Below are 55,867 nucleotides of genomic sequence, written 5' to 3' on the forward strand. Positions count from 1 at the left end.
CCAGTTCCTGGAGGAGCCGAACCGCAGGAGCGGTGCGATCACTCTGGAGCGAGCCGGCGAGGAGCCGGTGACCGGTCTCGCGCTGTCCATAATCTGCAACACCACTCCCTGGACGTATCTGGGCAACCGTCCGGTGTACGCCGCACCCCGCGCCTCCTTCGACACCGCACTCGACGTACTCGGTCTGCGCCGGCTGTCCACGGTGTCGGTTGCCCGCTATGCGACACAGTTGCTCACGTCTGGTCCGGAACGCGGACCGAGTGGCAAACATGTCGCCTCATTCCATGATCTGACCGACTTCGCCTTGCATTCGAAGGTCCCGCTGCCCTTCCAGATGGATGGTGACCACCTGGGGCTGCGTACGAGCGTGACGTTCACAGGCGTTCGCCGTGCACTGCGTGTGATTGTGTGAGCGGAACGAGCAAAACTCCTTTCAGTCGAACGTTTTCCCGCGGATCCACCCCATAGAAGTACGGCTGTGACCTAGTCGACACCGAAGAATCAAAAAAAACTTTCCGGAAGGGGTTGTATCCGCCGCCGAGGTTTGCGAATCTCTTCTTGGCGATCGGGACGGCCCGCAAGACCGGCCTCCGCAGAGAGCCCGAACCCCCTCCTCACACCAAGGACCACACCAGGCAACTGGGTGTCGGCCCTTCCCTTGCGGGGGGATTCGTGAAAGCGTTCACATTCACAAGCAATCGCATGTAACCAAGAGAGGTAGCAGCCATGGACTGGCGTCACAACGCCGTTTGCCGCGAGGAAGACCCCGAGCTGTTCTTCCCCATCGGCAACACCGGTCCTGCGCTGCTGCAGATCGAGGAAGCCAAGGCCGTCTGCCGTCGCTGCCCCGTGATGGAGCAGTGCCTGCAGTGGGCGCTCGAGTCCGGCCAGGACTCCGGCGTCTGGGGTGGCCTCAGCGAGGACGAGCGCCGCGCCATGAAGCGTCGCGCCGCTCGTAACCGGGCGCGCAACGCCAGCGCCTGAGCGCCACCGCTACGAGCCTGAGCCCGGCGGCGCGTATGGAGCGTACGCATTCACCGTCCCCGAGCAGCAGCGCGCAGTAGTAACCCACAGCATTCGAGCCCCGGACCGTTTCACGGCCCGGGGCTCGCTGCTGTGCACACCGCTTCCCGCCGTGCACGGCGCCTGCCGCTCCACCTGCCGACCCGGCCGTCTACGGGCCTGTCCGAGGCCCGACTCGCGGGCTCTACTCACTTCAAGTGGGCTTATTTCTGGGCTTGTACCGGGATGTCCAGAACGACCCTGGTGCCGCGCTCCGGGGCCGGCACCATGTCGAAGGTGCCGCCCAACTCGCCCTCGACGAGGGTGCGGACGATCTGCAGGCCGAGATTGCCCGCGCTCTGCGGGTCGAAGCCCTCGGGCAGTCCGCAGCCGTCGTCCTGAACGGTGATCAGCAGCCGGCTGTCCTCCCGCTGCCCGCCCCGCACCGCCGAGACCTCGACCGTGCCGTGCTCCCCCGGCGCGAAGGCGTGCTCCAGCGCGTTCTGCAGGACCTCCGTGAGCACCATGGACAGCGGGGTCGCCACCTCCGCGTCGAGGATGCCGAAGCGGCCACTGCGCCGGCAGGAGACCATGCCGGGCGAGATCTCGGCGACCATGGCGAGCACCCGGTCCGCGATCTCGTCGAACTCCACCCGCTCGTCCAGGTTCTGGGACAGCGTCTCGTGGACGATCGCGATCGAACCGACCCTGCGCACCGCCTCGTTCAGCGCCTCGCGCGCCGGGGCGGACTCCATCCGGCGAGCCTGCAGGCGCAGCAGCGCGGCGACGGTCTGGAGGTTGTTCTTCACCCGGTGGTGGATCTCCCGGATGGTCGCGTCCTTGGTGATCAATTCCCTTTCGCGACGCCGCAGTTCGGTGACGTCCCGGAGCAGCACCAGCGAGCCGATCCGGGGGCCCTTGGGCTTGAGCGGGATGGCCCGGAGCTGGATCACACCGCCGCTGCCCTCGACCTCGAACTCCCGCGGCGCGTAGCCGCTGGCCATCTTCACCAGGGCCTCGTCGACCGGGCCGCGCGAGGGGGCGAGCTCCGCGGTGATCTGGCCGAGGTGCTGTCCGACCAGGTCGGAGGCGAGGCCGAGCCGGTGGTACGCGGACAGGGCATTGGGGGACGCGTACTGGACGTTGCCGTCGGCGTCCAGCCGGATCAGACCGTCGCCGACGCGGGGCGAGGCGTCCATGTCGACCTGCTGCCCCGGGAAGGGGAACGCACCGGCGGCGATCATCTGGGCCAGGTCGGAGGCGCTCTGCAGATAGGTGAGCTCCAGCCGCGACGGCGTACGGACGGTCAGCAGGTTCGTGTTGCGGGCGATGACGCCGAGGACCCGGCCGTCGCGGCGGACCGGGATGGACTCGACGCGGACCGGGACCTCCTCGCGCCACTCGGGGTCCCCCTCGCGCACGATCCGGCCCTCGTCGAGCGCGGCGTCGAGCAGCGGCCGCCGTCCGCGGGGAACGAGATGGCCGACCATGTCGTCCTGATAGGAGGTGGGTCCGGTGTTGGGCCGCATCTGCGCGACGGACACATAGCGGGTGCCGTCGAGGGTGGGGACCCAGAGGACGAGGTCGGCGAAGGAGAGGTCGGAGAGCAGCTGCCACTCCGAGACCAGCAGGTGCAGCCACTCGAGGTCGGTGTCGCCGAGATCGGTGTGCTGGCGTACGAGGTCGTTCATGGAGGGCACATGTGCGAGCGTACCCGCGCGACCGGGCCGATTGGATGTACGGTCCGTGGTAGCGGTAGAACGTGAAATGCTGTCCTCCGATGGATGGACACGATCGAGTGGTCTAATCCACAATCATGCTCGACCGGGTGGACACGGGGGAGAGATCTCCGGAACCCGGGCAGGACCTCCGCCCTCCACCGCACAGGGGGCGGATAGAGGCACGTGGCGCTCTCTGCCCTGACTGCGCCCCGGCCTCAACCGGCCGCAGGACCGCACACCTGTCGCCGGGGTTGCTCCGGGCTGCGGTGCCGGACGGGTTGAGGGTCCCGTCGCGGCGCCGCGGCCCGCGGGTGCGACCCGCGGGTGCGACCCGCTCCTCCGCGGTTCTCCCGCTTCTTTCCGTCCGGTGGATCCCGGTTTCGGTGTTCACACCCCCAAGCGGGCCCCTGCTTGCGTCAGCGGGTCCCGGTTTCCATCAGCGGGCCCCGGTTTCCGTCAGTGGGTCTCGGTGACCTTCGCCAGCGCCCGCGGGGCGTCCGGGTCCTGACCGCGGGCGACGCTCACCTCGTAGGCCAGCAGCTGGAGCGGCAGGATCTCCAGGATCGGCTGGAGCTCCTCGGGTACCCCCTCCGCGGGCAGGACGAAGCCGGCCGACGCCTCCGCGACCCGGTCCCGCGGCCCGAAGACCACGAGGTCGGCCCCGCGGCCGCGCAACCGGTCCAGCACCGGCCTCAGCGCCTCGCCGCCCCTGCCGTCGGTGCAGACGGCGATGACGGGCGAGATGTTGTCGACCATGGCGAGCGGGCCGTGCAGCAGATCGGCGCCCGAGTAGGACAGGGCCGGGATGTAGCTGGTCTCCATCAGCTTCAGCGCCGCCTCCTTGGCGGTCGGGTAGCCGTAACCGCGCGAGGTGATGACCATGCGTCCGGCGAACCGGTAGCGGGCGGCGAGCGACTTCACCTCGTCCTGGCGGGCCAGGATCTGCTCGGCGAGTTCCGGCAGCACCTTGGCGGCGGTCCCCTCGCCACCGCGCAGCCCCTCGACGAAGAGGTACAGGGCGAGCAGCGACGCGGTGTAGGTCTTGGTGGCGGGAAGGGCCTTCTCCGGGCCGGCCAGGATGTCGATGTGGTACTCCGACACGGCCGCCAGCGGCGAGTCGGGGTTGTTGGTGACGGCGAGGGTGATGGCCCCGGCCTCCCGGGCCGCCCGGGTCGAGGCGACCAGGTCGGGCGATCCGCCGGACTGGCTGACGGTGATGACGAGGACGTCGGTGAGATCGGGCTTGGCGCCGTACGCCGTGGTCGTGGACATCGACGTGAGGCCGCAGGGCAGGCCGAGCCGGATCTCCAGCAGGTACTTGGCGTACAGCGCCGCGTTGTCGGACGTGCCCCGCGCGGTGAGGAGGACGAATCGGGGTCTGCGGGCCGCGATCCGTCCGGCGGTCCCGAGGATGCCCGGGGCGGCCTCCCGCAGGATGCGGCGCAGTACCGCCGGCTGCTGTGCGATCTCGCCGGACATGATCCGGCCGGGGCGTTCCGACTGTGCGGCGTGGGCGGCCGGACCGGTGCCGGACATGCTCTGCCTCCCTGAAGTCGTGGACGACCGTCTCCGGGACAGCATCCCCCCGTCGGGGGGATCCCGCTCTGCTAGATTGAACCCGATTGGTCTAAACCACATAGTCCACCAGCAGAACGGCAGGCCACACGTGGAAGTTGTCATCGTCCCGGACGCCACGGCAGTCGGCTCGACCGTCGCGGAGGCCATCGCCTCGCTGGTCCGCCGCACACCCGACGCCCTCCTCGGTGTCGCCACCGGCTCGACCCCGCTGCCCGTCTACCAGGCACTGACGGCGCAGGTGCGCTCCGGCGCCGTGGACGTCTCGCGGGTCCGGATATGCCAGCTCGACGAGTACGTCGGGCTGCCGGCCGGCCATCCCGAGTCCTACCGGTCCACCGTGCTGCGCCAGGTCGTGGAGCCGCTCGGGCTCACCGAGGACTCCTTCTTCGGCCCGGACGGCACCGCCGACGACGTACCGGCGGCCTGCGAGGCCTACGACCGGGCGCTGGCCGAGGCGGGCGGGGTGGACCTCCAGCTGCTCGGCATCGGCACGGACGGGCACATCGGCTTCAACGAGCCCTGCTCGTCGCTGGCGTCCCGCACCCGCATCAAGACACTGACCGAGCAGACCCGCGTGGACAACGCGCGCTTCTTCGACGACGACATCGAGCAGGTCCCGCACCACGTCATCACTCAGGGCATCGGCACCATCCTGGAGGCCCGGCACCTGGTGCTGCTGGCCACCGGGGAGGGAAAGGCCGAGGCTGTCGCCCGGTCCGTGGAGGGGCCCGTCTCGGCGCTCGTGCCCGCGTCCGCGCTCCAGCTGCACCCGCACGCGACGGTCGTCGTGGACGAGGCCGCCGCCTCCCGGCTGGCGCTCGCCGGCTACTTCCGCGCCACCTACGCCGCGAAGCCCGCCTGGCAGGGCCTGTAGGAGCACCCCGACGCGGGTCTCGGGGCCATCCGGGCCCGCAGGTGGCCGCCCACGGCCTGCGGCGACCGCGGCGGGCGACGACGGAGGCCGGGACCCCCCTTCTCCGGGGTCCCGGCCCCCGTCGTCGCCTCTCGAAGGGCGGCGGTCAGTCACCGTCCGGCGACGACCTCCGCGGCGGCGAGCCCGCAGACCCGGGCCGCCCCGTGCGTGGCGATGTACAGCGCACCGCGGGCAGGAGCCTGCGGCAGTCCCATCTCGACGACCACCGTGTCGGGCCGGGCCTCGACCAGGGCTTCCAGCGCGGCCGTCATCCAGGGGTGGCGGTGGGCGTCGCGCACCACGGCCACGATCCTGCGGTCCCCCGCGTCCTGGAGGACGGCCCCGGCCGACGACTCGTTCCGCCCGTAGGTGCCGGTCTCCGTGCCGGGCAGCAGCCGGGCCAGTTCGGCGCCGATCCCCCACGGGGTCTCGTCGCCGACCGCGATGTTGGCGACGGGTGTGAAGGCGGCCACGTACGGCGCCCGGGCGGGCAGCTCGTACGGGCCGGAGCGCGTCACCCGCAGGGCTCGGCGGGCGGCGGCCAGCCCGATGTCGGCACCGGGCGCGGTCCCCTCCTGAACCGCCGCGCCCGGCCCCGTCGAAGCCCCCCTGGCCCGCCGTGCGTCCTGAGTCCAGGACGCGAGGGCCCGCACCCTGGCAGCGGCGTCGGCCAGTCGTTCCTCCGCCAGTTCGCCGTCACGGACAGCCGTGACCAGCGCGTCGCGCAGCCGCAGTACGGTCGCCTCGTCGGCCAGACCGCCGCCGACGCAGATCGCGTCGGCGCCCGCGGCGATGGCCAGTACGCTGCCGCGCTCGATGCCGTAGCCGGCGGCGATGGCCTGCATCTCCATGCCGTCGGTGACGATCAGCCCGTCGTAGCCCAGTTCCCCGCGCAGCAGACCGGTGAGGATCCGCGGGCTGAGGGTGGCCGGCCGGGTGGGGTCGAGCGCGGGCAACAGGATATGCGCACTCATCACCGCGCGGGAGCCCGCGGCGATCGCCGCCCGGAACGGTACGAGTTCACGTGCGTGGAGGGTGTCGAGGCCGGCGTCGATGCGTGGCAGGGCGTGGTGCGAGTCGACGGCGGTGTCCCCGTGACCTGGGAAATGCTTGGTGCAGGCGGCCACTCCGGCGCTCTGCAATCCCTCCACGTAGGCTGCGGTGTGCCGGGCGACGAGCTCCGGACCGGCCCCGAACGACCGCACTCCGATAACAGGATTGTCCTGGTTTGAGTTGACATCCGCGGACGGGGCCCAATTGAGATTCACACCACACTCCGCCAGGCGCCTGCCGAGTTCGCGGGCGACGTCCCGGGTGAGGCCGGTGTCGTCGACGGCACCGAGGGCGAGATTGCCGGGGAACGACGATCCGCTGCGCGCTTCGAGTCTGGTGACATCACCGCCCTCCTCGTCGATGGCGACGAGGACGTCGTCCCGCTCGGCCCGGAGCTGTGCGGTGAGCGCGGCCAGTTGGGCGGGGGACGCGATGTTGCGGCCGAACAGGCCCACCGAGGCGAGGCCTTCGCCGAGCCGGCGCAGCAGCCAGTCGGGCGCGGTCGTGCCCTGGAAGCCCGGCTGGAGGACGGCCAGGGCGTCGCGGGTCAGAGTGTCCGTATCCGGGGCGAGGGTCGGCATGTCCGTCATCCCTTCACGGCGCCGGCCGTGAGGCCGGCGGCCATCTTGCGCTGGACGAGGAGGAAGAGGACCACGATGGGCACGGCCATCAGCGTCGAGCCGGCCATCATCGGGGCGTACTCGGTTCCGTGCTTGGTGGTGAAGTTGCCGAGCCAGACGGTCGCCGTCTGGTTGTTCTGGCTCATCAGCATCAGCGCGTAGAGGAACTCGTTCCACGCCTGGATGAACCCGTAGACGGAGGTGGCGACGATCCCGGGGGCGAGCAGCGGGAAGACGACCCGGACGAACGCGCCGGTGCGGCTGCACCCGTCGACCATCGCGGCTTCTTCCAGCTCCTTGGGGATGTTGACGATGAAGCCGCGCAGCGTCCACACCGTGAAGGGCAGGATGAAGGTCAGATAGGTGATGATCAGCCCGCTGAGCCGGTCGTACTGCCCGAGGTCGTTCAGCAGCAGGAACACCGGGATGATCATGGCGACCAGCGGGACCATCTGGACGGCGAGGACGCCGACGATGACCACCTTGCGGCCGCGGAAGGCGTACCGGGAGATCGCGAGCGCCGCGAGCAGCCCGACGACGATCCCGATGGCGACCGTGACGGCCGATACGGCGAGGCTGCGGCCGACCGGGCCCCAGAAGTCGGCGATGTCCAGGGCGCGCTCGAAGTTGCCCAGTTCCAGCGGCCAGGGGAAGAAGTGGGGGTTCGGGTCGATGGCGTCCTTGGCCGGCTTGAACGCCGTGTTGAGCATCCAGTAGACGGGGAAGCCGGCTGTGACGAAGACGAGCAGTCCGAGCAGGTTCCAGCCGGCCCTGGTCCTCCTGCGGCGCGTGCCCCCGGCCCGGCCCGTGACGGCGGCGGTCTTCGCGACGCCCTGTGCACTCGCGGTGCTCACTCGACCTCTCCGATCTTCAGCATCTGACGCATGTAGACGGCCACCACACCGAGCAGCAGCAGCACGGTGACAAGGGCGATCGCGGAGCCGCCCGAGTAGTCGTTGACCACGAACGCCTTGTCGTAGGAGTAGGTGGTGAGCAGCTGGAACTCGGCCTCCGGGTGTCCGCCGCGCATCAGCCAGACCTGGGCGAAGACGCCCATGTCCCAGATCACCGAGAGCGTCGCCAGCATCACGACGATCGGCTTGAGGATCGGCATGGTGACGTAGCGGAAGACGCCCCACGCACCGGCGCCGTCGAGCCGGGCGGCCTCCTCCAGTTCCTTGGGCACCTGGGTGAGTCCGGCGCCGAGGGTGATCACGACGAACGGCACGGCGCCCCACACCACCAGCAGCATGATCACGGCCAGGCCCTGCGGACCGCTGGAGAACCAGTTGTGACCGATGAAGTCGACACCGGGGAGCTGGTCGACGACCCAGTTGAGGACGCCGTAGTCGGTGTCGAACATCCACTTGAAGACGGTGACGGCGACGATGACCGGCATCCCCCAGCTCGCCACCAGGGCGACGTTGACCAGTGTCCGCACCCAGGGCGAGACCCGCTGGAGGAGCAGGGCTATGAGCATGCCCAGCACCAGAGTGAGCAGCACGGCGCCGCCGGCGAAGACCACGGTGCGGAGCACCACGGCCCAGAACTCGCCGTCCCCGAGGATCCTGGCGAAGTTGTCGAGGCCCGCGGAGGTGGGCTCCTGGAAGCCCCACAACTGGGCCTGGCCGAAGTTCTGGAAGGACAGCCGGACCAGCCGGACCAGCGGATAGCCGAGGACGAGCGCCAGCACGATCAGGCAGGGGGCGAGCAGTGCCCAGGGCACCAGTCCCCCGCCGCCTCGCGTGGTCCCCGGACGGCCCGGGACGGCGGCTCCGGCGCCCGGCGATGACGTGGGCCGCGTCGGCGGCGCCTTGGCGGTGGTGGTGTCTGCGGCACTCATGGCGCGCTCCTCAGCGGTCCCTCTCCTGGTGCGAGTGATGCGGGGTGGTGCTGGCTCGCGCAGGGCCCCTCCGCACCGTGTGCGCCGAGGGGCCCTGCGGCGGGGTCACTTGGTGTTGATGACCTTGTCGATGGCCGCGTCCGCTTCCTTGGCCGCGTCCTCGACCGACTTCTTGCCGGTGGCGATGGCCTGCAGCATCGTCTGGAGCGTCTGCGCCTTCTCGACCTGGCTCCAGCCCGTGGCCGTCGGGATGAACCAGCTCTTCTCGGCGGCGGTGGCCGGGACGAGCGTCTTCGGGTCGGCCTTGAGGGCGGCGAGGTCGGTCTTGTTGTTGGGCAGGTTGCCCTTGCCCATCAGGCCCTTCTGGCCCTGGGCCCCGGTGAACGCGGCGATCCACTCGGCGGCGAGGTCCTGCGCCTTGGACTTGACCGGGACGGCGAGGTCGGAACCGCCGAGGAAGACCGGGAGAGGGCTGCCGGACGGGCCGGGCATCACGAAGGACTCGAGGTTGTCCTTGAGCTTGCCACCGGTCTTGTCCTTCTCGGGAGTGGCGGCGTCGGCGCCTTCCCACCCGGCACCGAAGATCATGCCGGACTGGCCCTGTCCGTAGACGATGGGCCGGTCGGCCTCGTCCTTGGTCTTGTCGCCCTTCATGTACTTGTCGAGGACGTTCTTGAACTCCTTGAGCCCCTTGACGGACTCGGGCGAGGACAGGCTCGCCTTGAACTTGCCGCCCTCCTCCTTGGCGATGGAGCCGCCGGCGTCGTAGACGAAGGACATCGCGGCGTACCAGTCGCGGGACGGCTGGTACCAGGCGCTGAACTTGGCGCCCTTCTTCGCCTGGATCTTGTCGAGGGCGGCGGTGAGCTCGGCGTACGTCTTCGGCGTCGCGGGCACCCCGGCCTCGGCGGCGACGTCCTTGCGCCAGGTGGCCACGCGGCCGCCGGCGTAGTAGGGGACGCCGTAGGTCTTGCCGCCGAAGGTGACGGAGCCCTTGAGGCCGTCGAGCCAGGAGGAGGAGTTCTCGAACTTCGCCGGGTCGACCTCGGCGAAGGCGCCCTTGACCATGTAGCCGAGCATCTCGGTGTTACCCATCTCGACGACGTCCGGGGCCTTGTCGGTGGCGAGGACGGCGTCGAGTTTGGCGTTCTTGTCCGGCCAGCCGTAGTACTCGTGCTTGATCTCGAGGCCCGGGTGCTTCTTGACGATCGCGTCGTCGGCGGCCTTGACCAGTTCGGGCCAGTTGTTCTGGGCGTCCACCGTCAGCCAGACGGTGAGGGTCTTCGCCTCCGCGGACTTGTCGCCGCCGCCTTTCCCGTCACCGGAGCCACAGGCCGCAAGGCCGACCATCATGCCCGCGACACCGATCGCCGCGATGAGCTTGCGCTTCACGCCACCCTCCTCACAGGGATGCCTGCAATCCCCCGCCCGCCGCGAAGACGATGACGCGTACTCCCTCTGGGGCTGGGCCCTGATCTCTAATGGTTTAGACCAGTAACCCGGAGCTTGGCCTAGACCTTTAGGGGTGTCAAGGGTGTATAAGAGGGGCGCGTCATCCGTTATCCGACCGACACCTGGCTCGGGGAGACGACGTGTGACCGGCCCGTGTCACCATGTGAGCCGCGCAGTGGACCCGCACGCGGCCGGGTGACACCGCCCGGCCCACCCGGGCCGCTACGAGACGGAGGAGCCGGTGACGGCAGCACACGAGTCGGGAAGGCAGGCCATGGCCACGGACGGGGGCACCACGGAGACCGAGTCGGGGGCGGGCACCCGCAGCGCACGCGTACCCAAGTACTACCGCCTCAAGCGGCACTTGCTCGACATGACGGAGACCCTGCCGCCGGGCACCCCGGTGCCGCCGGAGCGGACCCTCGCGGCCGAGTTCGACACCTCCCGGACCACCGTGCGCCAGGCCCTCCAGGAACTGGTGGTCGAAGGCCGGCTCGAACGCATCCAGGGCAAGGGCACCTTCGTCGCCAAGCCCAAGGTGTCGCAGGCCCTCCAGCTGACCTCGTACACCGAGGACATGAGGGCCCAGGGCCTGGAGCCCACCTCGCAGCTCCTCGACATCGGCTATGTGACCGCCGACGACTCCCTGGCCGGACTCCTCGGCATCTCCCCCGGCGGCCGGGTGCTGCGGATCGAGCGGCTGCGGCTGGCCAGCGGCGAGCCCATGGCCATCGAGACCACCCACCTCTCCGCCAAGAGGTTCCCCGCACTGCGGCGTTCCCTCGTCAAGTACACCTCCCTGTACACCGCGCTCGCCGAGGTCTACGACGTCCATCTCGCGGAGGCCGAGGAGACCATCGAGACCTCGCTGGCCACCCCGCGCGAGGCCGGACTGCTGGGCACGGACGTCGGCCTGCCGATGCTGATGCTGTCCCGCCACTCGCTGGACGCCAACGGCGAGCCCGTCGAATGGGTGCGCTCCGTGTACCGCGGCGACCGCTACAAGTTCGTGGCACGGCTCCAGCGCCCCGCAGCGAACTGACGAGCCATCAACAACCGATATGCGGACGGGGGTTCCTTCAGCGGGAACCCCTGCCCTAGATTGCCTGCCCACTACAGGTGATCGTTAGGGACGGAGCCGCCACATGGCCGACGAGAGTAAACCGCCTCTGATCACGCCGCTGCGCGTGATCGTCGCCCTCTGCCTGATCGCACCGTTCGCCGCGATGCTCTGGGTCGGCTCGTACGCGAAGACGGAACCCGCCGTCGGCGGCATCCCCTTCTTCTACTGGTACCAGATGCTCTGGGTACTGATCTCGACCGCGCTCACCATGGTCGCGTACAAGCTGTGGCGCCACGACGAGCGGACGCGCACCGCAAAGGGGGGTGCGACGGAATGAAGGACGGTGTGAACGGAGTCGCCCTCGGCGTCTTCGTCTTCTTCTTCCTGGCCGTCACGGTCCTGGGTTTCCTCGCCGCGCGCTGGCGCAAGGCGGAGAACGAGCACAGCCTCGACGAATGGGGGCTCGGCGGCCGGTCCTTCGGCACCTGGATCACCTGGTTCCTGCTGGGCGGCGACCTCTACACGGCGTACACCTTCGTCGCCGTCCCGGCCGCCGTGTACGCGGCGGGCGCCGCCGGCTTCTTCGCCGTGCCCTACACGATCCTGGTGTACCCGCTGATCTTCATGTTCCTGCCGCGCCTGTGGTCGGTGTCCCACCGGCACGGCTACGTCACCACCTCCGACTTCGTCCGCGGCCGCTTCGGTTCCCGGGGCCTGTCGCTGGCGGTCGCCCTCACCGGCATCCTCGCCACCATGCCGTACATCGCGCTCCAGCTCGTCGGCATCCAGGCGGTGCTGGACGTGATGGGCGTGGGCGGCGGCGAGAACACCAACTGGTTCGTCAAGGACCTGCCGCTGCTCATCGCCTTCGGCGTGCTGGCCGCGTACACCTACTCGTCGGGGCTGCGGGCACCCGCACTGATCGCGTTCGTCAAGGACGCCCTGATCTACATCGTGATCGCGGTGGCCATCATCTACATCCCGATCAAACTGGGCGGATTCGACACGGTCTTCGCCAAGGCGGGAGAAGCCTTCGCGCAGACCAACCCGGCGACCGGCAAACCGCGCGGCGCCCTGGTGCCCGGCGAGGCGTCCCAGTGGGCCTACGCCACGCTCGCGCTCGGCTCGGCCCTCGCGCTGTTCATGTACCCGCACTCGATCACGGCCACCCTGTCCTCGCGCAGCCGCAACGTGATCCGCCGCAACACCACCATCCTTCCGCTCTACTCGCTGATGCTGGGCCTCCTGGCCATACTCGGCTTCATGGCGATCGCCGCCGGGGTGAAGGTGACCAACGGTCAGCTCGCCATCCCCCAGCTGTTCGAGAACATGTTCCCCGACTGGTTCGCGGGGGTGGCCTTCGCGGCCATCGGCATCGGCGCACTGGTGCCGGCGGCCATCATGTCCATCGCCGCGGCCAACCTCTTCACCCGGAACATCTACAAGGACTTCCTCCGGCCGGACGCCACCCCGGCACAGGAGACCAAGGTCTCCAAGCTGGTGTCACTGCTGGTGAAGGTCGGCGCGCTGGTCTTCGTGCTCACCATGGACAAGACAGTCGCCATCAACTTCCAGCTGCTGGGCGGCATCTGGATCCTCCAGACGTTCCCGGCCCTGGTCGGCGGCCTGTTCACGCGCTGGTTCCACCGCTGGGCGCTGCTCGCGGGCTGGGCGGCCGGCATGGTCTACGGCACCTGGGCCGCGTACGGCGTCGCCAGCCCGACGCAGAAGCACTTCGGCGGATCGTCCGACGTCATCCCCGGCATCGGTGAGATCGGCTACATCGGTCTGACCGCCTTCGTCCTGAACGTGGCCGTGGTCGTGGTCCTCACCCTCGTCCTGCGTGCGGTGAAGGCCCCGGACGGCGTCGACGAGACCTCCCCGTCCGACTACACGGCCGACGCCGGGGACCCGGGCGTCCAGGCCGAACTGCCGCCCGCCACAGCCGGCGCCGCCCACTGAAAGGCCCCTTCTCCCCCAAGGGCCGCCCCGTACCAAAGGGGCGGCCCTCGGGCGTTTCCACCCACTCACGACACTAGATGTGGGGCATGATTCAGCGAGCCGCCCCCACATGTATGCTCATCCTCGCTGTCCCGCAGGGGAATCCGGTGCGAATCCGGAACTGTCCCGCAACGGTGTGATCGGTGTGCCTTTGCGCAACCCCGAGTCCGAAGACCTGCCGACAGCGCACCCGGACCGTCCGGCCCGGGTGTCCAAGACGTCCGGGCCTCGCGGAGTGGGCCGGTGGACGCGGCGCGTCGGCTCCAGCCCCCGCACGCCCGCATGCCCCCGCCCTCCCGACGGCCCCGAGCCGAGCGAGGGAGAGCACCCCCGTGACCATCGCGCCCGCAGATCCGGCATCAGCGACGGAGAACGACGGCCCCGGGACCGCACTGCTGCGGACCCTGACCGACCTCACCGCCGATCTGCCCGACGCCGACCCCGGCCGGGTCGCCGCTGCCGCACTGCGGGGCCGGCAGCCCGGCTCGGACGAGGCCGAACTGCGCGGGCTGGCCACGGAAGCGGCCGCCGGACTCATCTCCGAGGACCCGGCGTACTCCCGGCTCGCCGCCCGGCTGCTCACCGTCACCATCGCCGAGGAAGCCGCGTCGCAGGGCGTCCGGACCTTCTCCGAGTCCGTCGCCGTCGGCCACCGCGAGGGCCTGATCGCCGACCGCACCGCCGAGTTCGCCCGGACCCACGCGGCCCGGCTGGACGCCCTGATCGACCCGGCGGCCGACGACCGCTTCGGCTACTTCGGCCTGCGGACGCTGCACAGCCGCTACCTGCTCCGGCACCCGATCACCCGCCAGGTCGTCGAGACCCCGCAGCACTTCATGCTGCGGGTCGCCTCCGGCCTCGCCGAGGGCACGACGACCCGCTCGGTCGACGAGGTCGCCGCGCTCTACGGACTGATGAGCCGGCTCGACTACCTGCCGTCCTCGCCGACCCTGTTCAACTCCGGCACCCGGCACCCGCAGATGTCGTCCTGCTACCTGCTCGACTCCCCGCTGGACGAGCTGGACTCGATCTACGACCGCTACCACCAGGTGGCGCGGCTGTCGAAGCACGCCGGCGGCATCGGACTGTCCTACTCCCGCATCCGCTCCCGCGGTTCGCTGATCCGCGGCACCAACGGCCACTCCAACGGCATCGTCCCCTTCCTGCGCACCCTCGACTCCTCCGTCGCGGCCGTCAACCAGGGCGGCCGGCGCAAGGGCGCGGCCTGCGTCTACCTGGAGACCTGGCACGCGGACATCGAGGAGTTCCTGGAGCTGCGCGACAACACGGGCGAGGAGGCCCGGCGCACCCACAACCTCAACCTCGCGCACTGGATCCCGGACGAGTTCATGCGCCGGGTCCAGGACGACGCAGACTGGTCGCTGTTCTCCCCCGCCGACGTGCCGGAGCTGGTCGACCTGTGGGGCGAGGACTTCGACGCCGCGTACCGCAGGGCCGAGGCGGCGGGGCTGGCCCGGAAGACCATCCCGGCACGTGATCTGTACGGCCGGATGATGCGGACCCTCGCCCAGACCGGCAACGGCTGGATGACCTTCAAGGACGCCTCGAACCGCACGGCCAACCAGACCGCCGAGCCGGGCGCCGTCGTGCACTCCTCGAACCTGTGCACCGAGATCCTGGAGGTCACGGACGACGGCGAGACCGCCGTCTGCAACCTCGGCTCGGTGAACCTCGGCGCGTTCGTCACCGACGGGGACCTGGACTGGGAGCGGCTGGACGCCACCGTGCGCACCGCCGTGACCTTCCTCGACCGGGTGGTCGACATCAACTTCTACCCGACCGAGCAGGCCGGCCGGTCCAACGCCAAGTGGCGCCCGGTGGGCCTGGGCGCGATGGGCCTGCAGGACGTGCTCTTCAAGCTGCGGCTGCCCTTCGACTCCGCTGAGGCGAAGGCGCTGTCCACGAGGATCGCCGAGCGGATCATGCTCGCGGCCTACGAGGCGTCCGCCGACCTCGCCGAGCGCCACGGGCCGCTGCCCGCCTGGGAGAAGACCCGCACCGCCCGCGGGGTGCTGCACCCGGACCACTACGACGTGGAGCTGCACTGGCCCGAGCGGTGGGCCGCCCTGCGGGAGCGTATCGCCGCGACCGGCATGCGCAATTCGCTGCTCCTCGCCATCGCGCCCACGGCCACCATCGCGTCCATCGCCGGCGTGTACGAGTGCATCGAGCCGCAGGTGTCCAACCTGTTCAAGCGCGAGACCCTGTCGGGCGAGTTCCTCCAGGTCAACTCGTACCTCGTCGACGACCTGAAGAAGCTGGGCGTGTGGGACGCGCAGACCCGGGAGGCGCTGCGCGACTCCAGCGGCTCGGTGCAGGGCCTGAAGTGGATCCCGGAGGACGTGCGGGCGCTGTACCGCACCGCCTGGGAGATCCCGCAGCGCGGACTGATCGACATGGCGGCGGCCCGTACGCCGTTCCTGGACCAGTCGCAGTCGCTGAACCTGTTCATGGAGACGCCCACCATCGGCAAGCTCAGCTCGATGTACGCGTACGCCTGGAAGCAGGGCCTGAAGACGACCTACTACCTGCGGTCCCGCCCGGCGACCCGTATCGCCCGCGCCGCCGGTGCGCCCGCGGCGACCGCGACCATTCCCGTCCAGCAGGCCGCCCCCGACGCGGACGCGGTCGCCTGCTCCCTTGAGAACCCCGAGTCCTGCGAGGCCTGCCAGTGATGCGTGACCAGAACCTGCTCGACCCGGGCTTCGAGCTGACCCTCCGCCCGATGCGCTACCCCGACTTCTACGAGCGCTACCGGGACGCCATCAAGAACACCTGGACCGTGGAGGAGGTCGACCTCCACTCGGACGTGGCCGACCTCGCCAAGCTCTCCGCGGGCGAGCGCCATATGATCAGCCGTCTGGTGGCGTTCTTCGCGACCGGCGACTCGATCGTGGCCAACAACCTGGTGCTGACGCTCTACAAGCACATCAACTCCCCCGAGGCGCGGCTGTACCTGTCGCGGCAGCTCTTCGAGGAGGCCGTGCACGTCCAGTTCTATCTGACGCTGCTGGACACGTACCTCCCCGACCCCGAGGACCGGGCCGCCGCGTTCGCGGCCGTGGAGAACATCCCGTCCATCCGGGAGAAGGCACAGTTCTGCTTCAAGTGGATGGACTCGGTGGAGTCCATCGACCGGCTGGAGACCCAGGCCGACCGCCGCCGCTTCCTGCTGAATCTGATCTGCTTCGCGGCCTGCATCGAGGGTCTGTTCTTCTACGGCGCGTTCGCCTACGTGTACTGGTTCCGGTCGCGCGGCCTGCTGCACGGCCTGGCCACCGGCACCAACTGGGTGTTCCGGGACGAGACGATGCACATGAACTTCGCCTTCGAGGTCGTGGACACCGTCCGCAAGGAGGAGCCCGACCTGTTCGACGACAAGCTCCAGCAGCAGGTCACCGACATGCTGAAGGAGGCCGTCGAGGCCGAGCTCCAGTTCGGCCGCGACCTGTGCGGCGACGGTCTGCCGGGCATGAACACGGAGTCCATGCGCGAGTACCTGGAGTGCGTCGCCGACCAGCGTCTCACCCGCCTCGGCTTCGCGCCGGTCTACGGCTCGCAGAACCCCTTCTCCTTCATGGAGCTCCAGGGTGTGCAGGAGCTGACGAACTTCTTCGAGCGCCGCCCGTCGGCGTACCAGGTGGCCGTCGAGGGCTCGGTCGACCTGGACGAGGACTTCTGACCTGCTCCGGACGCTGAGTGGCCCCGGCGGTTTTCCGCCGGGGCCACTCGTCGTCCTGCGTCAGTCGTTGGGGACCGTCTCGTAGCGCGGGGTCCCTTCGGCCATCTGGCGCAGCGCGTCCTTGCGGTCGCGCTTCGACAGACGGTCGATGTAGAGGCGACCGTAGAGGTGGTCCGTCTCGTGCTGGAGGCAGCGGGCGAAGTAGCCCGTGCCCCGGACCTTGATGGGGTTGCCCTGGACGTCCTGGCCGTGGACCTCCGCGTAGTCGGGGCGGGCCAGCGAGGCGTAGGCGGTCGGCACGGACAGGCAGCCCTCGTTGGAGTCGTCGAGGATCCGGTGCTCCGGCGGCAGCTCCTGGATGACCGGGTTGCAGACCACACCGACGTGCCGGGTGCCCTCGTCGTCGGGGCAGTCGTACACGAAGACCTTGAGGTCGACGCCGATCTGGTTGGCGGCCAGGCCGACGCCCTCGGCGGCACGCTGGCTGGCGAACATGTCGTCGACGAGTGCCGCGAGCTTGTCGTCGAACTCGGTCACGTCCTGGCATTCCCGGTGCAGCACCGGATTGCCGACGACCGTGATGGGACGGGCGGTGCCGCGGGCGCGGCAGGCCTGCTCGCGCTCCTCACAGTCCTCGGTGTCCACGACGAAGCCGTCGTTCACCTGCTCGTCCGTCTCCTGCTGCGCCATGATTCGCCGCACGCCTTCCTCAGTACCGACTCGTTGTCCGGTACAGCCTACGGCGGCCGGTCAGCAGACCTCCTCCAGATCCCGCCATTCACGGGTTTCCGGGCTGTCCGCCACCCACCCGTCCAGGAGGCCGCGGACCAGTCCGGCCGGGGCGGCGATACCGCATTCCCGCTCCGGCACCCACAGCGAGCCGTTGCCTGCGGTGCGGTGCCCGAGCGGTCCCGGGTGGCCCGGTTCGCTGTGGTCGTGCGGGTCGAGGTGCTCCCCGTCGCCCTCGCCGCTGGGCATCCGGCTCTCCGAGCAGGCACGGCACAGCAGCCGTACGGACGAGGACCAGTCCTCGGCGGCGAACCCGGCGTCGGCGGCCAGGCGCTCCAGGGCGTCCCGGTCCTCCTCGGTGGCGGCCTCCAGCAGGACGACCCAGGTCGGCACGGGTGAGGGCGCCCACAGTTCGATCTCGTCGAACACCGGGAACGCGGGACCCGCCGCGGTGACCCGCTCCCCGTGGGGCACGCCGTCGTGCAGGACGACCTCGCCCCAGCGGCGTCCGGAGGAGGGCAGCGGAATGGAGAGGATCTCCATACGGGCCGGGTCCAGCCGGCGGCCCCACACCACCTCGGCCTCGCCCTCGGGCGAGAGCCGCACGGCCGCGCTGCCGAGGTCCATCCCGGCGGGTTCGCCGTTCTCGACGGCCTCGCCGGGCACCTTCAGGCCGTAGGCCTGCCAGGCGCGGCGGGCCAGCGGCCAGTCCTGGAGCGCGGTGGCGGCGATGCCCACGTTCCACCAGTCGGGTGCCCCGGTCTCCTTGTCGAGCAGGGCGACGGCGCGCAGTCCGGCGGCGCGGGCCTGCTCCCAGTCGTGCCGGAACTTGTGCAGCAGGGCCAGGTTGAACCAGGACTCGGACAACCACGGCTCCAGGTCCGCGGCGCGCGTCAGCAGCGCGCCGGCGTCCTCGTACCGCCCGTCGCCGATCAGCGTGAACGCGCGATCGGTGGCCTGCCGCCACGAGGCGGAGGGCCGGTGTCGTCCCTTGCCGAAGATCCTCACGATTCCCGCCTGCCTTGCGGACACCCCTGCACTTCGCATCCAACCATGCCCGGCCGGAACGCCGCTCATTACTCCTGGGTTACCCAGGTGCGATGGGCATGAGACTGCCCCTTCCGTCCCGGGACAGGACTTTGGCCAGGGTTTCCACGATCTCGGGCTGGTATTCGCGGGCGGTGTCCAGCCGCAGCCGTTCCAGCGCGTCCAGGTGCCCCGACGGGCCGCGCCCGGTGTCCGTGCACGCCAGGTCGTCGTACGCGTTCACCGCCCGTACGATCCGCGCGGACAGGGGCTGTTCGCGGTACGGGTCGGCCTGGCTCTCCACCACGAGCGCGACCGCCGCCGGTACCCCGGTACGGCGCACCACGGCGCCGCCCAGCAGGGCGATGCGGCGCTGCTCCGCGTGCGGCAGCCCGGCGGTGGCACCGGCCGGCACCGGGTCGACCAGGGACAGCTGCCCGATGTCGTGCATGAGGGCGGCGTACTCCAGAACGGTCAGCTCGGCCTCGGGGAGCCCGAGTTCACGGCCCACGGCCCTGCTGAGCGCGGCGACCCGGCGCGCGTGTCCCGGCCGGGTGTATCCGGCGATCTCGGTCGCGCGGGCGAGCGACGTGATCGTCTGCCGGCAGGTGGCGCGGACCGCGGCGTAGCGCCGGAAGGCCAGCTGGGTCAGCAGCAGCGGCCCGCAGAAGACGGGCAGGGCCCACAGGCCGGCGGCCGCGACCGCGAGGGCGATGACCACTCCGGTCGCGCACACGGCCGAACCGACGCCGAGGAGCGCGCGCAGTTCGCCGCGCAGCTGCGGTCCGTACGGGTGGCCGGTGCGGGCACACGGCACCAGGGCGGCGAGGACGGCGTCGCAGAGCAGCGTGAGGACCAGCACCAGGACCAGGTGGAGCACGTGGTGGGGGCCTTCCCCGGCCCACCGGCCCGGGTCCGCCGCGTCGTGCAGGGGCTGGAAGCAGGCCGCGGCGAAGCCGGCCGTGAGGACCCGCCGGGCCAGGTGGTCGGGGCCGGGCCCGCTGCCGCGGGCGAGGTTCGGCACCGCGCCGACGAGGGTCGCCGCCGCGACGACCGCGACGACCTGGAGCACCCCGTGGGCCGTGTCGTGTCCGGCGTGCCGGCCGAGCAGCGCGTACCCGAGTGCTCCGGCGGCCGCGAGCGGTGCCGGTTCGCGCTCGTCACCGGGGTGGCGGCGGAGCAGTTCACCGAGCGTGACGAGGGCCCCGAAGGCGAGCGCGACGCCGGGCCGGTCGGTGCCGTCCTGGGCGGTCCGGACGACGGCGCACAGGGTGAGGAGGCCCGCCGCGCCGTACCCGGCGGCCAGCAGGGCCCGCGCCGGCAGCATGCTCCGCCGGGTCACCCGGCGCCGCCCCGGCGGGCTGCCGGCGCGTCGGCCCGGGCGGTGGCCGGGGGACGGGGCTGCGGAACGTGCTCCCCGTGCGTCGCCGACGTGGTGGGCGCGGCGGCCGGCTCGCCCTGCGGTAACGGCCGCCCGGCCGGCCCGCGGGGTGTCCGGCCGCTTGCCGGGGACGGCACCGCCGGCCCGTCCGCCGTGGCGGCGGGGTGCCAGCCGTGCCGGTCCAGCGCGCCCGCGAGGGCCCCGACCATCCGCGGGTCGAACTGCGTCCCGGCGCACCGCCACAGCTCCGCGACGGCGACCGGCACCGGCCGTGCCCTGCTGTACGAGCGGGTCGAGGTCATCGCGTCGAAGGCGTCCGCGACAGCCACCACCCGGGCGAACTCGGGGATCTGATGGCCCGCCAGCCCGTAGGGGTAGCCGCTGCCGTCCATGCGCTCGTGGTGGTGGAGGATCGCGGCACGTGCCTCGCCGAGGAAGCCGATGCCGCGCACGATCTCGTGCCCGTACTCGGGGTGGAGTTCGATGATCCGGCGCTCCTCCGGGGTGAGCGGCCCGTCCTTGCGGAGGACCCGGGTCGGTACGCCGAGTTTGCCGACGTCATGGAGGATCCCGGCGAACCTCAGCACCTCGAGGCGTTCCTCGGGCATACCGAGCTCACGGGCGATCATCACGGAGGCCTCGCCGACGCGTTCGCTGTGCCCGCGGGTGTACCGGTCCTTGATGTCGACGGCCTGGACGAGGGCCCGGATGGTGGCCTGGTGGGCGGCCCGCTCGTGGTGGTACTGCGCGAAGACCCAGCAGGAGACGTACATCGGCAGCAGCACGAGCAGCGCGGCGGCGGGACCGTACGGGCTGAGCCACAGCACCGCCATCATCAGTCCGGCGAATCCGTGCACGGCGTGCGGCACGAGCGCCCTGTGCAACAGCCCGCACCAGGCGGCGTCGACGGGGACGCGCTCCGCGGTCGCGAGGATGAGTCCGTCGAGGGCGGTGAGGACCAGGCAGAAGGCCAGGGCGGCCGCGCCGGCCGGGAGGAGGACGTAGGGGAAGTCGGCGGCGGCCGCCGCTGCGCGCCCGTCCAGCAGCGTCTGGACGTGTGCGGCGGCGCCGACGGAGAGGGACAGCCCGGCCGCCCGCCAGACGCGGCGTGCCCGGCGGTGCGGCTGCTCGGCCCTTCCGAGGAGCGCGCCGGGCAGCACGACGAGGGCGGCGGCGGATGGCGGCAGCAGTACGGCCGCGGCGAGCAGTACGGGAAAGAACGATCCGGCAGGGATGGTCGCGGTGACCCGCCCGGCGAGCGGTGGGCAGCCGGCCGGCCACTCGCAGAGCGCGTACAGCCCGGCGAGCGCACCCGCGGTGGACCAGGAGACACCGCTCCCGCTCAGGGCTGGGGCGGCGCAGAGCAGCGCCGCCGTCACGGCGCAGAGGATGACGGCGCGCGCCGTCGTCGGCAATGCCCGCATGCGTTCGGCCCTCCTCCGGCGTCCCCGGGTCGCGAGAATAGGACGGCTGGACCGGGTGGGGCGGGCTGTTTACCCGTACGAGTGACAGCGTGACAATCGGGCCGCGATGTGGTGCGCGGCCCGATGGATGCCTGTGGAGGGGACGGGCGGCGGGTCCGGCGAGCAGGGGTCGCCGGAGGGCGCTTCCCCGGGGAGGACGGTCCGGTCGCACACGGCGCGGGACCGCCCGGCCTCCGGAACGGGAGTACGTCGCGCCATGCCGGACCAGGGTTCCGACCCGGCGGGTGAAACGGAAGGCCGCCCCCACGCGGACTGCAGGACCGCCCGGCGCACTCGGCGGGGGGGGCGTCCCAGGGTCCCCTGACGGCGGCCCTCGAAGGAAGACGGTCCGTCACGCCCGTATAGGAACCGCCCCACGAAGGGGGCGTCTCGCCGTACTGGACGGAGGCCCGCCGGAGGGATCGCGCCCTGCCGGAGGGAAGGGCCCGGCCGCTCGCCGGAGTCGGAGCCCCGCCGTGCTCGGCGGATCCGCGGTTATTCCTTGACGGCGGCCGACCGGTCGGCGGCGGCGCCGACGTCCCCGGCCCTCGCATCCGTCGCGCCCGCGTCCCTGGCGGTCACGTCCTGTTCGGGGACGGTCTCGCCGGCGCGGATGAGCTCGATGCGGCTCATGACCTTCGACCGGAGATCGGCCGGTACGTCATCGTGCCCGCAGCAACGCTTCACCAGCTTCTTGACGGCCTGTTCCAGACCGTACTTCTCCAGGCACGGCGAGCACTCGCCGAAGTGCGTCTCGAACTTGGTGCAGTCGCTGTCCGGCATCTCCCGGTCGAGGAACTCGTACAGGTGATCGAGCACCTCGGCGCAATCGATCTCGTGCGGCTCTCCGCAGCTCATGAGCCCGAGCCCTTCCGGTCGTCCGAGTCTCCCGCACCCGCCGGAACGAGCCCGCGCTCACGGGCGTAGTCCTCGAGCATCCCCCGCAGCTGACGGCGGCCCCGGTGCAGCCGGGACATCACCGTACCGATGGGTGTCCCCATGATGTCCGCGATCTCCTTGTACGCAAAGCCCTCCACGTCCGCCAGATACACGGCGATGCGGAACTCCTCGGGGATCGCCTGCAGCGCTTCCTTGACGTCCGAGTCGGGCAGGTGGTCCAGCGCCTGCGACTCCGCGGAGCGCAGACCGGTGGACATGTGCGACTCGGCGCGCGCGAGCTGCCAGTCCTCGATCTCGTCGGCGGCACTGCGCTGGGGCTCCCGCTGCTTCTTGCGGTAGGAGTTGATGAACGTGTTCGTGAGGATCCGGTAGAGCCACGCCTTGAGGTTGGTGCCCTCGCGGAACTGATGGAAGGATCCGTAGGCCTTCGCGTAGGTCTCCTGGACGAGGTCCTCGGCATCGGCCGGGTTGCGCGTCATGCGCAGCGCCGCCGAGTACATCTGGTCGAGGAAGCCCAGGGCGTCCCGCTCGAAGCGTGCGTTGCGCTCCGCCGCGGTCTCGTCCGCGCGGCCTTCGGTTCCCGCGTCGGTCCCAGTGACCGGACCCACCTCCTCCAGCGCAGTCGCGAGGCCGAATCCCGGCTCGCTCGAATCGGAGAATAGTCCACTATCCGTGGACAGGGGCTGCCGCTCCTGCCCCTCCGCCACCCGCGCGGGGGCGGGCCTGGCCGCCGGCAGCACCGTCCAGTCCAGGTCGGCTGCGCGAGTGCGGCTCGGGCAAATGGTCGAACCCATGCGGCGTACTCCCCTTCACGAGCGTGCGTCTCCGTTCACGTACGCATGCCACAACACGGGGCGGTCCCGAAGCATTCCCGTGACCGGGCGAGCGCCCGGAAACGGCGGTCATCGGTCCGGAAACCGGGGTCCTGTGGCCGGAAAACGCCAGGTCGCGAAGCCGGAACCGGGGTACCGGCGACGAGGCCGGCAAGGGGTGCGGGGGCACGAAACCGGCACGGAGGAGCGAGGTCACGAAGCCGGCACCGGGATGCGGTCCAGCCAGTCGGCGACGGCCCGGGTGACGACCCCCAGCGCCTCCTCCTGGCTGAGCTCGGCCCGCTTCGCCACCGCGAAGCCGTGATCGCCGAACGGCACCTCGACCAGCTCGTACGAGCCGTCCGGGAACTCCTCGGGACGGCCGAAGGGATCGTTCCCGCCCTGGACGACCAGCGTGGGGACGCCGGACCCCAGCAGCTCGTCCGCCCTGGACCGCTCCGGCCTGCCGGGCGGGTGCAGCGGAAAACTCAGTGCCAGTACGCCGCACGCGCCGAGCTCGCCGGCGGTCCGGCAGGCGACCCGCGCCCCGGCGCTCCGCCCTCCCGCGACGACCGGCAACCGGTGCCGGGCCAGCGCGGGCCACAGACCCCGCCACCCGATGTCCAGGGTCTTCGGAGCGGGGGCGACCTTCTTGCCGGCCACCCGCCACGGCTGCTCGACCAGGGCCACCGTCACGCCCAGGGGCGGCAGGACCGCGGCCAGGGCGCGCAGGTCCCGGGCCTCGATGCCACCGCCCGCACCGTGACTCGCGGCGAGCACCAGCCGCGGCTTCCGCGCGTGGTGCCAGGTGATGCGGGCGTCGCCCGCGGGCGTCTCTGCGATCTCGCTGACTGTCACGTCAGAAAAGTGTGCCCGCCTCGGGGGCCGCCAGCTCGGTCAGCAGCTCCGGTCCGTTGTTGCGGACGTTACTGACGGCCGTGGGCACGGGATAGGCCCGCATCAGTCCGGGCGGCGGCGGGGCGAGCAGCTCGCGCAGGTCGTCGGCATCCGTGCGGGCCGGGTCCAGCCAGGCGTCCCAGCGGTCGGAGGTGAGCATCAGCGGCATCCGCGGATGGATCTCCGAGAGGGACTGCGGGCCTCCGGCCGGGGCGACGGCCAGCGGCGACTTCTCGGCCTCGGTGGTGATGACCGAGCAGGTCACCCACCAGGCCTGCGGATGCTCGTCCGGGAGGGTGCGGTCCCGCCAGAACTCGTACAGCCCTGCCATGGCGAACACCGAGCCGTCGGCCGGGGTCACGAAGTAGGGCTGCTTGCGCGGCCGCTTCCTACGGCCCTCCACCTCCAGCTGCCGCTCCTCGCTGCCGGTCACCCACTCGTAGTAGCCGTCCGCGGGGAGGATGCAGCGACGGGCCACGAAGGGCCTGCGGAAGGACGGCTTCTCGTGGACCGACTCGGCCCTTGCGTTGATCATCCGGGCGGCGCCCTCGGGCGTCTTCGCGAAGGACGGCACCAGACCCCACTTGAGTTTGCGCAGCTGGCGAACCGGACGCCGGTCTTCCGCGTCTTTCAGAGGACGCTCCAGGACCGCGTACACCTCCTTGGTGGGGGCCACGTTCCAGTCGGGCGCCAGCGTCTCCTCGGGCTGCCACTTCTCGATCTCGAAGATTCCCGCGAGATCCTCGGGCCTGCGACTCGCTGCATACCGTCCGCACATGAGTGCCAGACTGCCACGATCACCGACCTCCCGAGGAGCCGCCCGAGAAATGGACATCTTCGGCACCCAGCCCGCTCCCGAGCTGTGGCTGATACTCGTCACCGCCGTCGTCGCCCTGGCGGCGGTGGCCCCGCGCCCAGTCTGGCGCGTGTCCCGCAATGCCATCACCATCGCCCACGAGGGCGGCCACGGTCTGGTCGCCCTGCTCACCGGACGCCGTCTCGACGGCATCCGGCTGCACTCGGACACATCGGGCCTCACCGTGAGCCGGGGCAAGCCGACGGGTCTCGGCATGATCCTCACCGCAGCGGCCGGCTACACCGCTCCTCCGCTGCTGGGCCTCGGCGGCGCCTGGCTGCTCGCCTCGCACCGGATCACCCTGCTGCTGTGGGCGGCGACCGCGCTGCTCGCCGCGATGCTCGTGATGATCCGCAATGTGTACGGGGCACTGACCGTGATCGTCACGGGCGGCACGTTCCTGCTGGTCTCCTGGCTCACCGACGCCCAGGTGCAGTCCGCCTTCGCGTACACCGCCGTGTGGTTCCTGCTACTGGGCGGTGTCCCCCCGGCCTTCGAACTGCAGGCCAAGCGCCGTCACCACGGCGCACCCGACTCGGACGCGGACCAGCTCGCCCGGCTGACGCACGTGCACCCCACCATCTGGCTGCTGTTCTTCCACGCGGTGTCCCTCTGCTGCCTGGTGGGCGGCGGCCGCTGGCTGCTCGGGCTGTAGGGCTGTTATAGGGCTGCCGGGCCCCGCGGGAGGAGCACGCCGGGCGTCCGCTGCGACGCCCCGGTCGTCCGCCGGCCCCGGTGAGTGATCTTGCGGCGCGGAACCGTCCGGCGGCGCCGCGGTGATCGTCCGGCACCCCTCCCGTGATCGTCCGACCCGCGATACGCGCGGCGGTGGGCCCGCCGAAGCTCAGTAGAGTGAGGTGCATGACCGAGACCCCCGTGCACTCCGACCTCTGGCCCGCCCCCGTCGCGAGCGGAGCCGTCGACGCGTCCGTCACCGTGCCCGGATCGAAGTCGGTCACCAATCGCGCGCTCGTCCTCGCCGCCCTCGCCGCCGAGCCGGGGTGGCTGCGCCGGCCCCTGCGCTCCCGCGACACCCTGCTGATGGCCGGTGCGCTGCGCGCCCTCGGCGTCGGCATCGAGGAGACCGTGTCGTCCAGCTCCGCCGGCGGCCCCGACGGTTCGGGCGAGGCCTGGCGGGTCATCCCCACCGGTCTGCACGGCCCCGCGTCCGTGGACGTGGGCAACGCGGGCACCGTCATGCGCTTCCTGCCGCCGGTCGCCGCGCTCGCGGACGGCCCGGTGCGGTTCGACGGCGACCCCCGCTCGTACGAGCGGCCGCTGCACGGCGTGATCGACGCGCTGCGGGTGCTCGGCGCCCGGATCGACGACGACGGCCGTGGTGCGCTGCCGATGACGGTGCACGGCGGGGGCGCGCTGGACGGCGGCCGGGTCGAGATCGACGCGTCCTCCTCGTCCCAGTTCGTGAGCGCCCTGCTGCTGTCCGCCCCGCGCTTCAACCAGGGCGTGGAGGTACGGCACGTGGGCGGCGCGCTGCCGTCCATGCCGCACATCCGTATGACCGTGGACATGCTGCGTGCGGTCGGCGCGCAGGTCGACGAGCCCGAGACGGGCGGCGAGCCGAACGTCTGGCGGGTGTCCCCGAGCGCCGTCCTCGGCCGTGACCTGGTCGTCGAGCCGGACCTGTCCAACGCCCAGCCGTTCCTGGCCGCCGCTCTGGTCACCGGCGGCCGGGTGGTGATCCCCGACTGGCCGCACCGGACCACCCAGCCCGGTGACCAGCTGCGGCAGATCTTCACCGAGATGGGTGGATCCTGCGAGCTCACCGACCAGGGGCTGGTGTTCACCGGTTCCGGGCGTGTCCACGGCATCGACGTCGACCTCTCCGAGGTCGGCGAACTCACCCCGGGCATCGCCGCCGTCGCCGCTCTCGCGGACTCGCCCTCGACGCTCCGCGGCGTGGCCCACCTGCGACTGCACGAGACCGACCGGCTCGCCGCCCTCACCAAGGAGATCAACGAGCTGGGCGGAGACGTCACCGAGACCGCCGACGGCCTGCACATCCGCCCCCGCCCGCTGCACGGCGGCACCTTCCGCACCTACGACGACCACCGCATGGCCACCGCCGGTGCCGTCATCGGCCTCGCCGTCGACGGCGTGCGGATCGAGAACATCGCGACGACGGGCAAGACGCTGCCGGACTTCCCGCAGATGTGGACCGGCATGCTCGCCGGCAACTGACGGGGTACTGACGCGATGCGCCGCTACGGGAAGCACACCGACGAGGACGACGTCCGGGTCCGCCCCAACCGCAAGGGCAACCGGCCCAGGACGAGCATCCGCCCCAAGCACGAGGACGCCGTCGAGGGCTTCGTGCTGACCGTTGACCGGGGCAGGATCACCTGCCTCGTCGAGGACCGCACGGTCGTCGCCATGAAGGCACGCGAACTCGGCCGCAAGGCTGCCGTGGTGGGCGACCGGGTCAGCCTCGTCGGCGATCTGTCCGGGGAGAAGGACACCCTCGCCCGTATCGTGCGCATCGGGGAACGCTCCTCCGTCCTGCGTCGCACGGCCGACGACGACGACCCGTACGAGCGGGTGGTCGTCGCCAACGCCGACCAGCTGGCCATCGTGACCGCGCTCGCCGACCCCGAGCCCCGGCCGCGGCTCATCGACCGCTGTCTGGTCGCCGCCTACGACGGCGGTCTGGAGCCGCTGCTGGTGCTCACCAAGTCCGACCTCGCCCCGGCGGAACCCCTGCTGGAGACCTATGCCCCGCTGGGCGTGCCGTACGTGGTGACCAGCCGGGAGGAACTCGCCGAGGGCGAGGCGGCGGACCTGGTGCGGGAGCATCTGGACGGCCGGGTCACCGCGTTCGTCGGTCACTCGGGCGTCGGCAAGACCACGCTCGTGAACGCGCTGGTCCCCGAGGAGCGCCGGCGCTCCACCGGGCGCGTCAACGCGGTGACGGGCCGCGGCCGGCACACCACGACCTCGGCGCTCGCCCTGCCCCTCTCGTCGGCGGCCGGCTGGGTCATCGACACCCCGGGCGTGCGGTCGTTCGGGCTGAACCACGTGGATCCTTCGCGGGTCATCCACGCATTCCCCGATCTGGAGCCGGGCACCGCGGACTGCCCGCGGGCCTGCAGCCACGACGAGCAGGACTGTGCGCTGGACGCCTGGGTGGCGGAAGGTCACGCCGAGCCCGCCCGTCTGTATTCGCTGCGCAGGCTGCTGGCGACCCGGGAGCGCCGCGAGGGCGACTGACGCCTGCCCGGCCGGCGCCGTGTGATCACCGGGTTGGGCCCGCGGGGTTTGCCAACCGGCCTCCCCGGTAAGTGCATAATCGCACCAAGTGATGGTGAAGCCGCTGAAGCAGTCACGGACCGGGACGACCTGACCCGCGGGAGGCACTGGGATGGCGTGGCTGCTGGTCGTGGTGGCCGGACTCCTGGAGACCGGCTTCGCGGTGTGCCTCAAGCTCTCCCACGGCTTCACCCGGCTGTGGCCGACAGTCGCGTTCGCCGCCTTCGCGCTGGGCAGCTTCGGTCTGCTGACGCTGTCACTGAAGAAGCTCGACGTCGGTCCGGCGTATGCGGTGTGGACCGGAATCGGCGCGGCGGGCACCGCGATCTACGGAATGGTGTTCCTGGGCGACGTGGTCTCCACACTCAAGATCGTCTCCATCACGCTGGTGATCGTCGGGATCATCGGGCTCCAGCTGTCCGGGGCCGCCCGCTGACGACCGTCCTGACGAGGCGTTCCAGGCCGTCGCCCGGGGGCGCCGGCGCGATCACGCAGGAGAGCGCGAGCCGCACGGCTTGCTCGCAGCGGTGCGCCAGGTCCGGCTCGGGGCCGTGGCCGTCGCCGCGAGGTCCGTGCGCGGCGCCGAGCACGGCGACCGAGCGGTCCCGTACGGCCGCCACCAGGTCCTCGGGCGCGGGCAGCCCGGCGTCGGCGCGCAACTGGGCAGGCACCACGGGCCGGATACGGGACGAGCGCACGGGCACCGGTGTCGGCAGGTGATCGCCCCAGCAGCCGGTGAGCAGGGCGCGGGTCATCGCGCTGGTGCGCGCGGAGCCGACGGTCCATTCCGCGACCCGGACGAGCCGGTCGGCGGGTCCGGCCGGGACTCCGCTCAGGGCCAGCTCGACACCCCGCAGATAGGCGTCCGCCTCCCGTCGTACGAGAGCGCGGGCGAGACCGTCCTTGCTGCCGAACTCGTTGTAGAGGGTCTGCCGGGACACATCGGCGGCCGAGGCCACGTCGACCATCCGGACCTGGGACCAGGGGCGCCGGGCCAGCGCCACGAGTGCGGCCTCCAGAAGCGATTCTCGCGCTGTGGGCATCCGGCCTCCCGCCCAGTGGGGTTCCTCCGTAGTCGCCACGCCTTGTCCGGCCCAGAGTTGACGCACCGTAGGGCGCTGTCAAGGCCGCAGGAGGGCTCGCGGACACGCCGGGCCGGACGCGGCCGGGGCGGATAGAGTGCGGTTCATGCCCGACTACCACGATGACCTGCGTCTCGCCCACGTTCTCGCCGACGCCGCCGATGCGGCGACGATGGAGCGGTTCAAGGCCCTGGATCTGAAGGTCGAGACGAAGCCGGACATGACTCCGGTGAGCGAGGCCGACAAGGCGGCGGAGGAGCTGATCCGCAGCGGGCTCCAGCGTGCCAGGCCGCGGGACGCGGTACTGGGCGAGGAGTACGGCATCGAGGGCTCGGGGCCGCGCCGCTGGGTGGTCGACCCGATCGACGGCACCAAGAACTACGTGCGCGGCGTTCCCGTGTGGGCGACGCTGATCTCGCTGATGGAGGCGGGCGAGGGCGGCTACCACCCGGTCGTGGGAGTGGTGTCCGCCCCGGCGCTGGGCAGGCGCTGGTGGGCGGGGAAGGGCCTGGGCGCCTACACCGGGCGCAGCCTGTCCTCCGCGACCCGGCTGCAGGTGTCCGAGGTGTCGCAGCTGGCGGACGCCTCTTTCGCCTACTCGTCGCTGAGCGGCTGGGAGGAACGGGGCCGGCTCGACGACTTCCTGGAGCTGACCCGCTCATGCTGGCGCACGCGGGCCTACGGGGACTTCTGGCCGTACATGATGGTCGCCGAGGGCTCGGTGGACATGTGTGCGGAGCCGGAGCTCTCGCTGTGGGACATGGCCGCCAATGTGATCATCGTGCAGGAGGCGGGCGGCCGGTTCACCGGCCTCGACGGACGGGACGGTCCGCACAGCGGCAATGCGGTGGCCTCCAACGGGCTGCTGCACGGCGAGCTCCTGCGGTTCCTCGGCGACTGAGGCACCACGGGCGCACTGCCGGCGCTTCCGGGGAGAACGCCGAAGCGGGCGCGCGCGTCGGATGGGGCCGGATGCAGGTCGTGCGCCGCGCACTTGGCTTCGTGTGACGCCCCCGTTACCCCTTGTTGACCGTCCTCGGACATGTCACTCTGGGAGTCCCCCCACTTGTGAACTTGTGAATCCTTTCTCGTACGAAGGGCGTTGAGGGATTCACGAAGGAGGTGGCTCCATTCATGCTCGTCCGTGACGCCATGAGCACGATGGTCCTCACCATCGGACCCGCCCACACCCTGCGCCAGGCGGCCCGGCTGATGTCCGCCCGCCGCGTGGGAGCAGCCGTCGTCCTCGACCCCGACACCAGCGGGCTCGGCATTCTCACCGAGCGCGACATCCTCAACTCCCTGGGCGCCGGACAGGACCCCGACCACGAGCGGGCCGACGCCCACACCACCACCGACGTGGTGTTCGCCGCCCCCGCCTGGACCCTGGACGAGGCCGCACAGGCCATGACCCGCGGCAACTTCCGCCATCTCGTCGTGCTCGACGCCACGGGACCGGTGGGCATCGTCTCCGTACGCGACATCATCCGGTGCTGGGCACCGGTCCGGCGGCGACCGGCGGAACTGGCGAGCCAGGGGACACCCCCCTAGGGAGCACGAGCGGGCCGCGGGAGGGAACGCGGGCTCGTCACGCGGGCGGGAACCCGGCCCGGAAGCACGAGCTCGTCACGCGGACCGCATGAAGGAGGCCGGACCCCCGGGCGGGGATCCGGCCTCCTCTTTCCCACGGCAGCGGACCGGTCAGCCGCGCAGGGCCTGGACCGCTACCTCCAGCCGCTTGCCGAAGTCTCCGTCCGCCCGGCGGAAGTTGCCGATGGCGCGCTCGGCGATGTCGTCACGCGAGACCTTGGCGATGAAGCCCGCCAGGTTGTCGACGAGACGGCCCTTCTCGTCCTCGGACATCAGGCGGTAGAGGTTGCCCGCCTGGACGAAGTCGTCGTCCTCGGCGTGGACGAGCGGCACGTGGTCCCCGGTGACGCCGCCGACCGGGACCGGCTGCCACAGCGGACGGTCGGTCTGGTGCGGGCCCCCGAAGCTGTTCGGCTCGTAGTTCTTCGCGCCCTTGTGGCGGCCGTCGTAGAGGAATCCGTCACGGGAGTTGGTGCGCGCCTCGGTGGCGTGCGGGCGGTTCACCGGCAGGTGGTCGGCGTTGATGCCGACGCGGTAGCGGTGGGCGTCGCCGTACGCGAAGAGCCGGCCCTGGAGCATCTTGTCCGGGGACGGGCCGATGCCCGGCACGAAGTGCGCCGGCGAGAAGATGGACTGCTCGACCTCGGCGAAGATGTTCTCCGGGTTGCGGTTGAGCTCCAGCTTGCCGATCTCGATCGGCGGGTAGTCCTCGTGCGGCCACACCTTGGTGAGGTCGAACGGGTTGAACCGGTAGGTCGCCGCGTCGGCCGCCGGCATGATCTGCACCTGCACGGTCCAGGTCGGGAAGTCGCCGCGCTCGACAGCCTCGCGCAGGTCTCGCTGGTGGCTGTCCGGGTCCTCGCCGGCGAGCCTGTTGGCCTCGGCCTGGGTGAGGTTCTTGATGCCCTGGTCGGTCTTGAAGTGGTACTTGACCCAGAAGACCTCGCCGGCCTCGTTGTTCCACTGGTAGGTGTGCGAGCCGTAGCCGTTCATGTGGCGGTACGAGGCAGGGATGCCGCGGTCGCCGAAAAGCCAGGTCACCTGGTGCGTGGACTCGGGCGACAGGCCCCAGAAGTCCCAGACGTTGTCCGCCTCCTGCGACCCGGTGTACGGGTCGCGCTTCTGGGTGTGGATGAAGTCCGGGAACTTGATGGCGTCCTTGATGAAGAACACCGGGGTGTTGTTGCCGACGAGGTCGTAGTTGCCCTCTTCGGTGTAGAACTTCAGCGCGAAACCGCGGGGGTCGCGCACCGCGTCGGCCGCGCCGAGGTTGCCCGCGACGGTCGAGAAGCGCAGGAACGTCTCGGTCTGCTTGCCGACCTCGGAGAGGAACTTCGCGCGGGTGTACTGCGTGACGTCGGCGGTCACCGTGAACGTGCCGTAGGCGCCGGCACCACGCGCATGCACGACGCGCTCCGGGATGCGCTCGCGGTTGAAGTGCGCGAGCTTCTCCAGGAGCAGCTGGTCCTGGACCAGGACCGGACCGCCGACGCCCGCGGTCTCGCTGTTCTGGTTGTCGGCCACCGGCGCGCCGGCCTCCGTGGTGAGCGATCCCTGCGTCACGTGCGCCTCCTGCGTCATTGCTGCCAGTCCTGTCCTCGGCGTTTGCTGGTGTCGATCCTACGATGGACTTTGTCTAAGTCAAGTAGACATCCAAAGTCACACCCGTTCGGGCTCTGGGCCCCTTCCTGTTAGGCTGGCTCTTATGAGTGACCTGTTGGAACGACTGCGCGGACGCGGCTGGCGGATGACCGCCCAGCGGCGGGTCGTGGCCGAGGTGCTCGACGGGGACCACGTCCACCTCACGGCGGACGAGGTCCATGCACGCGCAGTCGCAAAACTGCCCGAGATCTCCCGGGCGACCGTATACAACACGTTGGGCGAGCTCGTCTCGCTCGGCGAGGTGCTGGAAGTGTCGACCGACCGCCGCGCCAAGAGGTACGACCCGAACGCGCACCGCCCGCACCAGCACCTGGTGTGCTCGCGCTGCGGCGCGATCCGTGACGTCCATCCGGCGGGCAACCCGCTTGCGGACCTCCCGGACTCCGAGCGCTTCGGCTTCACGGTCTCGGACGTCGAAGTGACCTACCGCGGCCTCTGCCCGAACTGCACCGCGGCCTAGCCGGACCCGCAGGCCACCAGAACACAGGGGCGTCCGTTCCGCCGATGCGGAACGGACGCCCCTTTTCGTGCCGGGCTTTGCGTGCCGGGCTTTTCCTGCCGGGCTTTGCGTGCCGAACGCCTCTCCTGAAGAAGCACACACGAATGAAGAAGGACACACGAAAACACCGGAGCCGGAATCCTTCTCCAGGATTCCGGCTCCGGTTTCAGTAGCGGGGACAGGATTTGAACCTGCGACCTCTGGGTTATGAGCCCAGCGAGCTACCGAGCTGCTCCACCCCGCGTCGGTGAACCCAACAGTACGCGACACCAACGACAGGAGCAAATCCGTATTACGCCGTGAGTTCCTGGTGAAGCGCGTCACGCAGTTTCGCGGCCCGCTCCGCCACTTCCGCGGGCCCCAGTTCGACGGCCCTGGTGCACCAGCGCTCCGCCTCCCTCAGCTCACCGCCACGCGCGGAGAGCAGCGCCAGGCGCAGCGCCGCCCGGCCGTGGCCGGCGTTCGCGGCCCGCGTCCACCACAGGGCGGCCTCGGTCTCCCGGCCCTCGCGCGCCAGCAACAGCCCCAGGTTGAAAGCGCCGTTGCGGCTTCCCGCCTCGGCGGCCTCCCGGTACCACCGGGCCGCCTCCGCCACGTCCCCGCGGTCCGCGGCCAGCATGCCGACGCGGACCTGCGCACGACGGTGCCCCTGCTGGGCCGCCCGCTCGTACCACTCCTCGCACTCGGTGCGGGGCGCCACCGGCTCGCCCAGTCCGGGCGAGCCCGACTGCGGCTGCCGGGCATCCAGTACGGTGGCCAGCCGGAACGCCGCCTCCGCACTGCCGCCGCCCGCCGCGCAGCGCAGATGGCGCTCCGCGCCCTGCTCGTCGCCGTCCCGGAGCAGCGCGATGCCGACCTGAAGCGCCGCCTCGGTGTGCCCGGCGGCCGCCGCCCGCTCGTACCAGCCGAGAGCCGTCCGGTCGTCGTCGCGGCCCGCGTGCAGGATGCCGAGGTTGAAGGCGGCGTCGACGCTGCCGGCCTCGGCGGCCTTGGAGAACCACGGTTCGGCTCCGAGGGGGTCGCCGGCCTGGAGCAACAGGATGGCGAGCGCGTTGGCCGCCTCGCGATGACCGGCATAGGCCGCGCGGCGGTACCACTGCTCGGCCTGGGCCGTGCGCTCCTGCGCGGCACAGAGCAGACCGAGGTTGTACGCGCCGTTGATGTCGCCCGCGTCGAGGGCGGTGCGGTACCAGCGCTCGGCTGTCTGGGACTCCCCGCGTGCGGCGTGCAGGGCGCCCAACGCGTTGGCCGCATTGCCGTCGCCGTCCTGGGCGGCGCGCAGCCACCAGATCGCGGCGCTCTCCTCGTCACCCGCGTCGCGCAGGAGGAAGCCCAGTGCACAGGCGGCGCGGGGCTCGCCGTCCTTGGCCGCGGTCAGATACCAGCGGCCCGCTTCCTTCAGTTCGCCGCGCTTCTCCAGGATCACGCCGAGGTGCAGGGCGGCCCGCCGGTGCCCGCGGGCCGCGGCCTGCCGGTACCACTGCTCGGCCTCCTCGGTGAGTGACAGTCCTGCCCGGACCTCGGGCCGGGCGTCCCGGTCGCTGCCACGGCCCGTGCTGAAACCGGTGGCCGTCGTGTACGCGTCGATGTCCTGGCCGGCCTCGGGGGTTCCGGAGGCCCCGACACCGATGTCGGACGAGCCGGCGTCGCCGGGAGGCGTACCGTCGGCTGTGGTGTCGCCGCTCTCGGTGGCCCCGGCAGCCGCCCCGGCGGAGTTGCCGGTGCTGCTCGCGGTGGCGCCGGTGGTCCGGTACACGGCGACGGCGAGGCGCGCTCCGGTCGGGAACGCCGAGGCGTCGAGCTGTTCGGCGACGGCCTCGGGGGTGGCGGCCTCGTTCTCCGCGGCGGCACGGTTCTCCAGGTTGCGGGCGAGCCGGTAGGCGGCCTCGCGGTGGCCCTGCTCGGCGGCGGCGCGCATCCAGCGCTCCGCGTCCTCGTCGCCGCGGTGCTCCAGCAGGTCGGCGAGTGCGTACGCGCCCAGGGCATGGCCCTGCTCGGCCGACTGCCGCAGCCAGTACTCGGCGGCCGGTTCGTCCCCGCGCTCGCGGTAGTGGCGGCCGAGGGCGTGCGCGGCGGCGGCGGACCCGGCGACGGCAGCGATACGCCACCAGTCCGCGGCTTCGTCCGCGTAGCCGCGCTGATGCAGCAGGACTCCCAGGTTGTTGGCGGCGGCCCGGTCCCCCTCGGAGGTGGCGGCCCGCAGGTAGGGCTCGGCGCCGTCCAGGTCGCCGCGGCGCAGCAGCAGGGAGCCGATGATGCTCATGGCCGCGGTGTCGCCGTTGTCGGCTGCGCGCCGGTGCCGCGCCACCTCGGCGTCGGCGGTGGCATCGGCCACTTCGGAGGGCGTCTGCCCAAACCGCTCCATCTCCAAAAGAGTTGCCCTGTCCCCCATGAATACCATCGTCGCACCACCCGCAACCTGCCCTCACTGGTATACCGCAGCCAGTGAGGTCACTTCAGCGTTTTGTCGACATGCCCACAGAGAGACAAGTCAAACACGTCCCAGCCCAACTGCACCGCGCGCCACGACGCTTCGCGACGCTTCACCCCCCGAACGCATGACGAAGGCCCGGATCCTTCTCGGATCCGGGCCTTCGTTTGAGTAGCGGGGACAGGATTTGAACCTGCGACCTCTGGGTTATGAGCCCAGCGAGCTACCGAGCTGCTCCACCCCGCGTCGTTGTGTCACCACCTTAGCACGACGCGGAGCGGGGTTGATCAGCTGCCCTTCCTGCTGCCGCCCCGGGGCTGGGCGGCTCCTGCCTCGGCCGCCCGGCGCAGGGCGTCCTCAAGGTCCGCCTGGGCCTTGCCGTACGCGGTCCAGTCCTGCTTCTTCAGCGCCTCCTGGCCCGCGTCGTACGCCTTCTGCGCGTCGGCGATGGCCGCCGAGAGCGCGGCGTTGCCGGTTACCGGGGGCTTGACGGTGTCCGTCGGCGGCTTGGTGGTGTCCGTCGGCGGCTGACTGCCCTCCACACCGAACACCGCGTTCAGCGCCTCGGCGAGCGAGTCCTTGAAGACCGGCTTCCCGCCGTAGGAGACGGCGACCTTCTTCAGCAGCGGATAGTTGGCGGTGCCGCCCCGGGCGTACACCGGCTCGACGTAGAGGAAGCCTCCGCCCAGCGGAACGGTCAGCAGATTGCCGTACTCGATGTCCGAGTCGGTACCGCGGAGGTTCCTGACGAACTCGGCGACCTCGGGGATGCCGTTCAGCTCGCTCTGCACCTGCTGCGGACCGGGCACGTTCGAGGTCACCCTCAGCAGCCTTATCGTGCCGTAGCCCTTGCTCGTGGCATCGGCGTCGACGGCCATGAAGGCACCGAGGTTGGGCCGACCGCTCGGGGTGAACGTCGTCGTCAGCGAGAAGTTCTGATCCTTCTGCCCGGGCATCTTCATGCTCAGGTAGTAGGGCGGGACGGCGCTGCTGTCCTTGTTGGTCGGGTCGTCCGGCACCTGCCAGGCGTCACTGCCGCTGTAGAACTGCGCGGGGTTGGTGACGTGGTAGCGGGTGAGCAGCTCGCGCTGCACCTTGAACAGGTCCTGCGGGTACCGCAGATGCGCCTTCAGCGTGGCCGAGATCTCGCTCTTCGGCTTCACCGTGTCCGGGAACGCCTTCATCCAGGTCCTGAGGACCGGGTCCTGGGTGTCCCACTGGTAGAGGGTGACCTTGCCGTCGTAGGCGTCGACGGTGGCCTTCACCGAGTTGCGGATGTAGTTGACCTGGTTCTGCTGGGCGACCACGGCCCGCTGGTTGGTGGTCAGCGAGTCGGCGGTCGTCTCGCCCAGCGTGGTCCGCGACGCGTACGGGTAGCCGTTTGTCGTGGTGTAGGCGTCCACGATCCACTGGATGCGGCCGTCGACGACCGCCGGGTAGGCGTCGCCGTCGATGGTCAGCCAGGGGGCGACAGCCTCGACGCGCTCCTTGGGCGTGCGGTTGTAGAGGATCCGCGAGCCCTCGCCGATCGCTCCCGAGTAGAGGATCTGCGGCTCACTGAACGCGACCGCGTAGGCGGCACGGTTCAGCGGGTTGGCGAGGTTGACGCCGCTCTTGCCCTTGTAGCTGGTCGTCTGCTCGCCGTTCGCCTCGTAGTCGAGCTCCTTCTGCGGGCCGCCGACGATCGAGTACTGCTCGGTTTTCTCGCCGTAGTAGATCCGCTGCTCGTACTTGGGGAACTGGCCCTTGGTGGGCAGGCCGGACTCGGTGAACTCGGGCGACCCGACGGGCCCCCTGTTCTCGTCGGTGACGACGGTGGTGCCCTTGCCGGCGACCGCGCCGTAACCGTGCGTGTAGGTGAAGTGGTCGTTGATCCAGTTACGCTTCGGAATGCCCGTGATGTTCAGTTCGCGCAGACCGATGACGGTGTCCTGCAGCTTGCCGTCGGCGGCCTTGTAGCGGTCGACGTCCAGCGTCGCGGGGAACTGGTAGTACTTCCGCTCCTGCTGGAGCTGCTGGAAGGCCGGGGGCACGACATTGGGGTCGACCAGCCGGTAGCTGGCGGCAGTGTCGGCGTCCTTGCGCAGGGTGCCGCTCTGTCCCGTCGCGCCCTTGCCGCCGTAGTTCGACACCTGGGCGTGATTGATGCCGTACGCCGCGCGCGTGGCGTCGATGTTCTTCTTGATGTACGGCGATTCCTTGGCCTGCTCGTTCGGCTGGACCTGGAACTTCTGCACGATCGCGGGGTAGAGGCCACCGATCAGGATCGCGGACAGGACCATCAGACCGAAGCCGATCACGGGCAGCTGCCAGGTCCGGCGCCACAGCGTGGCGAAGAACAGCAGCGCGCAGATCACGGCGATGCAGAACAGGATCGTCTTGGCCGGCAGGTAGGCGTTGGCGTCGACGTAGCGCAGACCGGTCCAGCTGTCCGTGGCCTTGAAGTCACTGGACTTCACCGCGAGCCCGTACCGGTCGAGCCAGTACGCCACGGCCTTGAGCGAGACGAAGACACCGAGCAGCACCGACAGGTGACCGGTGGCTGCCGCGGTCGCCCGGCCGCCCGGGCTGGTGATCCGCAAGCCCCCGTAGAGGTAGTGCACCAGGGCGGCCGCGATCAGCGACAGGATCGTGGCCGCGAAGCCGAAGCCCAGCAGGAAGCGGTACCAGGGCAGGTCGAAGGCGTAGAACGCCACGTCCTTGCCGAACTGCGGGTCTTTCGTGCCGAAGGGCACGCCGTTCACCCACATCAGCCAGGTCCGCCACTGCGAGGAAGCGGATGCGCCGGCGATCAGTCCGACGAGCGCGGTGACGCCGAGCAGCACCCACTTCCGGTACGGCGCGATGCCCATGCGGTACCGGTCGAGGCTCTGCTGCTCCAGCGACATGGCGCTGAGCGGAGGCCGCAGGCGGTAAGCGAGCCAGATGTTCAGCCCCACCACGAAGGCCATGAGCAGGCCGAACACGAAGAACAGCCCGATCTTGGTCCACAGAGTGGTGGTGAACACCGACGAATAATCGACCGAGCGGTACCAGAGCCAGTCCGTCCAGAACCCGGCGAACATGGTGAACGCCATGGCCAGCACGGCCAGCACGCCCAGTGTCATGAGGAGGGTCCGGGCACGCCGGGACGGGCGGCCGACTCTGATCCGTGGCCCGGTCGGGCCTCCGCCGCGGTCCGGCATCTGGAAAGCCAAGGTGCGCACCTCGAAGTTCGCGTCGTATGAAGCGGGCCCAGCGATCGTAGAGCCCACTCATGAAACTTACTGAGGCTTTACCCAGTTCCCGATTCCGGGTCCGAACCAGGCAGGATATTGAGCATGTCCAATGTTTCCCCCTCCGGGCCGCCCATGGCCGCCAGCCCGCTCACCCGTGCGGTGCTCGAGATCGACGAGTACGCCTCCGGGCTCGGCTGGGACCAGCCGGCCCGTCTCTTCGCTCTCGTCGACACCGCGCAGCTGCGCACCCAGGAACCCGCCCTCGCGGCCCAGCTCGGTCTCGACGACGGCGAGGAGGCCGCGCCGCTCACCCCGGTCGAGCAGGACGAGGTCCCGGCCGGCACGCCCCTGGACGAGTTCCTCGGCACGATCGCCTGGCCCGACGCGGTGGCCGGCTGTGCACTGACCGTGGAGCGGCTGATGCTGCCGCCGTCCGCGGAGGCGTCCGTCCCCGACGGTATGGACGAGGCCGCTCTGGCCCGGTGGGTCGCGGCGCACCCGGAGCGCCGGGAGGTCCGGATGACGGTGGCCGTCCTGCGCGACGGGGCCCGCGAGTCCGCGGTGCGGCTCCGCGAGAAGGACTCGGCGACCGAGGTGCTCACCGGGTCCGACCTGGTGCCCGGCCTGGCGGAAGCGCTCGCCGCGACCTTCGAGGAGTAGCGCGGCCCTTCGAGGACTCGCGCGACCTCCGAGGACGGGCCCACGGCAGTCGCCGGGGGCGGTCGGCGCTGTCGCCGGTCCCACCCGACGCGGCCCTCGGGCCCCGGGCTGATCGCCGGGCGGGCCGGGCCCGGCCCGCCCGGCGATCAGCTCGCGGCACAGCTCGGCAGGTGGGCCTTGTCACCCGTGCGGATCTTCTCCAGGGCCGAGGTCGCGTCCTTGATCGTCTTTACCTTGACCAGGGTGAGCCCGTCCGGAGTGTCCGCGGCGGCCGCGGCGCAGTTGTCGGCGGGCGTGAGGAAGTACTCGGCCCCGGCGTCCCGGGCGCCGACGAGCTTCATCCCGATCCCGCCGATCGGTCCGACGGTGCCCCGCTCGTCGATGGTCCCGGTGCCGGCCACGAACTTACCGCCGGTCAGATCGCCGGGGGTGAGCTTGTCGACGATGCCCAGGGAGAACATCAGGCCGGCACTGGGGCCGCCGACGTCGGCGAGCTTGATGTCGATGGTGAACGGGAAGGTGTGGTCCGTTCCGGCCTGGATACCGACGATCGCCCGGCCGTCCTCCGGCGCCTCGGCCGTCCTGATCGTGACCTTCTCACTGCCCGTGGGCTCGCGGGACGCCTTCTCGGCGGCCGCCGCCTCCTTGGCCGGAATGACGGTGAAGACGACGTCCTGGCCGGGCTTGCGCTTGGTGACCAGCTCGGCGACCTCGCCCTTGGCCCCGATGGGCTTGCCGTCCACGGCCTGGATCACGTCACCGGCGTGCAGCCGGCCCTGGGCGGGGCTGTCCTTGACGACGCTGCCGACCACGACCCGGGTCTTCACGGGAATGCCGAGCTCCGTGAGCGCGGCGACCTTGGCACTCTCCTGGGACTGGCTGAACTCCTCGGCGTTCTCCTGCGTCGACTGCTCCTCGGTCTTGCCGTCCGGGTAGAGGGTGTCGTGTGGAACGACCACGTTGTCGTGCGCCAGCCAGCCGTGGATCATCTCGACGAGGTTCATCCGGTACTCCGCACCGGTGACCCGTACGGTCGTCATGTTGAGATGCCCCGTCGTCGGGTACGTCCTGCGGCCGGAGATCTGCAGTACCGGCTCGCCACCCGACTTGCCCAGCGTGTTCACCGTCGGCCCCGGCGTCATCTCTGAGTACGGCGGCGTGATGAGTACTCCCGCGCAGAGCAGCGCGATCAGGACGAGGGTCGAGGCGAGCATCGTCGCCGTGCGGCGTGGCATGGAACGACAGTACGGGAAACGCCTGTGAGTCCACTCCCGGGGCCGGTCCGCACGGGGCCGGTGCGCGCCTGTGTACGACCGCGACCGCTTCGGCACGGCGCCGGACGTCTCAGACCGAGTCGGAAGCGGAGTGCGACTTCTCCATCGCGTCACGGAACCGGGCGTACCCCGCGAGCTCCGCGACATCCCCGGCGGTCCGGTCCCGCGATGCCCAGCTTCCCCATATCGCTGCACCGACGACAGCGAAAAGCGGAATCAGCAACCAGGCAAGTGATGCCATCCCGACCTCCCGACCCCATGAGCGACCGCAACCGACCGATGAGCAGATTAACCATCTGCCGCTTCAACGCTCGGGGCAGGGGCGCGGTTACGCAAATCGGGGTGCCGGAACTCCGCCGAATGCGCCAGTCCGCGGCCGGCCGACCACCTCGACGGTCTCATCGGGCCGGAGCGGCGGCTCCGCCCGGCACGTCAGCACGCACCGACCCACTCCTCCGTGCCGTCGGAGAACTGCTGGTGCTTCCAGATGGGGACCTCGTGCTTGAGGTCGTCGATGAGCTTCCGGCAGGCCGCGAACGCCTCTGCCCGGTGCGGACAGGAGACGGCGACCACCACCGCCAGATCGCCGACCGCGAGGTCGCCGACACGGTGGACGGCGGCCAGAGCACGGACCGGATGGTCCGCCACGACCTTCTCGGCGACCCGTCGCATCTCGGCCACGGCCGTGGGGTGGCACGAGTAGCCCAGCGAGTCGACGTCCGCGCCCCCGTCGTGGTTGCGCACCGTGCCGACGAAGAGCGCGGTGCCGCCCGCCGCGTCGTCACCCACCGCCCGGAAGACCTCGTCGAGGGAGAGGGGGGTCTCGCGGATGTCGAGCAACCGGATCGGGTCGGGTGCCGCCTGCTCGCCGGGGTGGTCGTGGGTGTGTGCCATGCCGCCATCGTGCCGCACCGCACCGAGATCATGAAATAGCCGTTTCCGCCGTGCGGCCCGACCCTCCGTAGGAGGGTCCTACAGTCCGCGGCGCCTTCGGGCCCTGCGCACCAGGGCCGCCGTGCCGAGCAGGGCGACGGTCGCGCCCGCGGCACCCGCGGCGCCCGCGACGGTGGCGTCCTTGCGGCCGAGCCGACGGCCCGCGACTGTGTGCCGGCCCTGCACCTCCTCCAGCAGCGCGGCGAGCACCTCCTCGTTGGTCCACTGCGGCCGCCAGCCCGCGTCGTGCAGCCGGCCGACGCTCACCACCCAGGGGTGCATGGTGTACGCCAGGTCCCCGGCCGGTGACGGGGTCAGACCGATGCGGTGCAGCCGGGCGGCGGCGCCCAGCGCCACGGCTGACGGCAGCTCCATGCGGCGGATGCCGCTGAGCTCCTCGACCTCGTCCTGCTCCAGCCAGCCGTCGCAGCCGACCGCGAACTCGCCGTCGACCCGCTCCAGCGCCGCGTACTCCAGGGCGCTGCACAGGTCCTCGACGTGGCAGAACTGCCAGGTGGGACGGGAGCCCGCGACCACGAGGAGCCGGGGCGACTCGAAGTAGCGGGTCAGGGCGGTGTCGGTGCCGCCGACGAGGACGGCGGGGCGCACCACGGTGACGTTCAGTCCCGGATGGGCCCGGGGCGCACGGCGGGCCAGCCGTTCGATCTCCAGCAGGTCCCCCACGCCGGTGGCCTCGGCGGTCGCCCGCAGCTCCGCGTCCTCGGACAGCGGGACCTCGTTGTCGGGCAGTGCCCCGTAGACCATGGCCGATGTGCACAGCACGACCCGCGGCACGCCGGCGGCGGCCGCCGCGGTCAGGACCGTCTGGGTGCCGCGCACGTTGTACGCGGTGCGGGCCGCGGGGTCGGTCTCCAAGTCCAGGTCTAGCGCGAGGTGGACCACCACGTCCGCGCCGCGCAGCCGTTCCGCGATGGCGGGGTCGCGGACGTCGAGGATGTGCCAGTGCGCCTCGGGCACGTCGCCGCGGCGCTCGTCGATGGCGATGACCTGCTTGATCTCGTCCGACGCCGCGAGGCGTCGGGTCAGCAGGGCACCGACACCGGTCGCGGCGCCGGTGACCGCGACGACGGGGCCGCGGCCCGCGGCCGGGGCTACCAGGTTTCGCGTTGCGCGAACCTGTGGGTCTGGGGAACTCACCGGGCGTCTCCAGAGGTTGTCTTCAGTACGTACGGGAATGACGCGTACGGACCAGGTGGCGTCCATCCTGCCGCAGGCCGCGGGTCGACGGAGCACCGAGCCCCAGTGCGGCCCGGATGTCTACGCTGGGTGGTGATGTCGCGCATTCGCCGTCGGCCGGAGCCGGCGGCCCTACGAGCCGAGGAAACCCGTGAGTGACACCCCATTCGGATTCGGCCTTCCGCCGGAGGAGCCGGAGAGCGGCGACGAGGGCAAGAAGAAGGACCCCGCCGGAGGGGGGCAGGGCGGCAGTGGCCCGGGGAACCCCTTCGGTTTCGGGCTGCCGGGTGGCGGAATGGGCGGTGCCGACAATCCGTTCGCCGCGATCTTCGGCTCCATGAACCCGGGTGACCTGGGCGCGGCCTTCCAGCAGCTCGGCCAGATGCTGAGCTATGAGGGCGGCCCGGTGAACTGGGACATGGCCAAGCAGATCGCCCGCCAGACCGTCGCCCAGGGCACCGCAGACGGCACCAAGGACGCCAGTGTGGGCCCGGCGGAGCGGGCCGGCGTCGAGGAGGCCATGCGGCTCGCCGACCTGTGGCTGGACGGCGCCACGTCGCTGCCCTCCGGTGCCGGTTCCGCCGTGGCATGGAGCCGCGCCGAGTGGGTGGAGGCCACCCTGCCGGTGTGGAAGGAGCTCGTAGACCCGGTCGCCGAGCGGGTCGGGGCCGCGATGGGCAGCGTGCTGCCCGAGGAGATGCAGGCCATGGCCGGCCCACTGCTCGGGATGATGCGGTCCATGGGCGGAGCCATGTTCGGCCAGCAGATCGGCCACGCCGTGGGGGTTCTCGCGGGCGAGGTCGTCGGCTCCAGCGACATCGGTCTGCCGCTCGGTCCGGCGGGCAAGGCGGCGCTGCTGCCGCTGAACGTCGAGGCGTTCGGCCGGGACCTCGGGGTGCCCAAGGAGGAGGTGCGGCTCTACCTGGCGTTGCGGGAGGCGGCCCACCAGCGGCTCTTCGCGCACGTCCCGTGGCTGCGCTCGCACCTCTTCGGCGCGGTGGAGGGGTATGCGCGGGGCATCAAGGTCGACACCTCCAAGCTGGAGGACGTCGTCGGCCGACTGGACGTCTCGAACCCCGAGCAGCTGCAGGAGGCCCTTCAGCAGGGGATGTTCCAGCCCGAGGACACACCCGAGCAGAAGGCCGCGCTGGCACGTCTGGAGACCGCCCTCGCGCTCGTCGAGGGCTGGGTCGACGCGGTGGTCCACGAGGCGGCGAAGCCGCGTCTGACCTCGGCCGACGCTCTGCGCGAGACGCTGCGTCGGCGTCGCGCGACCGGTGGTCCGGCGGAGCAGACCTTCGCCACGCTCATCGGACTGGAGCTGCGCCCGCGGCGGCTGCGGGACGCGTCCCGGCTGTGGGCGTCCCTCACGGACGCGCGGGGCGTGGACGGCCGGGACGGACTCTGGGAGCACCCGGACATGCTGCCGACCGCCTCCGACCTGGACGACCCGGACGGCTTCGTGCACCACGAGCAGCTGGACTTCTCCGAGCTGGACAAGATGCTGGGCGATGCGGCCGAGGGCCGGGACGACAAGGGCGAAGGCGACAAGTGACCCCGTACGACGACGCGGTCCGCCATGACGGCATGACCCTGTACGACGACGCGAACCGCCATGACGGCATGACCCTGTACGACGACGCGGTCCGCGTGCTGAAGGAGTACGAGCGCCAGGAGCAGCTCCGCCAGACCTATCTGGAGCATCTGGCGGCCCACCCGGACGGGATGTGGAAGGCCTGCAGGACCGGGCACATCACCGCGAGTGCCCTGGTGATCGATCCGCCCCGGGAGCGGGTGCTGCTCACCCTGCACAAGAAGATGAAGATGTGGCTGCAGATGGGCGGACACTGCGAGCCGGGCGACCGTTCGCTCGCGGACGCGGCGCTGCGCGAGGGAACCGAGGAGTCCGGTATCGCGGGACTGACCCTGCTGCCGGTCGGTCCGGTGCGCCTCGACCGGCACGAGACGCCCTGCGCGTGGCATCTGGACGTGCAGTACGCGGCACTGGCCCCGGCCGACGCGGTCGAGGCGATCAGTGACGAGTCGCTGGACCTTCGCTGGTTCGGCTACGACGAGGTGGCCTGTGTGGCGGACGCCTCCGTGGTGCGGCTGCTGGAGGGGACGCGCGCCGCGCTCTGACCCGGAGCGCAGGAAACGGGCCAGACCGGGGGCGGCCGCCGAGACGGCCGCCCCCGGTCGTGTGGCCGCGGTTCAGTTCCAGGCGTTGTTCTGGTTCTGGGCGTGCGCGCCGTGCTGGCCCATGCCGAACTGGGCGGCCACGCCCTGCCCGATCTGGGCGTTCTGCGGGGGCAACACCTCGCTGGGCTGGACCAGGGCGTATCCCTGGCCGAGGAAGCTGAGCTCCCAGCCCTCGCCGGTGTTGCCCCGGCGACGCCACACTCCGGTGGAGTGCGTCTGGGCCTGCATCTGCACCCTCAGCGAGGTGGACCACGCGACGATCGCGTCGGCGTCGGCGTTGACGTACTTGTCCGGGGTGACCTGGAGCATCAGCGGCTGGCCGGAGGTCATCAGCACGACCTTGCCCTGCCCGGAGATGTTGAGCTGGTACTTGCCGGTGCCGGAGATGCCGTACTGGCTGTCCACCGCGATGACCTCGGTGTGCAGCGCCGAGTCGAGCGCCAGGACGTAGGAGCTGTCGACGGTCAGCCCGTCCGGGTCCACGTCCACGACATGGATGTACTGCGCCAGGTTGGCGAGGTAGACGGTGCCCTGGCCGGAGCAGCGCATCAGGTCCAGCCCCTCGCCGGTGCGCGCACGGGCGTTGCGCTGGCTCCTGGACTGGTACTCGCCGTCGAACTCGACCAGCCCCTGGTAGGCGACCATCGAGCCCTTGCGGGCGAGGAGGTCGTCGTGGCCGGTGAGGGCGACCCGCAGCATCTGCGGGTTCTGCACGGTGTACCGGTCCTGGGACTGCTGTTCGGTGTGGCTGAAAAGCGGGCTCTGCATGGTGTGTTCTCGCTCCCCCTCAGCCCCGGACCCGCAGGCGGTCGGTGCTGTCCTCGCTCGGCTGTACGACGACGATGCCCTGGCCGGAGAAGGCCATCTGGAAGGCCTCTCCGCTGCCCCGCCCGATCAGCGAGGACGCCTTGAAGCTGCGCTTGCCCTTCACCTTGAGGTTGGGGGACCAGGCGACGAGCGCGTCGGGGTCGACGTAGGTCTCGTCCTCGCCCCGGCCGCAGTCCACCACGATCGGCGTGCCGCGGGAGGTGATCGCGACCCATCCGGTGCCCGCGACCTGGACGTTCCACAGGCCCTGCCCGGCGAACTTGGCCAGGCCCTTGACCCGCTCCACACCCCACTGGAGGTGGGCGTCGAAAGCCAGGAGGTTCGTGCCGTTGACGGAGAGGGAGTCGTTGTTGAGGTTGATCACGACGACGTCCGCGCCGTAGTCGGCGAGGTAGAGCAGTCCGTCACCGCTGCACTTCATGATGGGCGCGCCTTCGCCGGTGACCCACTGCTGGGCGGCCTGGCGGACGGCGGGCGGGTTGGGCTCGTACTGGATGAAGCCCTCGTAGGCGACCATCGAGCCGGAGCGTGCATAGAGGTCCTGGCCGGTGGCCATGGCGACCTTGAGCATGCTGCGGCCGTGGTTCTCCATGCGGGCCGTGACGGGGGTCGGGGCGTAGCCCGCGAGCTGCTGGTTCATGACGGGCTCCCTCAGACCTCGTAGGGCTGGACGACGATGAAGTTGCCGGGGGCGCCCCGGAACTGGAGGTTGACGGTCTCTCCGCTGTGTCCGGGATACGCGTTGCGGCGCAGCCGCACCTGGCTGGAGATGATGACCTGGGACGCGGAGGACCACGCCACCACGGCGTTGGCGTCGGCGAAGGTCGTGGGAGTGACCGGGAGGACGACCGGGATGCCGTGGGTCTTCACCACGACGGTGCCGGTGCCCTGGAACTGCATGGTGAACAGGGCACCGCCGGGGATGCCGTGGCCCTCGATGCGGCGCACCTCGTAGTGCAGCGACTCGTCGAAGGCGAGGACGTTCTCCGCGGAGACGCAGATGCCGTCGCCCTGGAGCTCGATGGGGTGCAGATGGGCGCCGTTCTCGGCGAGGAACACCTGGCCGCGGCCGGTGCAGCGCATCAGCTGCATCTCCTGGCCGGTGGCGTTGCCGACCACGCGGCCGGCGAAGCCGGCGCCCTTGTAGCTGAAGTCGATCTTGCCCTGGTACATCACCATGCTGCCCTGGCGGGCCAGCACCGGGCTGCCGCCCATGGCCAGGTCGACCCGCATGAGCTGCTGGTTCTGCGGGGTCCAGCGCTGGCCGGTGGGTGCCTCCTTGTACGGCTGCAGCGCGGTCTGGAGACCGGGGCCGGCCTGCTGCGGTACACCTCCGTGAGGCATCGGCTGCGGCATGCCCGGGGGCTGTCCGTAGGGCGCCGGCTGGCCGTACGCCGGGGTCTGGTGCGGCGGCTGCTGCCCGTAGGGGGCGGGGGCGCCGGGTGGCACCTGGCCGGGGACCTGTCCGAACTGGGGCGCCTGGGGCGGCTGTCCGTACGGGGACGGCGGAGCCGGCGGGACCGGCTGGCCGCCCTGCGTCGCGAGGGGCGCGGCGATGGTCGGCGCAGCGTGCACCTGCGGCGCGGGCGCCGGAGCGGGCACGCCGGGGGCACCGAACTGCGGGGCGGGCTGCGGCTGCTGCGGGGCCTGCGGTGCGGGAGGCGCCGCCGGGGCGCCGAACTGCGGGGCGGGCGCGGGCGCCGGAGCAGACGACTGAGCGGGCGGGGCGAACGCCGGTGCGGCCTGCTGCGGTGCCTGCGGCACAGCGGCGGGCTGCTCCTCGGCGACCTCGCCGCCGAAGTTCTTCAGGAGCGCCTCGAGGCCACCGTCGAAGCCCTGACCGACGGCGGCGAACCGCCAGACGTCCTTGAGGTAGAAGTCGCCGAGCATCACGGCACGTTCGGTGGAGAACTCCGAGCCGGTGAAGGAGTAGCGGGCGACCTCCTCGCCTCCGGCGACGATACGGAGGTAGCCGGGGCCGATCTGCGACATCTGGCCGGCGCCATCGATCGTGGCGGTGAAGGAGAGCTTCTGGACGGACGCCGGGATGCGGTCCAGCGTGATGCGGAAGGACTCGGTGTCACCGGCCTGCGCACCGAGCAGCTGAATCGCCTCCTCGGGCGACTTCGGCTGGTTGAAGAAGATGAAATAGCGGTCGTCGGCGAGCCGCTCGTCGGCGTCGAGACCGAAACAGCTGATGTCGAATGTCAGCCCGGGGGCGGCGATCTGGACACCTACGTACAGATCGGTCCCCGCAGTGAGATCACTGATCCTGGCCTTGTGGCCGCGTTGGAATTCCCTGGCCATGCGTAACGACCGTCCCCCATCCCGAAGGTGAATGCGTCGCGTCAGGCTAACGGCAAACGGCGACAAACGGCCAAGCCCGTCCGGACTCGGTGCGGATTCGCCCGTCCCTCACTCTTCGCGACCGCCCGGCAGACGGGGAAGGCGCCCGGCCGCGATCACGCCCTCCAGATACCCGCGGGCCCGTTCGGTGCGCGGGTAGGACTCCAGCAGCCGCCAGAACCGCGGGCCGTGCCCGGGCACGAGCAGATGCGCAAGCTCATGGAGGAGCACGTAGTCGACGACGTACTCCGGCATGCCCTGCAACCGGTGGGAGAGACGGATGCTGCCCTCGGCGGGGGTGCAGGACCCCCAGCGGGTGTTCTGGTTGGTCACCCAGCGGACCGAACCGGGCCGCGCCCGGCCGCCGAAGTACTGGGCGGACAGCCGCTGGGCGCGTTCCATGAGCTCCCCGTCGCCCAGCAACCGCTTGCTCTCCTGCGCCGCGAGCTTGTCCAGCATCACCCCGACCCAGCGGTGCTCCTCCGCCTCGGACATACGGGCGGGGATCAGCACGATCGTCCGGTCGCCCTCGCGGTAGGCGGACACCGTCCTGCGGCGTCGGGCACTCCTGCGCACCTCCACCGGACTCGGAGCCGGGCCGTGGGACGGCGGGGTCGTCGTGCTGCGCTGCGGGCTTCGGGAGCTGTGCAGTGGTTCGGCGGGCACGCGACGACGTTACCGGCTGTGAGTGGTGGAAGTCCCGCCCCAGGGCCGGTTCTCCCATGATCCATTCGTCGGCCGGAGGCATTTCGAATGATTAATACGGGGTGCCTGTGGACAACCCGCGACGGCCGGAGCACAGCCCGTGCATTCTGAGTGCGGATCTCGCGAAGAACGCGAAGTCACGAGGAACGAGCGGGGAAGGAACGGGGGAAGGAACAAGATGCACCCGACGGTGAAACCCGCGCTGCCACGCGCATGGCGCGATCTTCAGACCGTGCAATTCGGAGTGACGCCGGCCCATGCGAGGGTGGTCGGTCCGGTGGACCTCGCGACGGGCAGTCTGCTGGACCTCCTCGACGGGACCAGGACGCTGCCGCTGCTGCGCGAGGAGGCCACGGCCCTCGGTCTGCCGGACGGGCACGCGGACCGGCTGGTGGAGCGGCTCGCGGACGCGGGCCTGATCGACGATCCCGGAGGAGGGGGCCCGGCGGCCACCGCACTGCGGAAACGGGCCGCAGTCCTCGACCGGTTACGGCCGGACCTCGCCTCCCTGTCGATCATCCATCCCGAGCCCGGTGCGGGGATGCGACGGCTGGCGGCGCGGCGCACCATGCGCGTCCAGGTGCGGGGAGCAGGCCGGGTCGGGGCCACACTCGCCGGAGTGCTGTCCGCGGCCGGGGTGGGACGGGTCGAGGTGCTGGACGGCTGCTGCACCGAGCCCGGGGACGTGGCGCCCGCGGGGCTGCCGGCGCGGTCCGTGGGCGCGCGCAGGGACGTGGCCGCACGGCAACTCGTCCGGCGGGCCGCGCCCGGGCGGCTTCCTCGGGAGACGGAGGTGGCGCAGACAGCGGGCGGCGCTCACCCGGGCCTGTCCCTCGTGGTGATCGCCCCTCGGGACGGTCTCGACGCCTACCTGCCCGACCCCGCGGGATCCGAGGCATGGGTCGCGGCCGGCATTCCCCATCTCTATGCGGGCGTTGTGGAGGCCACCGGAGTGGTGGGTCCCATGGTGCTTCCGGGTGGCACGGCGTGTGCGGGCTGCGCGGACCTGGAACGGTCGGCCCGCGACCCCGCGTGGCCGCGGCTGCTGGCGCAGTGGCGTTCGCGGCGCGCCACGGGTGTGCCGGCCTGCGACATGGGGCTGGCCACGGCGGTCGCCGGTCTGGCGGCGGCCCATGCCCTGTCCTTCCTCGACGGCTGCCTTCCGGCGAGCACGGGCACACGGTGGACGGCGGCCCTGCCTGCGGCGGACTGGCGGCCCGAGCAGCTGGGGGCTCATCCCGACTGCCCCTGTGGTGCCTCAGGGGACACTCGGGGGGAGCGCACCGCGGAGGCGGGGGCACCGCACGACACAATGGCGGGGTAACCGCCGTACCTGGCACGGCTGTCGGCCATTGGAGGGACTCATGTCCGATCTTCCTCGGAAAGCGGTGACCCGTACCGCCAAGCTGGCCGCCCTGCCGCTGGGCATCGCCGGCCGGGCGACCTGGGGCCTGGGCAAGCGCATCGGAGGAATGTCCGCGGAGATAGTCGGGCGTGAGCTCCAACAGCGCACCGCCGAGCAGTTGTTCAAGACACTCGGCGAGCTGAAGGGGGGTGCGATGAAATTCGGTCAGGCCCTCTCCGTCTTCGAGTCGGCGCTGCCCGAGGAGGTGGCCGGGCCGTATCGCGCGGCGTTGACGAAGCTTCAGGAGGCCGCTCCGCCGCTGCCCGCGCGCACGGTACACGGTGTGCTGGCCGAACGGATCGGGGAGGACTGGCGGGACCTCTTCCTGGAGTTCGATGACAAGCCGTCCGCGGCCGCGTCGATCGGACAGGTGCACCGGGCGGTGTGGCACGACGGGCGTGCCGTCGCGGTCAAGGTGCAGTACCCGGGGGCGGGCGAGGCCCTGCTGTCGGACCTCACGCAGCTCAGCCGGTTCGCGCGGCTGCTGGGCCCGCTGATTCCCGGCATGGACGTCAAGCCCCTCATCTCCGAGCTGCGCGACCGGGTCTCGGAGGAACTGGACTACGCACTGGAGGCGCGCGCCCAGGAGGCCCATGCGGCCGAGTTCGCGGAGGATCCCGACGTCATGGTGCCCGCGGTGGTGCACCAGGGCGAGCAGGTCCTGGTGACCGAGTGGATGGACGGGATACCGCTCGCCGAGGTGATCTCGGACGGCACCCAGGAGCAGCGCGACCGTGCGGGGCAGTTGCTGGCACGCTTCCTGTTCTCGGGTCCGGCCCGCACGGGCCTGCTCCACGCCGATCCGCATCCGGGCAACTTCCGGCTGCTGCCCGACGACGACGGGGAGTACCGCAGGCTCGGTGTCCTGGACTTCGGCACGGTGGACCGGCTGCCCGGCGGTCTGCCGAGGACCATCGGCGAGTCGCTGCGGATGACGTTGCTGGGCGACGCGGAGGCGGTCTACGCGATGCTGCGGGAGGAGGGGTTCGTCAAGGAGTCCATCCGGCTCGATCCCGATACGGTGCTGGATTATCTGCTGCCGATCATCGAGCCCGCTCAGGCCGAGCGGTTCACCTTCACGCGGGACTGGATGCGCCGGCAGGCGGCGAGGGTCGCCGATCCGCGCTCTCCCGCCCACCAGCTGGGCAAGCAACTGAATCTGCCGCCCGCCTACCTGCTGATCCACCGGGTCACGCTCAGCACGATCGGGGTGCTGTGCCAGCTGGGTGCGACGGTGCGACTGCGCGAGGAACTCGAGGCGTGGCTGCCGGGGTTCGCTCCGCACGACGGACCACACGGCCGGATCGACGACGGTGTGGCACCGGAAGGGAGCGGGGAGCCGGAGGCGGATCTCGCGGCGGAGACCGCGGGAGCCTGAGTCACCACCAGGAGGAGTCGAGTCTGCCTTCGATCGATCTGATGTTGGCGCGGGCGCACTCGTCGCAGAAGTACTGCCGGGCGCCGTCCTCCACGGAGCAGGTCCAGGTCAGCGGCATGCTCTCGGCGACCTTGCCGCAGCGTGAGCACACGATGGCCTCGGCACCCGGTTGCGCGGGTTGAGGAGTCTGCTGGTCCATACCAGACGATAACCCCGGCTGCGGAGTTCGGCGCGGACAACGCACCGCGGGGGCCGGTCCGTTCGGACCGGCCCCCGCGGGTGGCAGTACCTGGCGCTGTTCGGCGCGCTCACGGCCGGGGCCGTGGAGGCATGGTCAGTGCATGACCGCCATGGCCAGGGCGCGCCGGGCACGCAGGGACACGCGCTCGGCACGGCGCTGCATGCGTCGGGCGGCGATCAGGCGCAGGGCCTGACGTTCCGCGTCGACTTCACGCATGCGCTGCTCCATATGCGCGCGAGCCAGGGCTTCTGGGATGAGTTGCATTTCGCGGGTCCTGTTCTGGCGCAGGGCGGGTGCGCCGGTGGTGGTGAAGATCGAATTAGCGGAGCCTGCGGGCTCGCTGGCGGAAGAGGTCATCGGGGCCTGCTTCTTGGGGTCGTGCGTCCGAGGGTGATCGATGGTCCCGGTGACGTTCATGCCGCGACCGGGTTCTTGCGCGGGCGGCCACGCGGCCGCTTGCGGGCCACGACGACACCCTGGACGAAGAGCTCGCCGCCCCAGACACCCCACGGCTCACGCCGCTCCTTGGCGCCGGCGAGGCAGGCCTCCATCAGCGGGCAGGTGCGGCAGAGCGACTTGGCGTACTCGACGTCGGCCGGCGACTCGGCGAAGAAGACCTCCGGGTCGTAGGAACGGCAGGGGACGGGTACGCCGAGGTTCTCGATGGCGTCGTCGAGCGCGGTGAGCGCGGTGAGGGGGGTCAAGGTGGAGTCCTCCGTGAGACCGGGCGGGGGGATCGATTGGGAAGGCGGTACGGACGGGGCGTGCGCTTCGAGTTGCACGGTCGTGTTTCCTCGTCTGGTCTGTCCGCCCCGGTCGGGGGCGGGTATCGGCTGGTGTACCGGGTCCTGCAGTCCCGAGGCCCTTCGCTCCGTTCCGCCCGTTCGGGCAAAACAGAAGGGCCGCGGATCCCGGGTGGGGTTCCGCGGCCCTGAAGGCGCCGGCCTGATCCTGGATCAGGCTGGATCACTCCAGGGTTCGAGCCCACGGAAGGCCCACATCGAGTGGTGGTGCGTCTGCTTCGTCATTCCGGCACCGGCCGCCGCAAGGGCATAGGCCTGGGCCTGTGCCTCTGCTACTGCTGCTTCCGGTGCCTGGGTCGGTCGCTCATTGCGCCGCTCCCGGACGGGAAGGCTCGCGGTGGAAACCGTCAGGCCGGAGGGGATACCGCCGAACAGACCGGTGCCACGCAGCGAAGAGACGGCCGAGCAGGTGGAGATGACGGAGCTGCCGAGCAGACGTGCGGAGACGACCGAGCGATCGGTCATTTTCTGGGTCTTGATGATGCTGATCACTGCAATCGCCTCCTCTCGGCGTCTCTGGGACCGGCGAACCGGTCACACGTATTCGGATAAGTACAGCACGAAGACAGCGCTTCGAAGAAGCCGCCGCATCCGTGGTTAAGAACCTATGGGGCTTGCCCTGGCCCGCGCAAACTATTTTTTCGACGAGTTTGTATCAGTCTTCCGCCACGCCCCCGACAGGCTCCTCACCTGCACAGATGGCCAGAACCTCGCTGCCGAAGCGGTCCAGCTTGCGGGCACCGACGCCGGGGATGACGGCGAGTTCGCCCGCGCTGCCGGGGACGGCCTCGGCGATCGCCGTCAGCGTCTTGTCGGTGAAGACGCAGTACGCGGGCTGTCCGAGCTGCCGCGCCTGGCCGGCGCGCCACTCGCGGAGCCGCTCGTACAGCGCCTCGTCCATGTCCGACGGGCAGGTCTCACAGCGCGTCAGCTTCATCTCACCGGCCTCGGTGAGGGTCTTGCCACACACCCGGCACCGCACGGGGCCACGGTGGCGCCTGGCGGCGGGGCTCCGCTCGATTCCACCGCCGGCCCCGGCGGTGCGGGCGGCACCGGCGCCGGATCCCGGGCGCAGACCGTCGAGGAAGCGGCTGGGGCGGCGGGAGGCACGGCCACCGGGCGACCGGGAGAGCGACCAGGAGAGGGACAGCCGCAGCCGGGCCCGGGTGACTCCGACATACAGGAGGCGGCGTTCCTCCTCTATCTGCTCGTCCGTCCGGGCGTAGGTGATCGGGACGGTGCCCTCGCTGAGACCGACGAGGAAGACGGCGTCCCATTCCAGGCCCTTGGCCGAGTGGAGGGAGGCGAGGGTGACGCCCTGGACCGTCGGCGCGTGCTGGGCGGCGGCGCGTTCGTCGAGTTCCCCGACCAGATCGCCGAGCCCGGCGTCCGGGCGGGCGCGGGCGAAGTCCTCGGCGAGCCGGACGAGCGCCGCCAGGGACTCCCAGCGGTCCCTGACCGCGCCGGACCCGGCCGGGGGCTGCGGGGTCCAGCCCTTCACCCCGAGCACGGCCCGCACCTGGGAGGGCAGGTCCTGGGCGTCGTCCAGCAGGGCGTCGTTGCCGCCGGCCCGGGCGGCCCCGCGCAGCGCCATACCGGCCTCGCGGACCTCTGCTCGCTCGAAGAACCGCTCGGCGCCGCGCAGCTGGTACGGCACCCCGGCGTCGGCCAGGGCCTGCTCGTAGACCTCCGACTGGGCGTTGATGCGGAAAAGCACGGCGATCTCGCCGGCCGGCACGCCCGCGTCGATCAGCGCACGGATGCGGCGGGCGGTGCCCTCGGCCTCGGCGGGCTCGTCGGCGTACTCGGTGTAGTCGGGCTCGGGGCCCGGGTCGCGCTGGGAGACCAGGGCCAGCCGGTGCTCGGCGGCCCGGCCGCGGGCCTGGGCGAGCAGCCCGTTCGCCAGATGGACGACCTGTGGCGTGGAGCGGTAGTCACGGACCAGCTTGACGACCGTGGCGTGGGGATGGCGGACGCGGAAGTCCAGCAGGTGGTCGGGCGTGGCGCCGGTGAACGAGTAGATCGTCTGGCTGGCGTCGCCGACCACGCACAGGTCGTCGCGGTCGCCCAGCCACAGTTCCAGCAGCCGCTGCTGGAGCGGGCTGACGTCCTGGTACTCGTCGACGACGAAGTGCTGGTACTGGCGCCGGACCTGCTCGGCGACCTGGTGGTGGTCCTGGAGGATGCCCACCGTGAGGAGCAGCACGTCCTCGAAGTCGATGACCGAGCGGTCCTGCTTCAGCAGTTCGTAGGTGGCGTAGATCTGGGAGATCTCGGCCGGGTCGCGGGGGGCTTCGCGGTACGACGCGGCGACCGCCGCCGGGTAGTCGGCGGGCACGGTCTGGGTGACCTTCGACCATTCGATCTCGGCCGTCACGTCGCGCAGCTCGTTGCGGTCCAGCCGGATGCGGCACCGTGCGGCGGCCTCGGCGACGAGCTGGATCTTCCGCTCGACGAGCCGCGGCAGCGGTCCCCCGACGGCTTTCGGCCAGAAGTACTGCAGCTGGCGCAGTGCGGCCGAGTGGAAGGTCCGCGCCTGTACGCCGCCTGCCCCGAGCTGGCGGAGCCGGCCGCGCATCTCGCCGGCCGCGCGATTGGTGAAGGTGACGGCGAGCACACTGCCGGGCTGGAGTATTCCGGCCCGGACCCCGTAGGCGATGCGGTGGGTGATGGCGCGGGTCTTGCCCGTACCGGCGCCCGCGAGCACGCACACCGGCCCGCGCAGGGCCGTCGCGACCTCGCGCTGCTCCGGGTCGAGCCCCTCGAGCACCGCGTCAGCGTCCCGGGGCGGGGCCTCGAACCCGCTCGCTCCGGGGGCCTGCGGGAAGAGGGGGGAGTGCGTTGCTGCTGTCACCCCGCCATGCTGCCAGGTCGGGAGCGCCGGGCGGGAAAGTCGTCCACAGGCGACCACTCCCGGTCGTACTGGTATGACCATCGAGTGCCGGATGTGGACGGGCCGACGGGAATGGTGGACGTGTCCCGTACGTTCGAGTACCCGGACACCCCCTACCCCAGAGGAGCGGAATCACCATGCAGGGATCCCTGACGATGTACAGCACGACCTGGTGCGGCTACTGCCGGCGGCTGAAGAGCCAGCTGGACCGGGAAGGCATCTCGTACGTCGAGATCAACATCGAGG

General features: G+C 70.9%; 51 protein-coding genes, 2 tRNA genes and 1 riboswitch (2 of these 54 only partly in view). Of the genes, 21 read left to right on the plus strand and 32 right to left on the minus strand.

Annotation, left to right across the window (positions count from 1 at the left end; genetic code table 11):
* Positions 1-412: the 3' end of a diacylglycerol/lipid kinase family protein gene (locus tag ACZ4Z5_RS01420; RefSeq protein WP_468254906.1), read on the plus strand. Its footprint begins 557 nt before the window's first position; only the last 412 of its 969 coding nucleotides appear in the window; its start codon lies off the left edge, out of view; its stop codon occupies positions 410-412.
* 314 nt (positions 413-726) lie between these two features.
* Positions 727-984, plus strand: a complete 258-nt coding sequence (locus ACZ4Z5_RS01425) for a WhiB family transcriptional regulator (RefSeq protein ID WP_003953983.1) — start codon at positions 727-729, stop codon at positions 982-984.
* Between the two features lie 242 nt (positions 985-1,226).
* Here ACZ4Z5_RS01425 and ACZ4Z5_RS01430 read toward each other — a convergent pair whose 3' ends face one another.
* Together ACZ4Z5_RS01430 and ACZ4Z5_RS01435 are read right to left on the minus strand one after the other, a co-directional pair.
* A complete protein-coding gene (locus tag ACZ4Z5_RS01430) occupies positions 1,227-2,693 on the minus strand; it encodes a sensor histidine kinase (protein ID WP_468255512.1) in 1,467 nt (488 codons plus the stop codon).
* A gap of 486 nt (positions 2,694-3,179) precedes the next feature.
* Positions 3,180-4,259 (minus strand): SIS domain-containing protein, encoded by a 1,080-nt coding sequence (locus tag ACZ4Z5_RS01435; protein ID WP_468254909.1) that lies wholly within the window; start codon positions 4,257-4,259, stop codon positions 3,180-3,182.
* Between the two features lie 130 nt (positions 4,260-4,389).
* Between ACZ4Z5_RS01435 and nagB the strand changes: the two genes are divergently transcribed.
* Positions 4,390-5,175, plus strand: a complete 786-nt coding sequence (gene nagB / locus ACZ4Z5_RS01440; protein WP_468254912.1) for a glucosamine-6-phosphate deaminase — start codon at positions 4,390-4,392, stop codon at positions 5,173-5,175.
* Positions 5,176-5,324: 149 nt separating this feature from the next.
* Here the strand turns inward: nagB and ACZ4Z5_RS01445 are convergent, their stop codons facing one another.
* From ACZ4Z5_RS01445 to ACZ4Z5_RS01460, 4 genes are all read right to left on the minus strand, one after another.
* Complete coding sequence (locus tag ACZ4Z5_RS01445; protein WP_468254915.1) at positions 5,325-6,848, minus strand: glycoside hydrolase family 3 protein; 1,524 nt, start codon at positions 6,846-6,848, stop codon at positions 5,325-5,327.
* 5 nt (positions 6,849-6,853) lie between these two features.
* Positions 6,854-7,645, minus strand: a complete 792-nt coding sequence (locus ACZ4Z5_RS01450; RefSeq protein ID WP_468255515.1) for a carbohydrate ABC transporter permease — start codon at positions 7,643-7,645, stop codon at positions 6,854-6,856.
* A gap of 92 nt (positions 7,646-7,737) precedes the next feature.
* Positions 7,738-8,730 carry a carbohydrate ABC transporter permease gene (locus tag ACZ4Z5_RS01455; RefSeq protein WP_468254918.1) on the minus strand — a complete coding sequence of 331 codons (993 nt, stop codon included), beginning with the start codon at positions 8,728-8,730 and terminating at the stop codon, positions 7,738-7,740.
* Positions 8,731-8,835: 105 nt separating this feature from the next.
* Complete coding sequence (locus ACZ4Z5_RS01460; protein ID WP_468254921.1) at positions 8,836-10,122, minus strand: extracellular solute-binding protein; 1,287 nt, start codon at positions 10,120-10,122, stop codon at positions 8,836-8,838.
* A gap of 334 nt (positions 10,123-10,456) precedes the next feature.
* On the opposite strand from ACZ4Z5_RS01460, the gene ACZ4Z5_RS01465 reads away from it, so the two are divergent.
* The 5 genes from ACZ4Z5_RS01465 to ACZ4Z5_RS01485 all read left to right on the plus strand — a co-directional run bounded on the left by ACZ4Z5_RS01465 (position 10,457) and on the right by ACZ4Z5_RS01485 (position 16,949).
* On the plus strand, positions 10,457-11,224 hold the full coding sequence (locus ACZ4Z5_RS01465; protein ID WP_468255518.1) for a GntR family transcriptional regulator: 768 nt from the start codon (positions 10,457-10,459) through the stop codon (positions 11,222-11,224).
* A 103-nt stretch (positions 11,225-11,327) separates the two neighbouring features.
* Positions 11,328-11,582: a DUF3311 domain-containing protein gene (locus ACZ4Z5_RS01470; RefSeq protein ID WP_468254924.1), complete on the plus strand. Its 255-nt coding sequence runs from the start codon at positions 11,328-11,330 to the stop codon at positions 11,580-11,582.
* Complete coding sequence (gene mctP, locus ACZ4Z5_RS01475; protein ID WP_468254926.1) at positions 11,579-13,207, plus strand: monocarboxylate uptake permease MctP; 1,629 nt, start codon at positions 11,579-11,581, stop codon at positions 13,205-13,207. Before ACZ4Z5_RS01470 ends, mctP begins: the two co-directional genes overlap by 4 nt.
* 107 nt (positions 13,208-13,314) lie before the next feature.
* Positions 13,315-13,443: riboswitch (cobalamin riboswitch) on the plus strand.
* A gap of 135 nt (positions 13,444-13,578) precedes the next feature.
* A complete protein-coding gene (locus tag ACZ4Z5_RS01480) occupies positions 13,579-15,942 on the plus strand; it encodes a ribonucleoside-diphosphate reductase subunit alpha (RefSeq protein ID WP_468254929.1) in 2,364 nt (787 codons plus the stop codon).
* Positions 15,942-16,949: a ribonucleotide-diphosphate reductase subunit beta gene (locus ACZ4Z5_RS01485; RefSeq protein WP_468254932.1), complete on the plus strand. Its 1,008-nt coding sequence runs from the start codon at positions 15,942-15,944 to the stop codon at positions 16,947-16,949. The genes ACZ4Z5_RS01480 and ACZ4Z5_RS01485 overlap by 1 nt, the downstream gene beginning before the upstream one ends.
* A 60-nt stretch (positions 16,950-17,009) precedes the next feature.
* Here the strand turns inward: ACZ4Z5_RS01485 and def are convergent, their stop codons facing one another.
* From def to ACZ4Z5_RS01525, 8 genes are all read right to left on the minus strand, one after another.
* Positions 17,010-17,639 (minus strand): peptide deformylase, encoded by a 630-nt coding sequence (gene def, locus ACZ4Z5_RS01490; RefSeq protein ID WP_468254935.1) that lies wholly within the window; start codon positions 17,637-17,639, stop codon positions 17,010-17,012.
* A gap of 60 nt (positions 17,640-17,699) precedes the next feature.
* On the minus strand, positions 17,700-18,686 hold the full coding sequence (locus tag ACZ4Z5_RS01495) for a tetratricopeptide repeat protein (RefSeq protein ID WP_468255520.1): 987 nt from the start codon (positions 18,684-18,686) through the stop codon (positions 17,700-17,702).
* A gap of 79 nt (positions 18,687-18,765) precedes the next feature.
* Positions 18,766-20,031 carry an HD-GYP domain-containing protein gene (locus ACZ4Z5_RS01500; RefSeq protein WP_468255523.1) on the minus strand — a complete coding sequence of 422 codons (1,266 nt, stop codon included), beginning with the start codon at positions 20,029-20,031 and terminating at the stop codon, positions 18,766-18,768.
* Between the two features lie 11 nt (positions 20,032-20,042).
* The gene (locus ACZ4Z5_RS01505; RefSeq protein ID WP_468254938.1) at positions 20,043-21,509 is read right to left on the minus strand and encodes an HD-GYP domain-containing protein; all 1,467 of its coding nucleotides are present in this window, start codon (positions 21,507-21,509) and stop codon (positions 20,043-20,045) included.
* 534 nt (positions 21,510-22,043) lie between these two features.
* Positions 22,044-22,406, minus strand: coding sequence for a mycothiol system anti-sigma-R factor (gene rsrA / locus ACZ4Z5_RS01510; RefSeq protein ID WP_468254941.1), 363 nt, complete (start codon positions 22,404-22,406; stop codon positions 22,044-22,046).
* Positions 22,403-23,056: a sigma-70 family RNA polymerase sigma factor gene (locus tag ACZ4Z5_RS01515; RefSeq protein ID WP_468255525.1), complete on the minus strand. Its 654-nt coding sequence runs from the start codon at positions 23,054-23,056 to the stop codon at positions 22,403-22,405. The genes rsrA and ACZ4Z5_RS01515 overlap by 4 nt, the downstream gene beginning before the upstream one ends.
* Positions 23,057-23,473: 417 nt before the next feature.
* On the minus strand, positions 23,474-24,118 hold the full coding sequence (locus tag ACZ4Z5_RS01520; protein ID WP_468254944.1) for an alpha/beta hydrolase family protein: 645 nt from the start codon (positions 24,116-24,118) through the stop codon (positions 23,474-23,476).
* 1 nt (position 24,119) lies between these two features.
* The gene (locus ACZ4Z5_RS01525; protein ID WP_468254947.1) at positions 24,120-24,935 is read right to left on the minus strand and encodes an SOS response-associated peptidase; all 816 of its coding nucleotides are present in this window, start codon (positions 24,933-24,935) and stop codon (positions 24,120-24,122) included.
* A 49-nt stretch (positions 24,936-24,984) separates the two neighbouring features.
* On the opposite strand from ACZ4Z5_RS01525, the gene ACZ4Z5_RS01530 reads away from it, so the two are divergent.
* The 4 genes from ACZ4Z5_RS01530 (at position 24,985) to ACZ4Z5_RS01545 (ending at position 28,713) form a co-directional block, all read left to right on the plus strand.
* Complete coding sequence (locus ACZ4Z5_RS01530) at positions 24,985-25,668, plus strand: M50 family metallopeptidase (RefSeq protein WP_468254950.1); 684 nt, start codon at positions 24,985-24,987, stop codon at positions 25,666-25,668.
* A 206-nt stretch (positions 25,669-25,874) separates the two neighbouring features.
* Positions 25,875-27,212, plus strand: a complete 1,338-nt coding sequence (gene aroA, locus ACZ4Z5_RS01535; RefSeq protein ID WP_468254953.1) for a 3-phosphoshikimate 1-carboxyvinyltransferase — start codon at positions 25,875-25,877, stop codon at positions 27,210-27,212.
* Positions 27,213-27,227: 15 nt separating this feature from the next.
* Positions 27,228-28,238: a ribosome small subunit-dependent GTPase A gene (gene rsgA, locus ACZ4Z5_RS01540; RefSeq protein ID WP_468254956.1), complete on the plus strand. Its 1,011-nt coding sequence runs from the start codon at positions 27,228-27,230 to the stop codon at positions 28,236-28,238.
* Positions 28,239-28,389: 151 nt separating this feature from the next.
* Positions 28,390-28,713 (plus strand): DMT family transporter, encoded by a 324-nt coding sequence (locus tag ACZ4Z5_RS01545; protein WP_468254959.1) that lies wholly within the window; start codon positions 28,390-28,392, stop codon positions 28,711-28,713.
* On the opposite strand, the gene ACZ4Z5_RS01550 is transcribed toward ACZ4Z5_RS01545, so the two are convergent.
* A complete protein-coding gene (locus tag ACZ4Z5_RS01550) occupies positions 28,679-29,320 on the minus strand; it encodes a TetR/AcrR family transcriptional regulator (RefSeq protein ID WP_468254962.1) in 642 nt (213 codons plus the stop codon). The two genes, ACZ4Z5_RS01545 and ACZ4Z5_RS01550, sit on opposite strands and share 35 nt — an antisense overlap.
* Positions 29,321-29,465: 145 nt before the next feature.
* On the opposite strand from ACZ4Z5_RS01550, the gene hisN reads away from it, so the two are divergent.
* Positions 29,466-30,260 carry a histidinol-phosphatase gene (hisN, locus tag ACZ4Z5_RS01555; RefSeq protein ID WP_468254965.1) on the plus strand — a complete coding sequence of 265 codons (795 nt, stop codon included), beginning with the start codon at positions 29,466-29,468 and terminating at the stop codon, positions 30,258-30,260.
* Between the two features lie 233 nt (positions 30,261-30,493).
* The gene (locus ACZ4Z5_RS01560; RefSeq protein WP_468254968.1) at positions 30,494-30,910 is read left to right on the plus strand and encodes a CBS domain-containing protein; all 417 of its coding nucleotides are present in this window, start codon (positions 30,494-30,496) and stop codon (positions 30,908-30,910) included.
* Positions 30,911-31,060: 150 nt separating this feature from the next.
* On the opposite strand, the gene ACZ4Z5_RS01565 is transcribed toward ACZ4Z5_RS01560, so the two are convergent.
* A complete protein-coding gene (locus tag ACZ4Z5_RS01565; protein WP_468254971.1) occupies positions 31,061-32,530 on the minus strand; it encodes a catalase in 1,470 nt (489 codons plus the stop codon).
* A gap of 124 nt (positions 32,531-32,654) precedes the next feature.
* On the opposite strand from ACZ4Z5_RS01565, the gene ACZ4Z5_RS01570 reads away from it, so the two are divergent.
* Positions 32,655-33,071, plus strand: coding sequence for a Fur family transcriptional regulator (locus ACZ4Z5_RS01570; protein ID WP_468254974.1), 417 nt, complete (start codon positions 32,655-32,657; stop codon positions 33,069-33,071).
* Between the two features lie 209 nt (positions 33,072-33,280).
* On the opposite strand, the gene ACZ4Z5_RS01575 is transcribed toward ACZ4Z5_RS01570, so the two are convergent.
* The 4 genes from ACZ4Z5_RS01575 to ACZ4Z5_RS01590 all read right to left on the minus strand — a co-directional run bounded on the left by ACZ4Z5_RS01575 (position 33,281) and on the right by ACZ4Z5_RS01590 (position 38,726).
* A tRNA-Met gene (locus ACZ4Z5_RS01575) sits at positions 33,281-33,354 on the minus strand.
* A 48-nt stretch (positions 33,355-33,402) separates the two neighbouring features.
* Positions 33,403-35,511 (minus strand): tetratricopeptide repeat protein, encoded by a 2,109-nt coding sequence (locus ACZ4Z5_RS01580; protein WP_468254976.1) that lies wholly within the window; start codon positions 35,509-35,511, stop codon positions 33,403-33,405.
* Positions 35,512-35,713: 202 nt separating this feature from the next.
* A tRNA-Met gene (locus tag ACZ4Z5_RS01585) sits at positions 35,714-35,787 on the minus strand.
* A 41-nt stretch (positions 35,788-35,828) separates the two neighbouring features.
* Positions 35,829-38,726 (minus strand): UPF0182 family membrane protein, encoded by a 2,898-nt coding sequence (locus tag ACZ4Z5_RS01590; protein WP_468255527.1) that lies wholly within the window; start codon positions 38,724-38,726, stop codon positions 35,829-35,831.
* A gap of 135 nt (positions 38,727-38,861) precedes the next feature.
* Here ACZ4Z5_RS01590 and ACZ4Z5_RS01595 point away from each other — a divergent pair, with 135 nt between their 5' ends.
* Entirely contained in the window at positions 38,862-39,419 is a 558-nt protein-coding gene (locus ACZ4Z5_RS01595) for a PPA1309 family protein (protein ID WP_468254979.1), read from the plus strand.
* A 146-nt stretch (positions 39,420-39,565) separates the two neighbouring features.
* On the opposite strand, the gene ACZ4Z5_RS01600 is transcribed toward ACZ4Z5_RS01595, so the two are convergent.
* The 3 genes from ACZ4Z5_RS01600 to ACZ4Z5_RS01610 all read right to left on the minus strand — a co-directional run bounded on the left by ACZ4Z5_RS01600 (position 39,566) and on the right by ACZ4Z5_RS01610 (position 42,784).
* Positions 39,566-40,654 carry a YlbL family protein gene (locus ACZ4Z5_RS01600; RefSeq protein ID WP_468254982.1) on the minus strand — a complete coding sequence of 363 codons (1,089 nt, stop codon included), beginning with the start codon at positions 40,652-40,654 and terminating at the stop codon, positions 39,566-39,568.
* A gap of 471 nt (positions 40,655-41,125) precedes the next feature.
* Positions 41,126-41,587 carry a molybdenum cofactor biosynthesis protein MoaE gene (locus ACZ4Z5_RS01605; protein WP_468254985.1) on the minus strand — a complete coding sequence of 154 codons (462 nt, stop codon included), beginning with the start codon at positions 41,585-41,587 and terminating at the stop codon, positions 41,126-41,128.
* A 78-nt stretch (positions 41,588-41,665) separates the two neighbouring features.
* Positions 41,666-42,784 (minus strand): SDR family oxidoreductase, encoded by a 1,119-nt coding sequence (locus tag ACZ4Z5_RS01610; RefSeq protein WP_468254988.1) that lies wholly within the window; start codon positions 42,782-42,784, stop codon positions 41,666-41,668.
* A 190-nt stretch (positions 42,785-42,974) separates the two neighbouring features.
* Between ACZ4Z5_RS01610 and ACZ4Z5_RS01615 the strand changes: the two genes are divergently transcribed.
* Both ACZ4Z5_RS01615 and ACZ4Z5_RS01620 read left to right on the plus strand, forming a co-directional pair.
* Positions 42,975-44,378, plus strand: a complete 1,404-nt coding sequence (locus tag ACZ4Z5_RS01615; RefSeq protein ID WP_468254991.1) for a zinc-dependent metalloprotease — start codon at positions 42,975-42,977, stop codon at positions 44,376-44,378.
* A 68-nt stretch (positions 44,379-44,446) separates the two neighbouring features.
* Complete coding sequence (locus tag ACZ4Z5_RS01620; protein ID WP_468255530.1) at positions 44,447-44,962, plus strand: NUDIX hydrolase; 516 nt, start codon at positions 44,447-44,449, stop codon at positions 44,960-44,962.
* Positions 44,963-45,034: 72 nt separating this feature from the next.
* On the opposite strand, the gene ACZ4Z5_RS01625 is transcribed toward ACZ4Z5_RS01620, so the two are convergent.
* From ACZ4Z5_RS01625 to ACZ4Z5_RS01640, 4 genes are all read right to left on the minus strand, one after another.
* The gene (locus ACZ4Z5_RS01625; protein ID WP_468254994.1) at positions 45,035-45,790 is read right to left on the minus strand and encodes an AIM24 family protein; all 756 of its coding nucleotides are present in this window, start codon (positions 45,788-45,790) and stop codon (positions 45,035-45,037) included.
* Between the two features lie 19 nt (positions 45,791-45,809).
* Positions 45,810-46,490, minus strand: coding sequence for an AIM24 family protein (locus ACZ4Z5_RS01630; protein ID WP_468254997.1), 681 nt, complete (start codon positions 46,488-46,490; stop codon positions 45,810-45,812).
* An 11-nt stretch (positions 46,491-46,501) separates the two neighbouring features.
* Positions 46,502-48,157, minus strand: a complete 1,656-nt coding sequence (locus ACZ4Z5_RS01635; RefSeq protein WP_468255000.1) for a TerD family protein — start codon at positions 48,155-48,157, stop codon at positions 46,502-46,504.
* 108 nt (positions 48,158-48,265) lie between these two features.
* Positions 48,266-48,862: a M48 metallopeptidase family protein gene (locus ACZ4Z5_RS01640; protein ID WP_468255003.1), complete on the minus strand. Its 597-nt coding sequence runs from the start codon at positions 48,860-48,862 to the stop codon at positions 48,266-48,268.
* 217 nt (positions 48,863-49,079) lie between these two features.
* Here ACZ4Z5_RS01640 and ACZ4Z5_RS01645 point away from each other — a divergent pair, with 217 nt between their 5' ends.
* Positions 49,080-50,225, plus strand: coding sequence for a ThiF family adenylyltransferase (locus ACZ4Z5_RS01645; RefSeq protein WP_468255006.1), 1,146 nt, complete (start codon positions 49,080-49,082; stop codon positions 50,223-50,225).
* A gap of 40 nt (positions 50,226-50,265) precedes the next feature.
* Complete coding sequence (locus tag ACZ4Z5_RS01650) at positions 50,266-51,684, plus strand: ABC1 kinase family protein (RefSeq protein WP_468255008.1); 1,419 nt, start codon at positions 50,266-50,268, stop codon at positions 51,682-51,684.
* A gap of 1 nt (position 51,685) precedes the next feature.
* Here the strand turns inward: ACZ4Z5_RS01650 and ACZ4Z5_RS01655 are convergent, their stop codons facing one another.
* The 5 genes from ACZ4Z5_RS01655 to ACZ4Z5_RS01675 all read right to left on the minus strand — a co-directional run bounded on the left by ACZ4Z5_RS01655 (position 51,686) and on the right by ACZ4Z5_RS01675 (position 55,582).
* On the minus strand, positions 51,686-51,883 hold the full coding sequence (locus ACZ4Z5_RS01655) for a hypothetical protein (protein WP_468255010.1): 198 nt from the start codon (positions 51,881-51,883) through the stop codon (positions 51,686-51,688).
* 135 nt (positions 51,884-52,018) lie between these two features.
* Positions 52,019-52,342 (minus strand): hypothetical protein, encoded by a 324-nt coding sequence (locus ACZ4Z5_RS01660; RefSeq protein WP_468255013.1) that lies wholly within the window; start codon positions 52,340-52,342, stop codon positions 52,019-52,021.
* The gene (locus tag ACZ4Z5_RS01665) at positions 52,339-52,707 is read right to left on the minus strand and encodes a WhiB family transcriptional regulator (RefSeq protein WP_468255015.1); all 369 of its coding nucleotides are present in this window, start codon (positions 52,705-52,707) and stop codon (positions 52,339-52,341) included. Before ACZ4Z5_RS01665 ends, ACZ4Z5_RS01660 begins: the two co-directional genes overlap by 4 nt.
* 174 nt (positions 52,708-52,881) lie before the next feature.
* Positions 52,882-53,220, minus strand: coding sequence for a hypothetical protein (locus ACZ4Z5_RS01670; RefSeq protein WP_468255018.1), 339 nt, complete (start codon positions 53,218-53,220; stop codon positions 52,882-52,884).
* Positions 53,221-53,383: 163 nt separating this feature from the next.
* The gene (locus ACZ4Z5_RS01675; RefSeq protein ID WP_468255020.1) at positions 53,384-55,582 is read right to left on the minus strand and encodes an ATP-dependent DNA helicase UvrD2; all 2,199 of its coding nucleotides are present in this window, start codon (positions 55,580-55,582) and stop codon (positions 53,384-53,386) included.
* 176 nt (positions 55,583-55,758) lie between these two features.
* Here ACZ4Z5_RS01675 and ACZ4Z5_RS01680 point away from each other — a divergent pair, with 176 nt between their 5' ends.
* Positions 55,759-55,867, plus strand: partial view of a glutaredoxin domain-containing protein gene (locus ACZ4Z5_RS01680; RefSeq protein ID WP_468255023.1) — the 5' end (the start) only. Its footprint extends 149 nt past the window's final position; 109 of the gene's 258 nt are visible here — the first part of the coding sequence; it begins with the start codon at positions 55,759-55,761; its stop codon lies beyond the right edge, outside the window.

The organism is Streptomyces sp. NPDC030222 (assembly GCF_055573115.1).

Bases quoted from the DNA above. Each gene is read 5' to 3' on its own strand.
- ACZ4Z5_RS01620 (WP_468255530.1), top strand. From the start codon at position 44,447: ATGACCCTGTACGACGACGCGGTCCGCGTGCTGAAGGAGTACGAGCGC.
- ACZ4Z5_RS01465 (WP_468255518.1), top strand. From the start codon at position 10,457: ATGGCCACGGACGGGGGCACCACGGAGACCGAGTCGGGGGCGGGCACC.
- ACZ4Z5_RS01580 (WP_468254976.1), bottom strand. From the start codon at position 35,511: ATGGTATTCATGGGGGACAGGGCAACTCTTTTGGAGATGGAGCGGTTT.
- mctP (WP_468254926.1), top strand. From the start codon at position 11,579: ATGAAGGACGGTGTGAACGGAGTCGCCCTCGGCGTCTTCGTCTTCTTC.
- rsgA (WP_468254956.1), top strand. From the start codon at position 27,228: ATGCGCCGCTACGGGAAGCACACCGACGAGGACGACGTCCGGGTCCGC.
- aroA (WP_468254953.1), top strand. From the start codon at position 25,875: ATGACCGAGACCCCCGTGCACTCCGACCTCTGGCCCGCCCCCGTCGCG.
- ACZ4Z5_RS01570 (WP_468254974.1), top strand. From the start codon at position 32,655: ATGAGTGACCTGTTGGAACGACTGCGCGGACGCGGCTGGCGGATGACC.
- ACZ4Z5_RS01630 (WP_468254997.1), bottom strand. From the start codon at position 46,490: ATGAACCAGCAGCTCGCGGGCTACGCCCCGACCCCCGTCACGGCCCGC.
- ACZ4Z5_RS01525 (WP_468254947.1), bottom strand. From the start codon at position 24,935: ATGTGCGGACGGTATGCAGCGAGTCGCAGGCCCGAGGATCTCGCGGGA.
- ACZ4Z5_RS01565 (WP_468254971.1), bottom strand. From the start codon at position 32,530: ATGACGCAGGAGGCGCACGTGACGCAGGGATCGCTCACCACGGAGGCC.
- ACZ4Z5_RS01655 (WP_468255010.1), bottom strand. From the start codon at position 51,883: ATGGACCAGCAGACTCCTCAACCCGCGCAACCGGGTGCCGAGGCCATC.
- ACZ4Z5_RS01600 (WP_468254982.1), bottom strand. From the start codon at position 40,654: ATGCCACGCCGCACGGCGACGATGCTCGCCTCGACCCTCGTCCTGATC.
- ACZ4Z5_RS01590 (WP_468255527.1), bottom strand. From the start codon at position 38,726: ATGCCGGACCGCGGCGGAGGCCCGACCGGGCCACGGATCAGAGTCGGC.
- def (WP_468254935.1), bottom strand. From the start codon at position 17,639: ATGGCGCAGCAGGAGACGGACGAGCAGGTGAACGACGGCTTCGTCGTG.
- ACZ4Z5_RS01660 (WP_468255013.1), bottom strand. From the start codon at position 52,342: ATGAACGTCACCGGGACCATCGATCACCCTCGGACGCACGACCCCAAG.
- ACZ4Z5_RS01425 (WP_003953983.1), top strand. From the start codon at position 727: ATGGACTGGCGTCACAACGCCGTTTGCCGCGAGGAAGACCCCGAGCTG.
- ACZ4Z5_RS01545 (WP_468254959.1), top strand. From the start codon at position 28,390: ATGGCGTGGCTGCTGGTCGTGGTGGCCGGACTCCTGGAGACCGGCTTC.
- ACZ4Z5_RS01430 (WP_468255512.1), bottom strand. From the start codon at position 2,693: ATGAACGACCTCGTACGCCAGCACACCGATCTCGGCGACACCGACCTC.
- ACZ4Z5_RS01625 (WP_468254994.1), bottom strand. From the start codon at position 45,790: ATGCAGAGCCCGCTTTTCAGCCACACCGAACAGCAGTCCCAGGACCGG.
- ACZ4Z5_RS01595 (WP_468254979.1), top strand. From the start codon at position 38,862: ATGTCCAATGTTTCCCCCTCCGGGCCGCCCATGGCCGCCAGCCCGCTC.
- ACZ4Z5_RS01505 (WP_468254938.1), bottom strand. From the start codon at position 21,509: ATGCGGGCATTGCCGACGACGGCGCGCGCCGTCATCCTCTGCGCCGTG.
- ACZ4Z5_RS01560 (WP_468254968.1), top strand. From the start codon at position 30,494: ATGCTCGTCCGTGACGCCATGAGCACGATGGTCCTCACCATCGGACCC.
- ACZ4Z5_RS01455 (WP_468254918.1), bottom strand. From the start codon at position 8,730: ATGAGTGCCGCAGACACCACCACCGCCAAGGCGCCGCCGACGCGGCCC.
- ACZ4Z5_RS01650 (WP_468255008.1), top strand. From the start codon at position 50,266: ATGTCCGATCTTCCTCGGAAAGCGGTGACCCGTACCGCCAAGCTGGCC.
- ACZ4Z5_RS01500 (WP_468255523.1), bottom strand. From the start codon at position 20,031: ATGCTGCCGGCGCGGGCCCTGCTGGCCGCCGGGTACGGCGCGGCGGGC.
- ACZ4Z5_RS01635 (WP_468255000.1), bottom strand. From the start codon at position 48,157: ATGGCCAGGGAATTCCAACGCGGCCACAAGGCCAGGATCAGTGATCTC.
- ACZ4Z5_RS01435 (WP_468254909.1), bottom strand. From the start codon at position 4,259: ATGTCCGGCACCGGTCCGGCCGCCCACGCCGCACAGTCGGAACGCCCC.
- rsrA (WP_468254941.1), bottom strand. From the start codon at position 22,406: ATGAGCTGCGGAGAGCCGCACGAGATCGATTGCGCCGAGGTGCTCGAT.
- hisN (WP_468254965.1), top strand. From the start codon at position 29,466: ATGCCCGACTACCACGATGACCTGCGTCTCGCCCACGTTCTCGCCGAC.
- ACZ4Z5_RS01605 (WP_468254985.1), bottom strand. From the start codon at position 41,587: ATGGCACACACCCACGACCACCCCGGCGAGCAGGCGGCACCCGACCCG.
- ACZ4Z5_RS01530 (WP_468254950.1), top strand. From the start codon at position 24,985: ATGGACATCTTCGGCACCCAGCCCGCTCCCGAGCTGTGGCTGATACTC.
- ACZ4Z5_RS01550 (WP_468254962.1), bottom strand. From the start codon at position 29,320: ATGCCCACAGCGCGAGAATCGCTTCTGGAGGCCGCACTCGTGGCGCTG.
- ACZ4Z5_RS01485 (WP_468254932.1), top strand. From the start codon at position 15,942: ATGCGTGACCAGAACCTGCTCGACCCGGGCTTCGAGCTGACCCTCCGC.
- ACZ4Z5_RS01470 (WP_468254924.1), top strand. From the start codon at position 11,328: ATGGCCGACGAGAGTAAACCGCCTCTGATCACGCCGCTGCGCGTGATC.
- ACZ4Z5_RS01445 (WP_468254915.1), bottom strand. From the start codon at position 6,848: ATGCCGACCCTCGCCCCGGATACGGACACTCTGACCCGCGACGCCCTG.
- ACZ4Z5_RS01645 (WP_468255006.1), top strand. From the start codon at position 49,080: ATGCACCCGACGGTGAAACCCGCGCTGCCACGCGCATGGCGCGATCTT.